At 66.9% G+C, this 54,519-nt stretch carries 58 protein-coding genes, 1 other RNA gene and 2 pseudogenes (2 of these 61 cut by a window edge); 34 read left to right on the forward strand and 27 right to left on the reverse strand.

Features of this window, described 5'->3' with window-relative positions; genetic code table 11:
• The 5 genes from htpG to KBY88_RS09910 form a co-directional block, all read left to right on the forward strand.
• Positions 1-313: the 3' portion of a molecular chaperone HtpG gene (gene htpG / locus KBY88_RS09890; protein ID WP_254939770.1), read on the forward strand. 1,673 nt of this gene lie to the left of the window's left edge; only the last 313 of its 1,986 coding nucleotides appear in the window; the start codon falls outside the window, past its left edge; it ends in the stop codon at positions 311-313.
• A gap of 99 nt (positions 314-412) precedes the next feature.
• Entirely contained in the window at positions 413-649 is a 237-nt protein-coding gene (gene rpmB / locus KBY88_RS09895) for a 50S ribosomal protein L28 (protein WP_254939771.1), read from the forward strand.
• A gap of 42 nt (positions 650-691) precedes the next feature.
• Entirely contained in the window at positions 692-1,252 is a 561-nt protein-coding gene (locus KBY88_RS09900) for a peroxiredoxin (RefSeq protein WP_254939772.1), read from the forward strand.
• 65 nt (positions 1,253-1,317) lie between these two features.
• Positions 1,318-3,279 carry an NAD-binding protein gene (locus tag KBY88_RS09905; RefSeq protein WP_254939773.1) on the forward strand — a complete coding sequence of 654 codons (1,962 nt, stop codon included), beginning with the start codon at positions 1,318-1,320 and terminating at the stop codon, positions 3,277-3,279.
• A 388-nt stretch (positions 3,280-3,667) separates the two neighbouring features.
• Positions 3,668-4,477, forward strand: coding sequence for a metallophosphoesterase (locus KBY88_RS09910; RefSeq protein ID WP_254939774.1), 810 nt, complete (start codon positions 3,668-3,670; stop codon positions 4,475-4,477).
• 12 nt (positions 4,478-4,489) lie between these two features.
• Here KBY88_RS09910 and KBY88_RS09915 read toward each other — a convergent pair whose 3' ends face one another.
• The 5 genes from KBY88_RS09915 to csaB all read right to left on the reverse strand — a co-directional run bounded on the left by KBY88_RS09915 (position 4,490) and on the right by csaB (position 10,144).
• The gene (locus KBY88_RS09915) at positions 4,490-5,674 is read right to left on the reverse strand and encodes a glycosyltransferase family 2 protein (protein WP_254939775.1); all 1,185 of its coding nucleotides are present in this window, start codon (positions 5,672-5,674) and stop codon (positions 4,490-4,492) included.
• A gap of 26 nt (positions 5,675-5,700) precedes the next feature.
• On the reverse strand, positions 5,701-6,999 hold the full coding sequence (gene glnT, locus KBY88_RS09920; RefSeq protein ID WP_254939776.1) for a type III glutamate--ammonia ligase: 1,299 nt from the start codon (positions 6,997-6,999) through the stop codon (positions 5,701-5,703).
• A gap of 38 nt (positions 7,000-7,037) precedes the next feature.
• Positions 7,038-8,057 (reverse strand): alpha/beta fold hydrolase, encoded by a 1,020-nt coding sequence (locus tag KBY88_RS09925; RefSeq protein WP_254939777.1) that lies wholly within the window; start codon positions 8,055-8,057, stop codon positions 7,038-7,040.
• Positions 8,054-9,016 carry a fatty acid desaturase gene (locus tag KBY88_RS09930; protein WP_254939778.1) on the reverse strand — a complete coding sequence of 321 codons (963 nt, stop codon included), beginning with the start codon at positions 9,014-9,016 and terminating at the stop codon, positions 8,054-8,056. Before KBY88_RS09930 ends, KBY88_RS09925 begins: the two co-directional genes overlap by 4 nt.
• Before the next feature lie 81 nt (positions 9,017-9,097).
• A complete protein-coding gene (gene csaB / locus KBY88_RS09935; protein ID WP_254939779.1) occupies positions 9,098-10,144 on the reverse strand; it encodes a polysaccharide pyruvyl transferase CsaB in 1,047 nt (348 codons plus the stop codon).
• An 81-nt stretch (positions 10,145-10,225) separates the two neighbouring features.
• Between csaB and KBY88_RS09940 the strand changes: the two genes are divergently transcribed.
• From KBY88_RS09940 to psaK, 4 genes are all read left to right on the forward strand, one after another.
• On the forward strand, positions 10,226-10,516 hold the full coding sequence (locus tag KBY88_RS09940; RefSeq protein ID WP_254939780.1) for a DUF2499 domain-containing protein: 291 nt from the start codon (positions 10,226-10,228) through the stop codon (positions 10,514-10,516).
• A complete protein-coding gene (locus tag KBY88_RS09945; RefSeq protein WP_254939781.1) occupies positions 10,513-10,842 on the forward strand; it encodes a DUF3593 domain-containing protein in 330 nt (109 codons plus the stop codon). The genes KBY88_RS09940 and KBY88_RS09945 overlap by 4 nt, the downstream gene beginning before the upstream one ends.
• Positions 10,839-11,960 carry a transporter substrate-binding domain-containing protein gene (locus KBY88_RS09950; RefSeq protein ID WP_254939782.1) on the forward strand — a complete coding sequence of 374 codons (1,122 nt, stop codon included), beginning with the start codon at positions 10,839-10,841 and terminating at the stop codon, positions 11,958-11,960. Before KBY88_RS09945 ends, KBY88_RS09950 begins: the two co-directional genes overlap by 4 nt.
• Before the next feature lie 77 nt (positions 11,961-12,037).
• Positions 12,038-12,295 (forward strand): photosystem I reaction center subunit PsaK, encoded by a 258-nt coding sequence (psaK, locus tag KBY88_RS09955; RefSeq protein ID WP_254939783.1) that lies wholly within the window; start codon positions 12,038-12,040, stop codon positions 12,293-12,295.
• Positions 12,296-12,325: 30 nt separating this feature from the next.
• Here psaK and KBY88_RS09960 read toward each other — a convergent pair whose 3' ends face one another.
• Positions 12,326-13,540, reverse strand: a complete 1,215-nt coding sequence (locus tag KBY88_RS09960) for a lycopene cyclase family protein (RefSeq protein WP_254939784.1) — start codon at positions 13,538-13,540, stop codon at positions 12,326-12,328.
• Positions 13,537-15,447, reverse strand: a complete 1,911-nt coding sequence (gene dxs, locus KBY88_RS09965) for a 1-deoxy-D-xylulose-5-phosphate synthase (protein WP_254939785.1) — start codon at positions 15,445-15,447, stop codon at positions 13,537-13,539. The genes KBY88_RS09960 and dxs overlap by 4 nt, the downstream gene beginning before the upstream one ends.
• Positions 15,448-15,553: 106 nt before the next feature.
• On the opposite strand from dxs, the gene ilvA reads away from it, so the two are divergent.
• The 3 genes from ilvA to KBY88_RS09980 all read left to right on the forward strand — a co-directional run bounded on the left by ilvA (position 15,554) and on the right by KBY88_RS09980 (position 18,086).
• On the forward strand, positions 15,554-17,119 hold the full coding sequence (gene ilvA, locus KBY88_RS09970; protein WP_254939786.1) for a threonine ammonia-lyase, biosynthetic: 1,566 nt from the start codon (positions 15,554-15,556) through the stop codon (positions 17,117-17,119).
• A 77-nt stretch (positions 17,120-17,196) separates the two neighbouring features.
• A complete protein-coding gene (gene scpB, locus KBY88_RS09975; protein WP_254939787.1) occupies positions 17,197-17,763 on the forward strand; it encodes an SMC-Scp complex subunit ScpB in 567 nt (188 codons plus the stop codon).
• 26 nt (positions 17,764-17,789) lie between these two features.
• Complete coding sequence (locus tag KBY88_RS09980) at positions 17,790-18,086, forward strand: YggT family protein (RefSeq protein ID WP_254939788.1); 297 nt, start codon at positions 17,790-17,792, stop codon at positions 18,084-18,086.
• 28 nt (positions 18,087-18,114) lie between these two features.
• Here KBY88_RS09980 and KBY88_RS09985 read toward each other — a convergent pair whose 3' ends face one another.
• The 3 genes from KBY88_RS09985 to KBY88_RS09995 are packed head-to-tail and all read right to left on the reverse strand — an operon-like array spanning position 18,115 to position 19,705.
• Complete coding sequence (locus KBY88_RS09985; RefSeq protein ID WP_396102923.1) at positions 18,115-18,633, reverse strand: hypothetical protein; 519 nt, start codon at positions 18,631-18,633, stop codon at positions 18,115-18,117.
• Positions 18,633-19,343, reverse strand: coding sequence for an HD-GYP domain-containing protein (locus KBY88_RS09990; RefSeq protein ID WP_254939789.1), 711 nt, complete (start codon positions 19,341-19,343; stop codon positions 18,633-18,635). The genes KBY88_RS09985 and KBY88_RS09990 overlap by 1 nt, the downstream gene beginning before the upstream one ends.
• A 32-nt stretch (positions 19,344-19,375) precedes the next feature.
• Complete coding sequence (locus KBY88_RS09995) at positions 19,376-19,705, reverse strand: nucleoside triphosphate pyrophosphohydrolase family protein (protein ID WP_254939790.1); 330 nt, start codon at positions 19,703-19,705, stop codon at positions 19,376-19,378.
• A gap of 65 nt (positions 19,706-19,770) precedes the next feature.
• On the opposite strand from KBY88_RS09995, the pseudogene pyk reads away from it, so the two are divergent.
• The 4 genes and pseudogenes from pyk to ftsH all read left to right on the forward strand — a co-directional run.
• A pseudogene (gene pyk / locus KBY88_RS10000) lies at positions 19,771-21,198 on the forward strand (pyruvate kinase); the annotation flags it as partial.
• A 28-nt stretch (positions 21,199-21,226) separates the two neighbouring features.
• Positions 21,227-22,456 carry an ABC transporter permease gene (locus tag KBY88_RS10005; protein ID WP_254939791.1) on the forward strand — a complete coding sequence of 410 codons (1,230 nt, stop codon included), beginning with the start codon at positions 21,227-21,229 and terminating at the stop codon, positions 22,454-22,456.
• Between the two features lie 175 nt (positions 22,457-22,631).
• Positions 22,632-22,922 (forward strand): DUF1830 domain-containing protein, encoded by a 291-nt coding sequence (locus KBY88_RS10010; protein ID WP_254939792.1) that lies wholly within the window; start codon positions 22,632-22,634, stop codon positions 22,920-22,922.
• 66 nt (positions 22,923-22,988) lie between these two features.
• The gene (gene ftsH, locus KBY88_RS10015; protein WP_254939793.1) at positions 22,989-24,932 is read left to right on the forward strand and encodes an ATP-dependent zinc metalloprotease FtsH; all 1,944 of its coding nucleotides are present in this window, start codon (positions 22,989-22,991) and stop codon (positions 24,930-24,932) included.
• A 151-nt stretch (positions 24,933-25,083) separates the two neighbouring features.
• Here the strand turns inward: ftsH and clpP are convergent, their stop codons facing one another.
• A complete protein-coding gene (clpP, locus tag KBY88_RS10020) occupies positions 25,084-25,674 on the reverse strand; it encodes an ATP-dependent Clp endopeptidase proteolytic subunit ClpP (protein WP_254939794.1) in 591 nt (196 codons plus the stop codon).
• 78 nt (positions 25,675-25,752) lie between these two features.
• Between clpP and psb29 the strand changes: the two genes are divergently transcribed.
• On the forward strand, positions 25,753-26,523 hold the full coding sequence (psb29, locus tag KBY88_RS10025; RefSeq protein ID WP_254939795.1) for a photosystem II biogenesis protein Psp29: 771 nt from the start codon (positions 25,753-25,755) through the stop codon (positions 26,521-26,523).
• Here the strand turns inward: psb29 and KBY88_RS10030 are convergent.
• The 3 genes from KBY88_RS10030 to petN are packed head-to-tail and all read right to left on the reverse strand — an operon-like array spanning position 26,486 to position 28,161.
• Complete coding sequence (locus KBY88_RS10030; protein ID WP_254939796.1) at positions 26,486-27,865, reverse strand: hypothetical protein; 1,380 nt, start codon at positions 27,863-27,865, stop codon at positions 26,486-26,488. The genes psb29 and KBY88_RS10030 overlap by 38 nt on opposite strands.
• A gap of 8 nt (positions 27,866-27,873) precedes the next feature.
• Complete coding sequence (locus tag KBY88_RS10035) at positions 27,874-28,020, reverse strand: hypothetical protein (RefSeq protein ID WP_254939879.1); 147 nt, start codon at positions 28,018-28,020, stop codon at positions 27,874-27,876.
• Between the two features lie 39 nt (positions 28,021-28,059).
• Positions 28,060-28,161 carry a cytochrome b6-f complex subunit PetN gene (gene petN / locus KBY88_RS10040; RefSeq protein ID WP_254939797.1) on the reverse strand — a complete coding sequence of 34 codons (102 nt, stop codon included), beginning with the start codon at positions 28,159-28,161 and terminating at the stop codon, positions 28,060-28,062.
• Between the two features lie 63 nt (positions 28,162-28,224).
• On the opposite strand from petN, the gene clpS reads away from it, so the two are divergent.
• Positions 28,225-28,530: an ATP-dependent Clp protease adapter ClpS gene (gene clpS / locus KBY88_RS10045; protein WP_254939798.1), complete on the forward strand. Its 306-nt coding sequence runs from the start codon at positions 28,225-28,227 to the stop codon at positions 28,528-28,530.
• Here clpS and KBY88_RS10050 read toward each other — a convergent pair.
• Positions 28,527-28,847 (reverse strand): hypothetical protein, encoded by a 321-nt coding sequence (locus KBY88_RS10050; protein ID WP_254939799.1) that lies wholly within the window; start codon positions 28,845-28,847, stop codon positions 28,527-28,529. The genes clpS and KBY88_RS10050 overlap by 4 nt on opposite strands.
• Here KBY88_RS10050 and KBY88_RS10055 point away from each other — a divergent pair.
• Positions 28,846-29,124, forward strand: a complete 279-nt coding sequence (locus KBY88_RS10055) for a DUF2103 domain-containing protein (RefSeq protein ID WP_254939800.1) — start codon at positions 28,846-28,848, stop codon at positions 29,122-29,124. The two genes, KBY88_RS10050 and KBY88_RS10055, sit on opposite strands and share 2 nt — an antisense overlap.
• A gap of 50 nt (positions 29,125-29,174) precedes the next feature.
• Here KBY88_RS10055 and KBY88_RS10060 read toward each other — a convergent pair whose 3' ends face one another.
• From KBY88_RS10060 to KBY88_RS10075, 4 genes are all read right to left on the reverse strand, one after another.
• Positions 29,175-29,825 (reverse strand): hypothetical protein, encoded by a 651-nt coding sequence (locus KBY88_RS10060; RefSeq protein WP_254939801.1) that lies wholly within the window; start codon positions 29,823-29,825, stop codon positions 29,175-29,177.
• Positions 29,826-30,355: 530 nt separating this feature from the next.
• Positions 30,356-30,537, reverse strand: a non-coding RNA gene (gene ssrS / locus KBY88_RS10065) — 6S RNA.
• A 6-nt stretch (positions 30,538-30,543) separates the two neighbouring features.
• Positions 30,544-31,803, reverse strand: coding sequence for a 5-(carboxyamino)imidazole ribonucleotide synthase (locus KBY88_RS10070; RefSeq protein ID WP_254939802.1), 1,260 nt, complete (start codon positions 31,801-31,803; stop codon positions 30,544-30,546).
• A 70-nt stretch (positions 31,804-31,873) separates the two neighbouring features.
• Positions 31,874-32,755 (reverse strand): carbohydrate ABC transporter permease, encoded by an 882-nt coding sequence (locus KBY88_RS10075; RefSeq protein WP_254939803.1) that lies wholly within the window; start codon positions 32,753-32,755, stop codon positions 31,874-31,876.
• 40 nt (positions 32,756-32,795) lie between these two features.
• Here KBY88_RS10075 and KBY88_RS10080 point away from each other — a divergent pair, with 40 nt between their 5' ends.
• From KBY88_RS10080 to KBY88_RS10095, 4 genes are all read left to right on the forward strand, one after another.
• A complete protein-coding gene (locus tag KBY88_RS10080; RefSeq protein ID WP_254939804.1) occupies positions 32,796-34,085 on the forward strand; it encodes a type 2 periplasmic-binding domain-containing protein in 1,290 nt (429 codons plus the stop codon).
• A complete protein-coding gene (locus KBY88_RS10085; RefSeq protein ID WP_254939805.1) occupies positions 34,082-35,359 on the forward strand; it encodes a mechanosensitive ion channel family protein in 1,278 nt (425 codons plus the stop codon). The genes KBY88_RS10080 and KBY88_RS10085 overlap by 4 nt, the downstream gene beginning before the upstream one ends.
• Entirely contained in the window at positions 35,356-36,474 is a 1,119-nt protein-coding gene (gene aroB, locus KBY88_RS10090) for a 3-dehydroquinate synthase (protein ID WP_396102929.1), read from the forward strand. Before KBY88_RS10085 ends, aroB begins: the two co-directional genes overlap by 4 nt.
• A 220-nt stretch (positions 36,475-36,694) precedes the next feature.
• The gene (locus KBY88_RS10095) at positions 36,695-37,219 is read left to right on the forward strand and encodes a hypothetical protein (protein WP_254939806.1); all 525 of its coding nucleotides are present in this window, start codon (positions 36,695-36,697) and stop codon (positions 37,217-37,219) included.
• Between the two features lie 30 nt (positions 37,220-37,249).
• Here the strand turns inward: KBY88_RS10095 and KBY88_RS10100 are convergent, their stop codons facing one another.
• Entirely contained in the window at positions 37,250-38,374 is a 1,125-nt protein-coding gene (locus KBY88_RS10100) for a class I SAM-dependent methyltransferase (RefSeq protein ID WP_254939807.1), read from the reverse strand.
• 113 nt (positions 38,375-38,487) lie between these two features.
• Here KBY88_RS10100 and KBY88_RS10105 point away from each other — a divergent pair, with 113 nt between their 5' ends.
• Positions 38,488-39,345 carry a TPM domain-containing protein gene (locus tag KBY88_RS10105; protein ID WP_254939808.1) on the forward strand — a complete coding sequence of 286 codons (858 nt, stop codon included), beginning with the start codon at positions 38,488-38,490 and terminating at the stop codon, positions 39,343-39,345.
• A gap of 92 nt (positions 39,346-39,437) precedes the next feature.
• Here KBY88_RS10105 and KBY88_RS10110 read toward each other — a convergent pair whose 3' ends face one another.
• The 3 genes from KBY88_RS10110 to KBY88_RS10120 form a co-directional block, all read right to left on the reverse strand.
• Positions 39,438-40,127: a glycoside hydrolase family 24 protein gene (locus tag KBY88_RS10110; protein ID WP_254939809.1), complete on the reverse strand. Its 690-nt coding sequence runs from the start codon at positions 40,125-40,127 to the stop codon at positions 39,438-39,440.
• A gap of 526 nt (positions 40,128-40,653) precedes the next feature.
• On the reverse strand, positions 40,654-41,796 hold the full coding sequence (locus KBY88_RS10115) for a hypothetical protein (RefSeq protein ID WP_254939810.1): 1,143 nt from the start codon (positions 41,794-41,796) through the stop codon (positions 40,654-40,656).
• A complete protein-coding gene (locus tag KBY88_RS10120; protein WP_254939811.1) occupies positions 41,790-42,689 on the reverse strand; it encodes a TIGR04168 family protein in 900 nt (299 codons plus the stop codon). Before KBY88_RS10120 ends, KBY88_RS10115 begins: the two co-directional genes overlap by 7 nt.
• A 46-nt stretch (positions 42,690-42,735) precedes the next feature.
• Between KBY88_RS10120 and nadA the strand changes: the two genes are divergently transcribed.
• Positions 42,736-43,692, forward strand: coding sequence for a quinolinate synthase NadA (nadA, locus tag KBY88_RS10125; protein ID WP_396102933.1), 957 nt, complete (start codon positions 42,736-42,738; stop codon positions 43,690-43,692).
• A 6-nt stretch (positions 43,693-43,698) separates the two neighbouring features.
• Here the strand turns inward: nadA and KBY88_RS10130 are convergent, their stop codons facing one another.
• Positions 43,699-43,866, reverse strand: coding sequence for a hypothetical protein (locus tag KBY88_RS10130; protein WP_254939812.1), 168 nt, complete (start codon positions 43,864-43,866; stop codon positions 43,699-43,701).
• A 67-nt stretch (positions 43,867-43,933) separates the two neighbouring features.
• On the opposite strand from KBY88_RS10130, the gene KBY88_RS10135 reads away from it, so the two are divergent.
• A complete protein-coding gene (locus KBY88_RS10135) occupies positions 43,934-46,039 on the forward strand; it encodes a CHASE domain-containing protein (protein WP_254939813.1) in 2,106 nt (701 codons plus the stop codon).
• Between the two features lie 40 nt (positions 46,040-46,079).
• Positions 46,080-46,391 (forward strand): hypothetical protein, encoded by a 312-nt coding sequence (locus tag KBY88_RS10140; RefSeq protein ID WP_254939814.1) that lies wholly within the window; start codon positions 46,080-46,082, stop codon positions 46,389-46,391.
• On the opposite strand, the gene KBY88_RS10145 is transcribed toward KBY88_RS10140, so the two are convergent.
• Positions 46,385-48,496, reverse strand: coding sequence for a 4Fe-4S binding protein (locus tag KBY88_RS10145; protein ID WP_254939815.1), 2,112 nt, complete (start codon positions 48,494-48,496; stop codon positions 46,385-46,387). The genes KBY88_RS10140 and KBY88_RS10145 overlap by 7 nt on opposite strands.
• 61 nt (positions 48,497-48,557) lie before the next feature.
• Here KBY88_RS10145 and KBY88_RS10150 point away from each other — a divergent pair, with 61 nt between their 5' ends.
• Together KBY88_RS10150 and KBY88_RS10155 are read left to right on the forward strand one after the other, a co-directional pair.
• The gene (locus KBY88_RS10150) at positions 48,558-49,136 is read left to right on the forward strand and encodes a glutathione S-transferase family protein (RefSeq protein WP_254939816.1); all 579 of its coding nucleotides are present in this window, start codon (positions 48,558-48,560) and stop codon (positions 49,134-49,136) included.
• 149 nt (positions 49,137-49,285) lie between these two features.
• Positions 49,286-50,647, forward strand: a complete 1,362-nt coding sequence (locus KBY88_RS10155) for a hypothetical protein (RefSeq protein WP_254939875.1) — start codon at positions 49,286-49,288, stop codon at positions 50,645-50,647.
• A 14-nt stretch (positions 50,648-50,661) separates the two neighbouring features.
• On the opposite strand, the gene KBY88_RS10160 is transcribed toward KBY88_RS10155, so the two are convergent.
• Positions 50,662-51,141, reverse strand: coding sequence for a CBS domain-containing protein (locus tag KBY88_RS10160; protein ID WP_254939817.1), 480 nt, complete (start codon positions 51,139-51,141; stop codon positions 50,662-50,664).
• Positions 51,142-51,253: 112 nt separating this feature from the next.
• On the opposite strand from KBY88_RS10160, the gene KBY88_RS10165 reads away from it, so the two are divergent.
• Complete coding sequence (locus tag KBY88_RS10165) at positions 51,254-51,805, forward strand: CDP-alcohol phosphatidyltransferase family protein (protein ID WP_254939818.1); 552 nt, start codon at positions 51,254-51,256, stop codon at positions 51,803-51,805.
• Here KBY88_RS10165 and KBY88_RS10170 read toward each other — a convergent pair.
• A complete protein-coding gene (locus KBY88_RS10170; RefSeq protein ID WP_254939819.1) occupies positions 51,748-52,662 on the reverse strand; it encodes an NAD-dependent epimerase/dehydratase family protein in 915 nt (304 codons plus the stop codon). The genes KBY88_RS10165 and KBY88_RS10170 overlap by 58 nt on opposite strands.
• Before the next feature lie 50 nt (positions 52,663-52,712).
• On the opposite strand from KBY88_RS10170, the pseudogene KBY88_RS10175 reads away from it, so the two are divergent.
• From KBY88_RS10175 to KBY88_RS10190, 4 genes and pseudogenes are all read left to right on the forward strand, one after another.
• A pseudogene (locus KBY88_RS10175) lies at positions 52,713-52,952 on the forward strand (TIGR02450 family Trp-rich protein); the annotation flags it as partial.
• Between the two features lie 87 nt (positions 52,953-53,039).
• Positions 53,040-53,801, forward strand: a complete 762-nt coding sequence (gene hisA / locus KBY88_RS10180; protein ID WP_254939876.1) for a 1-(5-phosphoribosyl)-5-[(5-phosphoribosylamino)methylideneamino]imidazole-4-carboxamide isomerase — start codon at positions 53,040-53,042, stop codon at positions 53,799-53,801.
• A 144-nt stretch (positions 53,802-53,945) separates the two neighbouring features.
• Positions 53,946-54,308 (forward strand): Fur family transcriptional regulator, encoded by a 363-nt coding sequence (locus KBY88_RS10185; RefSeq protein WP_254939877.1) that lies wholly within the window; start codon positions 53,946-53,948, stop codon positions 54,306-54,308.
• Between the two features lie 59 nt (positions 54,309-54,367).
• Positions 54,368-54,519, forward strand: the 5' portion of a protein-coding gene (locus KBY88_RS10190; protein ID WP_254939820.1) for a DUF3685 domain-containing protein. The gene runs 1,516 nt beyond the window's last position; only the first 152 of its 1,668 coding nucleotides appear in the window; the start codon lies at positions 54,368-54,370; the stop codon falls past the right edge of the window.

Genomic DNA, 54,519 nt, shown 5'->3' on the forward strand with positions numbered 1-54,519 from the left:
GCCGGAGCAGATGCGCCGCCTCAACGACATCGGCGCCCTGATGGAGCAGCGTCTGCCGGGCCTGCCCGAGCACCACGTGCTGGTGGTCAACCGCCGTCACCCCTTGGTGGCCGGCCTGCTCAAGCTCTCCAGCGGCGCCGTGCTCACGGGCAGCGGCGGCAGCTCCCCCAGCCAGCAGCTGGCCGATGACCTGGGCCGCCACATCTACGAGCTGGCCCGGCTGGCGGTGGGGGGCCTGGAGCCCAACCAGCTGGCGGGCTTCCAGCAACGCAGCGCCGATCTCATGGGCCGGCTGATGGAACGGGGCTTCTAAGCGCCCCTGGCCCCAACGACGGGCCCCGAGGCCCCGCCGGTCAGTTGTTAAGATCCCAGTTCGGGTTTTTTGCCCACTCCAGTTGTATCGGTTGAAGTCATGTCCCGGGTTTGTCAGCTCACCGGCAAGCGCGCCAACAACGGCATGGCTGTCAGCCATTCCCACGTGCGCACCAAGAAACTCCAGCAGGTGAACCTGCAGGAACGCCGCCTCTGGTGGGCCGAGGGCAACCGTTGGGTGAAGCTGCGGGTTGCTACCCGCACCCTGCGCACCATCCAGAAGAAGGGCCTGGGTGCCTACGCCAAGGAGCTGGGCATCAACCTCGCCAAGATCTGAGCAGCGCCGGTTGCTACCAGCATCTCGCCTGATCCGAATGCCATGAACCGTCGTCAGCTGCTCGGCAGCCTCGGCCTCACCACCCTGGGCCTGCTGGCGTTTCCGCCGCAGGCCCTTTCCCTTGGCGGTGTCTGGCCGGAGCTGGATCAACCAGCCCCTGACTTCGACCTGGCCGGAGTGGTTCCCGAGGCCGGAGAGGCGGTGGAGGCCCACAGAAGCTTGGGGGAGTTCGCCGGCCGCTGGCTGATTCTCTACTTCTACCCCAAGGATTTCACGTCCGGTTGCACGCTCGAAGCCCGGGGTTTCCAGCGCGATCTGGCGGCCTTCCATGCCGCAGGCGCTGAGGTGGTGGGCGTCAGCGCCGATGACCCCGACTCCCATGCCGCCTTCTGCGGCAGTGAGAAGCTCGCCTACCCCCTGCTGTCCGACCCTGGCGGAACGGTGAGCTCGGCCTACGGCAGCTGGATCGCCCCCTTCTCCCAGCGCCACACCTTTCTGATTGATCCCCAAGGGGTGCTGCGGGCCAGCTGGCGGGCGGTGCGCCCCAGCGGCCACAGCCAGGAGGTGCTCGCTGCCCTCCAGCAACAGCGCACTCGAGGCTGAGGCGGAGCCAACCATCAGCCTGCCTTAACCCATCAGGGGTAGCGTGATTGGCCCAGGCTGGGTCCATGGAGCCTCCCGCTGCCAATGGAACAGTGGTGATCTGCGGGTTGGGCCTCCTGGGGCAGACCTGTCTATTGCGGCTTCTGCCTTTTGATGTTCCCCTGGGCTGCCTTGATCTGAGCGAGCCACCATGGGTCCATCCAGAGCTTGAGGCTTTCCCAAGGGTTCCACTCACCATTGGGGACATGCGTCGTCCCAGCGACCTGCGGCGTGCGGGCATAGCGGAGGCCCGCGCTGTGCTGCTGCTGAGCTCAAGCAGCAGCGCCAATCTGGAGGCGGCCCTGCAGGTTCGGCTCCTCAACCCCACGGCCAGGATTGTGGTGCGCTCCTCGAGTCAGCAGGTCTCCCTGGGCGCCCTGCTGGAGCAACGATTACCCGGAATGGTCGTTCTCGACCCCCTGCTGCTCACCGCAGGTGCCATCAGCCAGGCCTTGCGTCCAGGCCGACAACAGGCCTGCCTCAGCCTGGACGGGGTCATCTACGAACTGGTGAACGTGCCAACGGATCAGTTGGCCCAGCCAGGGGACCGCCGCTGGCAACGGGAGCGAATCCTGCCGGTGGGCACCGTCAGCGGGGATGGGAAGAACCCGGGACGATCGCTGGTGATTTCCGCCCGGGATCAGAACCCGAACAGGGCTGCTCCCTCTCGCCAGAGGGGACAGCTGCGCGTCACCACGGCGAAGCTGGCCTGGCCTCCCCTGCGAACGTGGCCAGGGCGGATCGGATCCTGGCTTCGGCAGCGTCTACCGGACGCGCGACAGGACCCATTGAGCTGGACGGCTGGGTTGGCCCTGCTCCTGCTTCTGGTGGTCGGCGTGCTGATCTTCGGATCAGGCGGTGGCTGGCGCACGGGCTTGTTCGTGACCCTGGCGCTGCTGAAAGGCGAGTTCGTCGATCCCCTGAACGTGCTCATGGGGAACAAGGCCTCACCGACCATGCTCGGCGAGGGACTGACGACCCTGTCATTGATCTACGCCCTGATCGGCACCCTGATCACGTCCGCCCTTGTGGCGATCATCCTGGAATGGTTGTTGACCAAGCGCTTGGGAATGCGGCAACCGAGCGTTCCAAGGCACCACAGCAGCCATGTGCTTTTAGTTGAGGGGGGCGAGCTGGCCGCGCGCGTGGCTGCCGAACTCAGAAAGGAGCGGATCTCGGTGTTACGCATTCAACAGGCCAGGGAGGGAGCCAGGGACAGTGACACTGATCCGGTCTTTCCAAGCGTGGAGAGTGCCCTGAAAGCCCTTCGTTCAGCGAACCTCGGTGGCATCGGCCTGCTTTCTGAGGATTTGCTCGCCAACCTGCACATCGCCTTGACCCTCCAGCATCGCTGGCCCCAGGCGCGGGTGGCCCTCGAGGCCCGTGAGGTCTCCGCTGCCGAACCGCTTGGGGATCTGCTGGGCGGAATGACCGTCCTCTCCGCCATCGATCTCTCCGCTGATGCGATCGTGGCCACGGCCTTCGGAGAGCAGGTGGTCTGGGTCGGACGGGTGCAGGACCGCACCTTGATGTTGGTGCGTTATCGCATCGAACCCGGCGACACCCTTCTCGGCCTGACGATCGCCCGAATCCAGAACGGCTACGACGTCACCGCGATCAGCCTCAGGCGCCACAACCACTCGGAGCCAAAGTCGATGCCGAGCCTCGACCTGGTGCTGGCCGTTGATGATGAACTGGTGGTGCTGGCCAGTCTGCGCAGTCTGAGGCGAATCGAGCGCGGCAGGATACGAGCACCGGAGTGGAGCCTGCGGCTGCAGGTCAGGAGGGCTTCGATCGTGGGATTCGAAACCCAGCAGTGCCTGGCACGCCACCTGGGCGGATCTCCGGGTTCCATGGCCCCATGGCTGGATGGGGAGTCCCACCTCACACCTCCGCTGGATCTCGATCTGGCCCGCCAGTTGGAGTACGAGTTGCTCCGTCGCGGCATCTTCTGCGAACTGGAATCATTGAGCCGCCAGGAGTCCTGAGAGCAAGCTCCGCTGCCGAGAGCATCGGTGGGCACCCCCCCACAAGCTCCCCGGCCTTGAAGTAGCGCACTCCCTGCCCCTCCAACAGCCGGCGAAGCAAGCGGCGACGTCAGCTCGAGAGCACCGCAGGGCCTCCTGAATCGAACCTCGCAACGGCTCCCTGAATGGTGGCCGCTCCCCCGCCAAGCAGATCCGCGTCACAGCGATCGGGGCACCGTACGTGGGGAGATGGACGAGCTGCTCCTCACCGATAGCGTGAGTGCTCAGCTGCCGAAACCCTGGCGTGGACTCCAGACGAACGAGCCGACGCGACCTGCTCAGGCTGCTGATCGGCGGCGGCCTCACAGGCGGTTGGCTGTTGACACAAGAGCTACGGGACAGAGGCGCCATGGCGGGGCCTTCCGGATCGGTAGCCAGCGCCGCTCAACTGCGCTGGCTGGCGGTGGCCGATACCGGCGGCGGCAACGCTGCGCAGCGGGCCGTGGGGGCCCGGATGGCGGCGGTGAACCGCCAGCGGCCGGTGAATCTGGTGGTGCTCGGCGGCGACAACATCTACCCGAACGGTGACATCGCCCAGATCAAGGACATGTTCACCATCCCCTACAAGCCTCTTCTGGAAGCCGGGGTGCCCTTCCATGCGGTGCTCGGCAACCACGACATCCGCACCGGCAACGGCAATCCCCAGATCGCCTATCCGCCCTTCGGGATGAAGGGTCGCTGGTACAACCTGCGCCAGGGGCCGGTGGAGTTCTTCATGCTCGACACCAATGTCAACGCCGACTGGGGCCGCCAGTTGCCCTGGCTCCAGCAGGCCCTGGCCGCCAGCGCCGCTCCCTGGAAAGTGGTGGTCGGTCACCACCCGATCTATTCCTCGGGCCACTACGGCGACGACGGGGCGGCCCAGGCACGACTCGGCCCCCTGTTCCGCCGCCACGGCGTACAGCTCTACATCAACGGCCATGACCACAACTACGAGCGCACCAAGCCGATCGCCGGCACCACTTACCTGGTGGTCGGCGGCGGCGGGGCCTACCTGCGCGATGTGAACCCCAATGGGAACACGGCCCGGGCGATCAGCGTGCACAGCTTCGCGGAGCTGAGTGCCCGTGGGAACCAGCTTGAGATCCAGGCCTGGGACAGCAGCGGCCGCTCGATCGACCGGGCTGTGCTCGATCGCAGCGGCAAGCTGGTGGGCTGAGCCCCGCCGAGCTCAGGCCAGGGAGCGGCCTCGCCAGGTCCAGCCCCGACCGGTGACCGTCTTCCAGATCGAGGCCGGCACAATCAGGGCGATCAGCAGCCCCCCCAGGGCGGCGAGCCACCAGTAAGTGATCGGTGTGGCGAAACGGAGTCGGCTCCAAACGCGCAAGGACAGTTGCAGGGCGATCGCGAGGCCACAGGGTGCCGCCAGGGCAGGGTCAAGTAGGGTCAGGGGAAGGAGCGCCCAGGGCACCGTGTACAACAGCAGCACCAGTCCGGCACTGCCGAGGGCGGCGGCGGGGTTGCGATCAACGCCCAGGTACCAGTTCTTGGTCCAGCCCTCCCAGAGGGCCGCCAGGTTGCGGTACATCCGCACCGCCACCAGCTCGGTGCCGATCAGATAGCGCAGGCGGTGGCCGCTGGTCTTGATCGCCCGGGCCAGGGCCAGGTCTTCAACCACCTCTGAGGCCACGGCGCCATGGCCACCGATCGCCTCATAGGCCCTGCGCCGAAACAGCATGAAGGGGCCGGCTGCGAAGGCAGTGGTCTCGGAGGGATCGTTGCTCTTTTCCAACGAAAAGGCCAGACCGAGCAGGCTGGCCACAATCGGCTGCACCAGCCACTCGGCCAGGCAGCCACAGACCAGCCGAGGCGCCAGGGTGAGCAGATCGGCGCCCGAGCTCTCCCCCAGGGCTCCGGCTGAACCCGAAGCCTCAAAGAGAGCAGCCGCCAAGGCCTCGGGATCCAGGCGCACATCGGCGTCCAGGAAGAGCAACCACTGGCCGGAGGGATCGCCGGGGGGACAAGGCAACGCCGCCGCCCGGCTGGCGGGCCAGTTTTTGCCACACCAGCGCTCCCCTGGGGGACGGGGTCCAGCCTCAAGGATCCGCACCAGGGGAAGAGTCTCCGGACGCAGGCGGATCGCTTCGAAGGCCAGATCAACGGTGCCATCGCTGGAACCGTCGTCCATCACCACCAGCTCCCAGGGCAGACCGGGATCCCGGCTGGCAAGAATGGCTTCGAGGCAATCAACGACATTGTCCCGTTCGTTGAACACCGGTACAACGACGCGCAGGAAGGGTCCGGGTTGCACAGCCGGCTCAGTGGCGCCCTCGGCCGGCAGGGCCTGGAGGCGTGGGGCGTTGCCAAAGCGAACTTCCAGCAGAAGCAGAAGCAGGGCCAGCCCCAGGGCAGCCAACCAACCGAGAAGCTCAAGAATTTGAATCAACAATCGAGGGTGTGCTCCCGCTCCCAGGAGCTGACCTCACTGTTGAACTGCTGCCACTGGCGCCCCCGCAGACGCTCGTAGGCCCGGCAGAAGGGTTCACCGAGGCTCTGGCGCAGGCGGCCATCGGCGGCGAAGGCCGCCAGGGCTTCTCCCAGGTTGCCGGGCAGGGGGCGCTGCTCGGGGCCGGCACCGGGGTCGGCGTAGCTGTCGTTGTCGGAGCGGGGGCCTGGATCCAGCTGGCGCTCGATGCCATCGAGGCCCGCCGCCAGGATCACCGCCTGCAGCAGGTAGGGGTTGGCGGCCCCATCGGGCAGGCGCAGCTCCAGGCGCTGGTCATCGGGGATGCGCACCATGTGGGTGCGGTTGTTGCCGCTGTAGCTGATGCCCCCCGGCGACCAGGTGGCGCCGGAGCTGGTGGGGGGCGCCGCCAGGCGGCGGTAACTGTTGACCGTGGGGTTGGTGAGACAGCTGAGGGCCGGGGAATGCTCCATCAGGCCCGCCAGGAAGTGGTAGGCCAGGGCCGAGAGACCCAGTTCACCGGCCGGGTCATGGAAGAGGTTGCGGCCCTGGGCATCCCAAAGGGAAATGTGGCAGTGGCAGCCGTTGCCGGTGAGGCCGCCGAAGGGCTTGGGCATGAACGTCGCCCGGCCCCCGTGGCGCTCCGCCAGGGTCTTCACCATCACCTTGAAGAAGGCGTGGCGATCGGCCGTGACCAGGCCGTGGTCGAAGGTCCAGTTCAGCTCGAACTGACCGTTGGCATCCTCGTGGTCGGCCTGATAGGGCCCCCATCCCAGGGATTCCATCGCCCCCACCAACCCAGCCACCAAAGGCAGCTGACGCATCAGGGCGAGCTGGTCGTAGCAGGGCTTGCTCTGGCGATCGCCTGCATCGAGGAGGGCCTCGCCGCTCGAATCGAGCAGAAAGAACTCAGCCTCCACTCCACTGCGGAAGCTGAATCCCAGCCGTTCAGCCCGCTCCAACTGTCGCTTGAGCACCTGGCGCGGCGATTGCTCCATCGCCACCCCATCGAGCACCAGATCACCCGCCACCCAGGCCACATCCGGCTGCCAGGGCAGGGGCATCAGGCTGCTGGGATCGGGGATGGCGAGCACATCGCCATCGGCGGGGGAGAGATCGAGCCAGGCGGCGAAGCCCGCGAAGCCGGCCCCCGCGCTCTCCATCGCCGCCATGGCGCTGGCGGGCACCAACTTGGCCCGCTGCACGCCGAACAAATCGGTGAACGAGATGAGGAAGTGGGCGATGCCGTTGGTCTGGGCGTAGGCCTGAAGGCTCATGACGGAAAAGCGGCGGGGAAGGAGGAAGGGGTGATGGCTCAGAGCGGTGAGGGCAGAGCCCACAGCCGCTCCACGGCCGCCCGCACCTGGGCCTGCTCAGGCGGGCTGTCGCGGGGGTTGCCGGCCCGGTGTCCCAGCACCGACTCGATCACCTCGAACTGGGCGCCTGGAATCAAGGCCGCCTCAGTGGCCATGTCATCCACCGTGAAATAGAGGTCGTGACGGCCGGCCAGCACGGCGGTGCGGGCACGGATCGAGCCCAGGGCGGCGGCCAGATCGCCCTGGTAAGCCTCTCCAGCGGCCACGTCATGGGCCAACCAGGTATCGAGCATGGCGATCAGGTTACGGGGGTCATGGCGCCGGTAGGCAGGCAGCCAGCGGGTCTCGACGTAGTCGCCCAGGCTGATCGGACCATCCGCCAGGTGATGGCCTTCACCGTAGAAACGCTGGCTGGCGGCCCAGCTGGCATAGATCAGGGCAAAGGTGCGCAGCCCCTGGAGCGGTTCACCATCAAAGCCCTCACCCGTCCAGTGGGGATCAGCGGTGAGGGCCTGGCGCAGGCTGAGCAGGAACAGCTGGTTGTGGGGGGAGGTGCGAGCGGTGCCACAGAGGCAGCAGAGACGCTCCACCGCCTCGGGATGGTCCACCGCCCATTGGTAGCCCTGCTGGGCCCCCATCGACCAGCCGTAGATCATTGCCAGTCGCTCGACCCCGAACTGCTCCCTCAGCAGGCGCCGTTGGGCGCGCACATTGTCGAGGTGGGAGACCACCCATCCGGTTTCCGCCAGGCCCATGACCCCATCGCTTGGGCTGCTGGACAGCCCATTGCCCAGCATGTTCACGATCACAATGAAGTGGCGATCCGGATTCAGCACCGGCCCCACCACCCAATCGATGTCACCGGGATGGGCGCCGTAGGAGGTGGGGTACAGCACGGCGTTGCTGCGTTCTCCATTCAGGGTGCCGAAGCTGCAGTAGCTCAGCTGGGCCTGGGGGATTGTGCGGCCGCACTGGAGCTCAACGTCACCGAGGGCAAAGCTGCCGGAGCTGACACTCACGCCTGGTCGCCCGATCCGGGCAAGCCGAGGCTGGGCAAACGGCCGAGCAACCAGCGGTGCACCGCCAGATAGCCCCTGTCGAGGTGCTTCAGGTGCGGACCGATGAGTGCGTGGGCCGCCGGCAGGGCGTGGAACGGCAGCGAGGGATAGAGATGGTGCTCGGCATGGAAGGGCATGTTCCACATCAGCCAGCGCACGGGCGCCAGGGTGAGCGTGGTGCGGGTGTTCGTGGTGCCGTCGCGATCGAAGCTGCAGCCCCCGTGCTCGGCCAGCAACAGGAACCGCAGGAACGGCTGACCCACCAGCAGCGGCAGCAGCCAGTACCAGAACAGAAAGCCATTGCCCCCCGGCAGCGAGAGCAGGGCCAGGGCGCCATAGACGGCAAACTGCCCGCGCACCGAGCGGCGCACCTGGGGGATCACCTCAGGGCTCAGGTAGGGCATGGCCGAGAGATCGGCCCCCAGCAACTGGCGACCGTGGCTGAGGAGCTTGCCGGTCCACCAGTTCCAGCCGCTGATCTCGAGCACGTAGCCCCAGAGGCTGGTGGGCGCAGGATCCTCCAGCTCCGGGTCAAGTCCGGGGAGATGGGTGTAGCGGTGGTGCCACTGGTGGTAGCGGCGGTAGAAGGTGGCGTTGTAGAAGCTCAGCAGCCCCGCCAGCCAGGCGGCGCCGTCGTTTAGGCGGCGATCGGCGAAAGCGGTGCGGTGGCCGCATTCGTGCATCGGCGCGAAGCAGGTGGCCAGGCCCACCCCCAGGGCCACAAGAGCGATCAAACGCAGGGGCAGGGGGAGGCCAACCTGGCCCCAGAGCAGCCCCGCCACAACGATGTAGGCCAGATGGCCGGCGGCCCGCACGGCGGCGGCGCCATTGCTGCCCACGTTGAGTTGGGCCAGCTGCTCCTTGCTCAGGAAAGCGCCGGCCGGGATCACGGGTTCAGGTACGGAAACGGTGCGCGTCATGACGACAGTTCACCAGAGCGCCGGGGGCCCTTTGGTAAGCATCATCACCATTGGCGCCCATGGGGATCCTCAGGGCGGGACTCAGCGCTCCGATCGGGGCAGGCCAGCGAGAAGCAACTGCCGGTGCACGGCAGTGGCCTGGCGCAGGGTCTCGATCCGGGCCGGATCAGTGGGCCGATCCAGCAGCGGTTGCCACTGGTCCAGCAGCTCACCGACCTGCAAGGGACCATCGAGATCCGAGCAGGGGCAATCAAAACCATCGGCGGCCGCCCGCACCTTGGGGTCATAGCTGAGGGCGGCACTGGGGGCCCCCGAGAGAGCCGCCAGGATCAGGGCATGGAGACGCATCGCGATCACCAGCGACGCCCCCTCGAACAGCGCCATGGCCTCAGCCGGGCTGCCCGCCATCACGGTTTGGCTCCGGCGGGCCAGCGCCGGCGGCAGCCAGTCCCTGCGCCTCAGCTCCTCCAGCAGAGCAGCGTCCTGATCCTGATGAAAGGGAAGCCAATGCACCGGCCGATCCGCCTGCTCCGCCAGCTGGTCGAGGGCCTCCAGCAGCCGGCGCCACTGGGCTTCCTCCAGCAGCGGGCTGAATCGCCAGCACAGCAGGATCGGTCCGCCGTCCCCCTGCCACTGGCCGAGGGGCAGCGCCCAGACCGGATCGCTGCCGGTGGCGGCGCGCACCCCCCAGCGCGCCGCCAGGGCCGCCGAGGCCTGATCGCGCCAGCTGATCCCCGAGGCGAGGGGCAACACCAGCCGCACCAGCAGGCGGCTGCAGCGCCGATGGAGCGGGCCCAACCCCTGCGCCCAGAGAAGCACGGGCCGTCCCCTCAGGCGGGCGGCCGCGATCAGCAGCGCGTAATAGACCAGGCTCAGGAAACTGGTGGCGTCCTGGAGCAAGCTGCCGCCGCCAAGCACCAGGGCATCGCAACCGCTCAGGGCTGACAACACCGCCGTCAGGCGGCGGCGGGGGCAGGTGTCCACCCCGAAGCGGGCCTGAACCTGGGCCTGGTCATGGGCGGTGACCAGGGGCCGCTGATCGGGCGGAAGCTGGGCCAGCAGGGCCGCCAGCAGGGCATCATCGCCAAGGTTGTGTTCGCCGTAATAGCCGCAGAGCAGAGGCCGCATCAACAGGGGCGCATCAAAGCCGGGGCCGCAGCAGCCCCGCCGGCTCCGTACATTACGGACCACCGATGGTGCGGGGCATCCATGCACGTCCTCTCCCTTCCCACCTGGTGGATCCACATCACTTCGGTGCTGGAGTGGGCCCTGGCGATGCTGGCGGTGCAGCACTGGGGCCGCCAGCGTAAGGAACCTGAGTGGAGCTGGCTGGCCCTGGCGATGGTGCCGGCCCTGATCAGCGCCATGGCCGCCTGCACCTGGCACCTGTTCGACAACGCCGCCGAACTCCAGGGGCTGGTGGTGTTCCAGGCGGCCACCACCCTGGTGGGTAATGGGGCCATGGCCGGTGCCGCCTGGCAGCTGATGCGGACCCGATGAATGAGCTTCTCAGCGGCCTGCTGCGCGACTGGGCCCGCTTCGATCCGGCCCCCTTGTTCGTGCTCTCCCTGGTGCCCTACCTGGCCTTCCTGTGGTGGGCCAGCCGCAGTGGCCGCTTCCCGACCCTGGCCCTGCGGGGCTTTCAGATGACCCTGGTGTTCGTGGCCGTCACGATCGTGGCGGCGGTGGTGGCTCAGCAGCGCTACGGCGCCCAGCTTGCCGATGTGGATGCGCTGCATGGGGGGGCCGAAGCCTTTCTCACCCTGAGCAACCTGCTGGTGCTGCTGGGGTTCTCCAGCCGAGCCAAGGCTCCGGTGGATCGTTGAAACCTCCTGGCCGCCTGCTCCTGGTCCTGGCCGCCACGGGCCTGGCCCTGATGCCGGGGGCCACAGGGGCGGTGACCGTGCTGCGGGTCGGAGTCACCGATGGCTCCCAGCCCTGCAGCTATCGCCAGAACGGCGTCTGGCAGGGGCTGGCGGTGGAGCTGTGGCAGAAAGTGGCGAGCCGTGAGCGGATTCCCTTCGTGTTCAGCACCTGGCCCACCATCGGCGCCCTGCTGGAGGCCTCCGAGCGGGGGGACATTGATGTGGCCGTGGGATGCATGAACGTCTCCACCGAAAGGCTCAAGCGCTATCGCTTCAGCCTCCCGATTCAGGAGGGCGGCCAGTCGTTGATGGTGCGCCGCACTCCCCTGGCCCTGGGCCAGGCGATCGTGGCCGCCGTGCTGGCCCCCGAGCTCCTGCAGCTGCTGGGGGGATTTCTGGTGGCCATCCTGCTAGTGACCGTGGCGCTGTGGTGGGTTGAGGGCCATCGAAACAAACCTGAAACCCAACACCAGGGATGGCGCCGCAGCTTCGCCAAGGATTTTCAGATCCTGGCCACCGGACCGGGCACCAACACCGTGGCGATCACCACCCGCGGCCACACCCTGGTCCTGCTGAGCTATCTGATTCGCATCGTCTCCGCCTCGCTGCTGGTGAGCTACGTGACGGTGAACGTGGTGCGGGCGCCGCTTTCGTCGGGAGGCGGCAGCATTCGCTCCTTGCGGGATCTGGAGGGCAAGACCGTGGCGGCGAGGCCCGGCAGCATCAGCGAGCAACTGCTGCTGGAGCTCAACCAACAGGGTGGCCAGGCGGCCATCCGGATCCGGCCCCTCCCCCAGGTGCAAGCGGCCGGCCCGATGATCATGGACGGGCTGGCCAATGCTGTACTCGCCGACGATCTGCAATTGGAGTACGTGCTCCAGGGTCTCGATCGCAGCCGTGTCGAGCTGGTGCTGCGCGGATTGCAGCCTGAGTCCCAGGCCTTCGCCTACAGCCCCATGCTGCCCAGGGCCACAGCCGGGCGCATCGATCTGGCCATCAGCGAACTCAAGGGCAGTGGCGTGGTGGCGACCCTGCGCCGCCATGCCATCGGTGCCGCGCAAAACCGAGATCCGCGTTGAACGGCCGGTGAACAAGTCTTAAGCCACCAGCCCCAGGCTGAGGTTCACCCGGAAGATGGGTCGTTGCTTCAAACTGCATGATCACCTCGCTCCTGGCCGTCGCCCCCGCCACAATCTCCTGGTCGCCGAAAGTGGCCCTGGTGATGATCGTCGCCAATGTGATCGCCATCGGCATCGGCAAAGCCACCATCAAGTACCCCAACGAAGGTGCCAAGCTTCCCAACGCCGCATTCTTCGGCGGCCTCAGCCACGCCTCCCTCCTGGCCACCACCAGCCTGGGCCACATCTTCGGCATCGGCGCCATCCAGGGCCTGGCCGCCCGTGGTGTGCTCTGAGCACCTTCATCCTTTGATCGGCGGCTGGTCTCAGCGCCAGCCCAGCAGGTCGGGCAGCGCTCTGAGGCCGTAGCGCTCAAAGCGGTAGTCAAACAGCAGGGCAGAGAGATCCTCTGCCCTTTTTTTGTGTTCGAGGCCCCGGAGCAGTCCGTCGAGGCGCTGGTCGGCCTGCGGGCCCCGCAACCCCAGCCAGGTGCGCCGGGCCAGGCGGCCACTCAGCCCCCAACGCCAGCCCAGGGCCTGGCGAAGGCGCCGCGGATAGCTCGCTCCGATGAGCCGATCGGCCAGGGATGGCTGTCTCAAGGCCTGACACAGCAACGGTGCCAACAACTGGCTGCTGGTCATGGCATGGCGAATGCCTTCCCCCCCGAGCAAGTTAGCGGTGCTGATCGCGTCCCCCAGGCCGATCAGCCGGCCGCGGCGGTGGGGCTCTTTGCGGCCGATGGTGCTTCGGATCAGTCCGCCATGGCGGTCCAGAACCCGGTGCTCACCCAGGCCCAGTCGCTCGATCAAGGAAGCCAGCAACGCCCCGAGGGGCGGCTGGGGTCGCGCCGGATCGAGCAGCCTGCAGACCCCCACCTTGAGCCGGCCCCTCTGCATCGGAAACACCCAGCCATAGCCCTGGGGAACCCAGGCGGAGCCCAGGCAAAAACTGAGCCGGTCCGCCCAGGGTTCCCAGCGCTCAAGTGGCAGTTCCAGGAGCCACTCCACCCCCAGTCCCTCCACCAGCGGATCAGGCCCTGGGGCTGGATCACCGATCAGTCCCCGTTCCTGACCGGTGGCATCCACCACCCAATCGCTGATCACCTCGATCGGGCGACCGCCCACCAGTCGTAGATGCGTGCGCATCCCTTCGGGGGCGGCCTCGCTGCGATGGGCCGTGGCCCCCAGGAGCAGATCAGAGCCCCAGCGACCAGCCTCCTGGGCCAGCCATTGGCGCAGGGCACCGAACTCGAGCACCACCCCCAAAGGGCCACCGGAGGCCCAATGGCGCCGCTGGTCACCGGGCCCAAACAACTGCCAGTGGCTCCAGCGGCTCGCCACCACCTCGGCCGGCAGCTCCAGGCGCTCCAACGCCGCCCAGGGCAAGGCTGCGCTGCTGAAGGCCCCCGTGCGCAGATCGGCAAGTCGATCAACCAGAAGGACCTCGACCTGGGAGCGGGCCAGGCGCCGGGCCAGATCCGCCCCCGCCGGACCGGCGCCCACTACCAGCACCTGGCAGCGGAGCGCTGGGGATGGACTCAAACCGCGAGGGGCTGGCGCCGAAGTGCAGCGCCGAAGCGCTCCAGGATGCGATCGGCCATCTGGGGCGGGGTGAGGCCCAGGGCCACCTTGCTTTGCTCAGGACTGGCATGGTCCACCAGTTGGTCGGGGATGCCGAGGCGCAGGGTGGGCACCAGCACCTCGAGATCATTGAGCGCCTCCACCACGGCGGCACCGAAACCACCCGCCAGGGCGCCTTCTTCCATGGTCACCAGCCGGCCGATGCGACGGGCCATGGGCGCAATCAGAGCCTCGTCGAGGGGGCGCAGGAAGCGGGCATTGATCACAGAAGCGCGCACCCCCTGCTCCTGCAGGAGGCCGGCGGTCGCCATCGCCGGCGGCACCATCGATCCGTAGGCCACGATCAGCAGGTCATCGCCATGGGCGAGCTGCTCGGCCCGGCCGATCTCCAGGGGCTCCCAGCCCTCCTCCATCAGGGGCACCCCCTCACCTTCGCCCCGGGGGAAACGGATCGCACATGGGCCGCTGTGCTGAATCGACGTCACCAACATGCGCTGAAGTTCGGCCTCGTCCCTGGGGGCCATCACGGTGAAATTGGGCACGGCCCGGAGGTAGCTGATGTCGTATTGACCCTGGTGGGTGGGCCCATCGGCGCCGACGATGCCAGCCCGATCGAGCACAAAGGTGACGGGAAGGTTCTGGATGCCCACATCGTGGATCAACTGGTCGAAGGCGCGCTGAAGGAAGGTGCTGTAGATCGCCACCACGGGCTTCAGTCCAGCGGTGGCCATCCCCGCCGCCATGGTGACGGCGTGCTGTTCGGCGATGCCCACATCGAAATACTGCTTGGGGACAGCCTTCTCGAGCAAATCAAGGCCCGTGCCCGTGGCCATGGCGGCGGTGATGCCCACCACCGTGGGGTCCTGCTCGCAGATCTTCACCAGAGTCTGGCCAAAGACCTTGCTGTAACTGGGGGGCTTGGGCTTGCTGGAGGGATACCCTTTGCCTGTCTTGAGGTCGAAGGCAGATTGAGCGTGGTACCCCACCTGATCGGCTTCGGCGTAGGGATAGCCCTTGCCTTTGGTGGTGGCCACATGGACCAGCACCGGTCCATCACAACGGTGGGCCGCCTGGAAGGTGCGCACCATCTCGGCGATGTTATGGCCGTCGATCGGGCCCATGTAGGTGAAGCCCAGCTCCTCGAACACGGCACCCACCTTGGGCACGGCCAGGCGCTTCATGCTCTCTTTGAGAGTCTTGAGCTCGTTGGGGAGCTCCCCGTGCAGGAAGGGCAGATGCTTGATCGCCTCCTCGGCGTTGTCCTGTAGGAACTGCACCGGCGGACTCAGCCGCATACGGTTGAGGTAGGTGGAGAGCGCCCCCACCGGCGGGCTGATCGACATGTCGTTGTCGTTCAACACCACCAGGAGTCTGGTGTGGGGCAAATGGCCGGCGTGGTTGATCGCCTCAAGGGCCATGCCACCCGTGAGCGCCCCATCGCCGATCACAGCCACGCATTTGAACTCTTCTCCGCGGCGATCGCGGGCCAGGGCCATGCCCAGGGCGGCCGAGATGCTGGTGGAGGCGTGGCCGGCGCCGAAGTGGTCGAAGGGGCTCTCGCAGCGCTTGAGGTAGCCGGCCACCCCGGCTTGCTGACGCAGGGTGTGGAACTGGTTGTAGCGGCCGGTGATCAACTTGTGGGGGTAGGCCTGGTGGCCCACATCCCAGACCACCCGGTCGTGGTCGAGATCGAGGGTCTGATAGAGAGCGAGGGTCAGCTCCACCACCCCGAGGCCCGGTCCCAAGTGGCCGCCGCTGGTGGAGACCACCTCGAGGTGTTTCTCGCGGATCTGACGGGCAATGGCCTCGAGCTCAGCGGTGCTGAGCCCATGCAGCTGATTCGGATGGCTCAGCTCGCTGAGATGCATGTCCGACCGTCCTGATCGAGGCAATCTACGGCTCCTGGCGGGCCTGCGGCGGTGCCGTCACCGTTTCGAAAGCGAAGGCTGAGGGGCCCTTGGCACACTGGACCCCATGAGCGACTACCTGCAGCGAATCCTCAGGGCCCGGGTCTATGACGTGGCCATCGAATCCCCACTCGAGCGCGCCCCCAACCTCTCGGCGCGGCTGAACAACACCGTGCTGCTGAAACGAGAAGACCTCCAGCCGGTCTTCTCATTCAAATTGAGGGGCGCCTACAACAAGATGGTGGGCCTCAGCCCGAGCGAACGGGCCCGGGGGGTGATTGCCGCCAGCGCCGGCAACCATGCCCAGGGAGTGGCCCTGGCAGCCCAGAAACTGGGCTGCCAGGCGGTGATCGTGATGCCAGTCACCACCCCGGAGATGAAGGTGCGCTCGGTGGCGGCCCGGGGCGCTGAAGTGCTGCTCTACGGCGACACCTACGACGCCGCCTACATCGAGGCCCGTCGGCTGGAGGCGGAGCGTGGCCTCAGCTTCATCCACCCCTTTGACGACCCTGAGGTGATCGCCGGCCAGGGCACCATCGGCCTCGAGATTCTGCGCCAGTGCTCCAGCCCCCCCGATGCCATTTACGTCGCCGTGGGTGGTGGAGGGCTGATCGCCGGCATCAGCGCCTATGTGAAAAGCCTCTGGCCCCAGGTGGAGGTGATCGGCGTGGAGCCGATCGATGCTGACGCCATGACCCGTTCACTGGCGTCGGGGGAGCGCGTGAGCCTGGAGCAGGTGGGCCTGTTTGCCGATGGCGTGGCCGTGCACCGGGTGGGGGAGCACACCTTCGCTCTCGCCCAGCAGCACGTGGACGCGATGGTGACGGTGAGCACCGATGAGATCTGCGCGGCCATCAAAGATGTGTTCGAGGACACGCGCTCGATCCTCGAACCCGCCGGAGCCCTGGCCGTGGCAGGGCTCAAGGCAGATGTCCTGCGGCGCGGGCTCTCGGGGAAGACGCTGGTGGCCGTGGCCTGCGGCGCCAACATGAACTTCGATCGCCTGCGCTTCGTGGCCGAGCGGGCCGAGCTGGGGGAGGAGCGCGAGGCGATGCTGGCGGTGGAAATCCCTGAGCGGCCCGGCAGCCTGCGGCACCTCTGCGAGGTGCTGGGCTCCCACAGCCTCACCGAATTCAGCTACCGCATGGCCGATCCCCGCACCGCCCACATCTTCATGGGTGTGCAGGTCCAGGGCCAGGGCGACACCGAACGCCTCAAGGGACGACTGGAGGCGGCCGGCTTCCCCTGCCTTGATCTGAGCGGCAACGAGCTGGCCAAATTGCACCTGCGCCACATGGTGGGGGGCCGGCTACCGGCCGCCGAAGGGGCAGCATCCGGCCCAGAACCCACCCAGGAACTGCTCTACCGCTTTGAGTTTCCCGAGCGTCCCGGGGCCCTGATGACCTTCGTGAATGCGCTGCACCCCAACTGGACGATCAGCATTTTCCACTACCGCAACCACGGGGCGGATGTGGGCCGGATCGTGGTGGGGGTTCAGGTGAGTGCCAAGGAACGGCAGGCCTGGGGCCGGTTTCTCGAAGGCCTCGGCTACCGCCACTGGGACGAGAGTGACAATCCTGCGTACCACCTTTTTCTCGGCCCCAGCACCGTGCCCAACGCCATGGGGGCCTAAGCGCCCCGGCCTGAAGCCCCTGGCCCGACCCCGATCGATTGCGGTACGGTGCGGATCAGCCCTGCTGGAGCTCGATGATGCCCAGCGACTCGCTCTCGCTGTCGGCCCACCTGGAGGCCATCCTTTATCTCAAAGGCCGGCCCCTCACCCTCGGGGAACTGGCGGAGATCGCCGCCGTGGGGCGCGAAGAGGTGGAACTGGCCCTCCTCACCCTGATGGCCGACTACGCCCACCGGGACACCGCCCTGGAGATTCGCCAGGAGGGTTCCCGTTACGGCCTCCAGCTGCGCGAGAGCCTGGGGAACCTGGTGCAGAACCTGCTGCCGGTGGATCTCTCCACCGCCTCCCTTCGCACCCTGGCCACAATCGCACTCAAGAAACGTCTCCTGCAGTCGGAATTGGTTGAACTCAGGGGCTCTGGGGCCTATGACCACATCAAGGAGCTGCTCAGCCAGGGCTTCATCGAGCGCCGGCGCCAGAGCGATGGTCGCTCCTACTGGCTCACGTTGAGCGAAAAATTCCACCGCACCTTCGCCATCAAGGCCGACGACCTCAGCCCCCGGAGGACGCCAGCCGAGGAACCGTCCCCGTCGGCGAGCCCCGAGCCAGCCCCACCCCACGACATCTGGAAGGACGCTGCATAGAGTCTGGGGATGTTTGACCGCGCCCCATGGAAGCCCTGAGCCTGCTGCTCAACGTGCTTGCCCAGACCCTGAGCATCTACACCCTGATCCTGTTGGTACGGGTTCTGCTCAGTTGGTTCCCCAACCTCGATTGGAGCAACCCCGTGCTCGCGACGGTGAGCTCGATCACGGATCCCTATCTCAATGCCTTCCGTGGCCTGATCCCGCCACTGGGGGGATTGGATCTCTCCGCGATCATCGCCTTCATCGCCCTCAATCTGGTGCAGCAGCTGTTGGGAGGCCTCAGTGCCTCGCTGATGGGCGGCGGCGGAATCGGATACTGAGCAAAAGTGGAGGGAAAGGAGAAGGGGGCTAAGGGATGCTCAGCTGCTGTTCCAGCGGCAGTAATTCGTCGTCACCATCAGGTCGCCGCCTGACCGGGGAGCTGAAGCCCTTTGCTTTCACATGGCTGAAGCGAAACGGCCCGGGGGTGCCCTGCGGCACCGCCAGGCGCAGGGCGAACTCCGAAGCACCCGGGGGCACATCACCGATGGAGCCCACCCGGGTGCGGTTGGGCAGGACGGGCTCACCGCTGGAATCAAGGATCAGGGCAAACACATCGGTGTCGACCACAGCACGGCTACCGGAGTTCAGCACCTGCCCGCGCAGGGCATAACAGCGGGCCTCGGCCTCGCGCCGCAAGGGGGGCTGAGCGCCCACATCATCGGTGGGGCAGGGCTCCAACGTCACGCCACTCACCTGCAGCTCCGCCGCCGCCACGGGCATCACCCAAGGGAGAACAATCAGAAAGACCGCCAAAAGCACCCCAGCGAGGAAGGGGGGTGCCAGCGGCCGCGCCTGGGGGATCAGAGCAAGGGCTGAGCGCCCCATCAAAACAACTGTGGTTCGGCCAGGTCCCTTGCGCCGACCAGGAGATCCCCAACGGTGTTGCCTTCGGGTTGCAGGTAAGAGGGGAAGGATTCAGGTAAGCGATAGTCCTGCAAGCGGAACAAACGCACGCAGGCTTCCACCACTTTGGGATCGAATTTCACCCCTTTGCCACTGATGATCACCCCCAGGGCCGCCTCGAGACCAAGGGCGGCCCGGTAAGGGCGCTCGCTCACCATTGATTCCACCGTGTCAGCCACCGCGAGAATGCGAGCGGCCTGGCAGATGGCTTCACCCTTGAGCTCGTCGGGGTAGCCCGTGCCATCGAGCCGCTCATGGTGCTGGAGGACCGCCAGGTTCATCGGCAGCGGCAACGGGATGTTGCGCAGGACGGCGTAGCCCGTGACCGGATGGCCCGTGATGGCGGCCAACTCAGCGATCGAGAGCTGACTGGGCTTGCTGACGATGTCAATGGGCATGGCAATCATGCCGATGTCATGAAGCAGCCCGCCGATGCGGATGCAGGCGACGGCCTCGCTGGTGAGGCCAAGCTCCACGGCGATGGCAGCGGCCAGGTCCGCCATCCGGTGGGAATGGACAAAGGTGAGAGTGTCCCGAGCCTCGAGCACGGCCAGTAGAGCGCGCAGCGTGCCCTTGAAGACCACAAGCTCTGGAAGTGGTTGCTCCGACAGTGGCTTAAGCAGCGGCTCCAAGATGGAAACTCGGCAGCACTGAACTTTAGGTCTCACCGAGCGTCTCCGCTACCGGAAATCACGTTTCGTACCGCCCGATCGGCCAACTTGCTCAGGTTCTCCTGGGCGATCTCCTCAAGGCTGAACCCGAGTTCGCTGGCAAGTTGGGCCACGTACCAGAGCACATCGCCGAGCTCAAGTTTGAGGCCATTGAGCACCGTGTCATCGAAGCGCCCATCTTGATCGCGCAAGACCTTCTTGACCTTGTCGGCCACCTCACCCGCCTCACCGCAGAGGCCGAGGGTGGGGTAGATGGGGTTGGCGCCCACCTGGGGGTAGCGGGCGGTCTGGCGTGCCCGTTGCTGGTATCCGTCGAGCTCCATGGGGCGACGATCAGATCAAAGACCTGGCCGGATGGTAGTTTCCGCAAAATCCTTCGGCCCTACCGATGGCCCTGAGCGATCTGACGCGGCGCACCAAGATCGTGGCCACCATCGGCCCCGCCACTGAGTCCCCTGAGCGGCTCAAACAACTGATTCAGGCTGGGGCGACCACCTTCCGTCTGAACTTCTCCCACGGCGACCATGCCGACCATGCCGCCCGTATCGTCACCATCCGCCAGGTGGCTGCTGAGCTGGGGATCCATATCGGCATCCTCCAGGATCTCCAGGGCCCCAAGATCCGCCTGGGGCGTTTCGACTCCGGACCGATCAACCTGGCCAGCGGCGACCCCTTCGCGCTCACCTCCCGCGAGGTGAGCTGCAACCAGTCCATCGCCACCGTCACCTACGACAAGCTGGCCGATGAGGTGATGGAAGGTTGTCGCATTCTGTTGGATGACGGCCGGGTTGAAATGGTGGTCGAATCGATCAACATTCCAGAGCAGACCCTCCATTGCCGCGTCACCGTTGGGGGGGTGCTCTCCAACAACAAAGGGGTGAACTTCCCCGACGTGCAGCTCTCAATCCGCGCCATGACCCCCAAGGACCGCGAGGATCTGGCCTTCGGTCTGGCCCAGGGGGTGGACTGGGTGGCGCTCAGCTTCGTGCGCAATCCCGCCGACATGGAAGAGATCCGCGAGCTGATCCGAAGCCTTGGCCACTCCACCCCGGTGATCGCCAAAATCGAGAAGTTTGAGGCGATTGATCAGATCGACGCCATCCTTCCGCTCTGCGACGGTGTGATGGTGGCCCGGGGCGATCTGGGGGTGGAGATGCCCGCCGAAGAAGTGCCGCTGCTGCAGAAGGAACTGATCCGCAAATCCAATAGCCTGGGCATACCGATCATCACGGCGACCCAGATGCTGGACAGCATGGCGAGCTGCCCCAGACCCACCCGCGCCGAAGTGAGCGATGTGGCCAACGCCATTCTCGATGGCACCGACGCCGTGATGCTCTCCAACGAGACTGCCGTCGGTGATTTCCCGGTGGAAGCTGTCGCGACCATGGCCCAGATCGCCCGGCGCATCGAACGCGACTACCCCCTGCGCACCCTCGACAGCCACATCGCCAGCACGATTCCCAACGCCATCAGCCAGGCGGTGAGCAGCATCGCCCGCCAGCTCGGCGCAGCGGCCATCCTCCCCCTCACCAAAAGCGGTTCCACCGCCCGTAACGTGAGCAAGTTCCGGCCTGCCACCCCGATCCTGGCGATCACCAGCGAGGAGAAGGTGGCGCGCCAACTGCAGCTCGTGTGGGGGGTTAATCCATTGCTGATCCTGGCCCAAGACTCCACCAGTGGAACGTTCTCCCAGGCCATGGCCGTCGCCCAGGACCTGGGCCTGCTTCGGGAAGGCGACCTGGTGGTTCAGACCGCCGGCACGCTCACGGGCGTCAGCGGCTCCACTGACCTGGTGAAGGTGGGCATCGTCTCCGCCGACAACAGCTCCAACTGGGCCTGAGCCCATGGCGGCCCAGCTTCCCCTGAGGGAAACCGTGGTGATGGCCCTCAGCACGCTGAAGGCCAATCGCCTGCGCAGCCTGCTCACGATGCTGGGGATCGTGATCGGGAACGCCTCGGTGATCACCCTGGTGGGGGTGGGAACCGGGGCCCAGAACCTGGCCGAGGGTCAGCTCAACACCCTGGGCGCCAATGTTTTGTTCATCGTGCCCGGCAACAACGACACCCGCCGCCAGGGGATTGACACTCCCAAGACGTTGGTGCTTGAGGACGCAGAGGCGATTGCTCAGCAGGTGCCCAGCATCCGACGGGTCGCCCCCCAGGTCACCCTCAATGAGGTGGTTCAGGCCGGCTCCAACAGTGCCAACGCCAGCATCTCCGGGATCACCCCCGAGTTCCTGACCGTGCGGCGCTTTGATGTGGCCCAAGGACGGTTCCTGAGCCAGCAGGACCTGCAATCGGCCCGCAATGTGACGGTGATCGGTCCCGACCTGCGGGACAAGTTGCTTCCCGTGGGATCTCCGATCGGCCGCAGCATTCGCATCCGTGACCAATCCTTCCAGGTGATCGGAGTGATGGCCCCCAAGGGGGCGGTGTTCGGCTCCAACCAGGACGAAGCCGCCTACATCCCGCTCACCACCATGGTGAGCAAACTCAGCGGCCGCGATCCCACCTACGGGGTGAGCCTCAGCTTCATCAGCGTTGAGGCGCGGGACGAAGCCAGCACCGACGCCGCCAAGTTTCAGATCACCAACCTGTTGCGCCAGCGGCACAAAATCCTCCGGGAAGACGACTTCGCCGTTCGCTCCCAAAAGGACGCCCTCTCGATCGTGGGCACGATCACCGGCGGTCTGACGCTGATGCTGGCGGCCATTGGTGGGGTATCGCTGTTGGTGGGTGGCATCGGAATCATGAACATCATGCTTGTGTCGGTGAGCGAGCGCACCGAGGAGATCGGTCTGCGCAAGGCCGTGGGCGCCCGCAGCCATGACGTCCTGCTGCAGTTCCTGGTGGAATCGTTGGTGCTGGCTGCCCTGGGCGGGGTGATCGGCAGCGCCGTGGGTCTGGCGGCGATCGCAGGGGTTGCCCGGTTCACCGCCCTGCCGGCGGCGATCGGCGCCGGCAGCGTGCTGTTCACCGTCGGGCTCTCAGGATCGATCGGTCTCTTCTTTGGTGTTGTGCCCGCCCGACGGGCGGCGCGCCTGGATCCGATCACCGCCCTGCGCAGCCTTTAACGCCGCGCAAGCGGTCTCCTCAGGCGGCTTGGAGCCTGGTCAGGGAACCTGTGCCACATCCTCCGGCTGGCCTCATTCCCTTGAGAAACCCTTAAGAAACGCAAACCGTCGTGGTCGTCACCAAGAGGGCCAAGCCTTGGTGGCTTGATGGTGATTCATTGATGAGGATCCTCCTTTGGCGTTGCTCTCCTGCGGCTATCGCAATGCCAGCGACCGCATGGTGATCCTGCGCTGTTGCGGGCCCCAGGAGTACTACCTTGAAAGGGTCGTGTTTCCTTTCGAGCTGCTCAGCTTCAGTGCGCCGAAGGGATGCGAAGTGGAGATCTGGACCCACGACCTGGGGGGTCCCAGCCTGCTTGAGACGATCGCAGTAGGGGAGCTGATCATCGAAGAACAGCTCAACGAGCCCTCCGAACTGGATGAGCTGGTTGCGGAAGGCGTCGTGGCGGGCGGTCTGCGCGGCTGAGCGCGTCGTTGGCGGCCACGCCAGCGACGGAGGGGCTCTTACAGTTCTCGAAAATCAGCCCGACCGATGAACCAGCGCTGGCGCCAGTTTGCTCTCTGGGTGCTCCCCCTTGCCGTGGCCGCCTTTTTCGGTTGGCAACTGCTGGGCCAGGGCGGGATTGACACCTTCAAGGCTGGGACGAATTCCAACTCCAACACAGCCCGGGTGGCGGCGCGCAACACTGCCGTGGCACGCATGAGCTACGGGCGCTTCCTTGACTACATCGAGGCCGGCAGGGTCACCGCTGTGGATGTGTTTGACGGCGGCCGCACCGCCGTGGTCGAGGCGGTGGACCCCGATCTCGACAACCGAGTTCAGCGCCTGCGGGTCGACCTGCCTGGACTGGCCCCTGAACTGATCAACCGTCTCAAGGATCAGGGCATCAGCTTCGATGTGCATCCCCCCCGCACCACGCCGCCGGTGCTGGGCATTCTGGGCAATCTGCTCTTTCCCCTGCTCCTGATCGGCGCCTTGATCTTCCTGGCGCGTCGCTCCTCAGGCATGCCCGGAGGCCCCGGCCAGGCGATGCAGTTCGGCAAGACCAAGGCACGTTTCGCCATGGAGGCACAGACCGGCGTCAAGTTCGATGACGTGGCTGGCGTGGAGGAGGCCAAGCAAGACCTTCAGGAGGTCGTCACCTTCCTGAAGACCCCCGAACGCTTTACCTCTGTGGGCGCCAAGATTCCCAAAGGCGTGCTCCTGGTGGGCCCCCCCGGCACGGGCAAGACCCTCTTGGCCAAGGCGATTGCTGGTGAGGCTGGGGTCCCCTTCTTCTCGCTCTCGGGATCCGAATTCGTGGAGATGTTCGTCGGGGTGGGTGCCAGCCGAGTGCGCGATTTGTTCAAGCGGGCGAAGGAAAACAGCCCCTGCCTGATCTTCATCGATGAAATCGACGCTGTGGGACGCCAGCGGGGCGCCGGCATCGGCGGCGGCAACGATGAGCGTGAGCAGACCCTCAACCAGTTGCTGACCGAGATGGACGGCTTCGAGGGAAACAGCGGAGTCATCATCATTGCTGCGACCAACCGCGCCGACGTGCTGGATTCGGCGCTGCTGCGCCCCGGCCGCTTCGACCGCCAGGTGGGCGTTGATCCGCCTGACATCAAGGGGCGGCTCTCGATCCTCAACGTGCATTCCCGCAACAAGAAGCTCGCGGGGGACGTCTCGCTCGAAGCGATTGCCCGCCGAACGCCAGGCTTCACTGGTGCCGATCTGGCCAACCTGCTCAACGAAGCCGCGATCCTCACCGCTCGCCGCCGTAAGGAGGCCACCAGCCTGGCCGAGATCGACGATGCCGTGGACCGGGTGATCGCCGGCATGGAGGGCAAGCCCCTCACTGATGGCCGTAGCAAGCGCCTCATCGCGTACCACGAAGTTGGCCATGCCCTGGTGGGCACCCTGGTGAAACAACATGACCCCGTTCAGAAGGTGACCTTGATCCCCCGTGGCCAGGCCCAGGGACTCACCTGGTTCTCCCCCGACGAGGAACAGATGCTGGTGAGCCGCTCCCAGCTCAAGGCGCGCATCATGGGAGCCCTGGGTGGACGGGCGGCGGAAGCTGTGGTCTTCGGCCATGCGGAAGTGACCACGGGAGCTGGCGGCGACATCCAGCAGGTGGCTTCCATGGCCCGACAGATGGTGACGCGGTTCGGCATGAGCGATCTTGGTCCGGTGTCACTCGAGGCAGGCAGCCAGGAGGTGTTTTTGGGCCGTGATCTGATGACGCGCAGCGACGTATCCGATTCGATCGCGAGCAAGATTGACGATGCGGTCCGGGGTATTGTTCAAGCCGCCTACCAGGAAACCCTGGACCTAGTGGGTCAGCACCGGGAGGCGATGGATCGTCTTGTAGAACTCTTGATCGAAAAGGAAAGCCTTGATGGCGATGAATTTCGCACCATTGTCGCTGAATTTGCTGACATTCCAGAGAAGGACCGTTATTCACCGCTGATCAACAACACAGCGAGTTGATTGGCAAAAATCCCCACAAAAAACGAACATACAAATAAACGTTAAATCTAACGATTTAACGTTTATTTAAAGCGTCCATCGAATGGGGGCAAAGCAGCCATTGAATGGTTTTAATCTTTGATGATCTTGTGCATGGAGGTAAGGACGACGCTCAGACTGAACGAATCGGACGCTTTTCGATCACCTTATCGATCAGCCCGTAGGCCTGAGCTTCATGGGGAGACATGAAGAAGTCGCGGTCGGTGTCCTGTTGGATGCGCTCGAGGGGCTGGCCTGTGCGCTCGGAGAGTTCGGTGTTGAGCTTGTCCTTGAGATAGAGAATCTCATCGGCCTGAATGCGAATGTCACTCGCCTGACCTCGAGCGCCGCCTAGGGGCTGGTGGATCATGATCCGCGAGTGATGGAGGCTGCTGCGCTTGCCCTTGGCGCCGGCATTGAGCAGGAACGCTCCCATGCTGGCCGCCAACCCCACACAGACGGTCTGCACATCGGGCTTGATGTGCTGCATGGTGTCGAAGATTCCAAGACCGTCATAGACGGATCCACCCGGTGAATTGATGTAGAGGAAGATGTCCTTTTCGGGATCTTCGGCTTCCAGAAACAGCAACTGAGCCACGATCCGATTGGCCGATTCGGCGGTGACCGGTTCGCCCAGAAAGATGATGCGCTCCCGCAGCAACCGGGAATAGATGTCGAACGCACGCTCGCCCCGGCCGGACTCTTCGATCACGATCGGGATCATGGGCAGGGACGCGTCAGCTGGACCGATCTTAACGAGCGCCGCGAGCGCTAGGGTCCTCGCACTCCCAGAGCGAGAAGTGTGAGCACCAGCCTCACCGTGTCAGACAGCAAGCGCGCCTTCCACCGCGCCTTCCCCTACGTGATCGCTCCCCTCTACCGGCGGGTCGTCGATGAGCTTCTGGTCGAGCTGCATCTGCTCAGCCACCAGAAAGGCTTCCAGCCGGATGCTTTGTTCGCCGCTGGCCTGGTGCAGGTGTTTGACGGCTTCGCCCGCGGCTACCGGCCGCCCGAGCAGAAAGAGCCCTTGTTTGTGGCGCTCTGCGCCTCCTCCGGATTCGAGGCCAGCGCCTTGCGCGACCAGCGCCAGGCGGCCGTGGATGCCGTCAGTGGCCACGATCTGGAGACGGTGAAACAGTGGCTCGATCACCAGGGGGAGGGTGCCCCCGAACCCCTGGGCAGTGCTCTGGCCAGCATTCAGCGGCCCGAATTCCACTACACGCGTCTCCTGGCCGTGGGGCTTCTGAGCCTGCTTCAGCAGGCCAAAGGCGCTGAATCCATGGAGCCGGAAGCCCTGCGCCAGGCCTCCCATGAGGTTGCCGAGCGGATTGGACTGATCCGCAGCCGTGTTGACAAGGACCTGGGGATCTATGCCTCCAACCTCGAGCGCATGGCCCAGGCAGTGGAGCTGATGGAGGAAACCGTGGCGGCCGAACGCCGCCGCCGCGAACGGGCGGCCAACGGCGAGGCTGAAGCCACTGAATCATTGGCCACCGCCCCAGACAGCGCCAGCACGCAGCTGGAAGCTGGCGGACTCAACGCGGCTGAGACGGCAGCTGCAGAGAGCCACTGAGGCCGTTACTGCCAGCCGAGCCAGCCCCGCTGAACAGGCTGAGCCGCTCGGCACGTTGCACCAGAGCCGGCAGATCACCCGGCAGAAGCCCTTGGGCCGCCAGGGCTGACGGCCGGGCCAGAAGCTCCATGGCCGCCCTGCCCTGGGCACGCGCGTCAGGCCAGGGGGCTGTGGATCCAGCGATGGACGGATCAGGTCCCAGGAAGAACAGCAACTGAGGCTCACCAGCCGTCGCCGGGTTCACCCAACGCCAGCCCCCCACCACGGTGCGATCGTCTCGCTCCCAGGAACTCGTGGGTAGCACCGAGGGGCTGCTGACGGGGCGCCGGGAGCTGGATTCAACCAGGCCCTGATCAAGCAAGGCCTGACGCAGCGGCGCCAGCAGGGCCGCCCACTCGGAGCGCTTGGCACCCACCATCAATTGCAACTCAAGCGAAGCCTGGAAAGGGCCCTTCTCCAGGGGCTTCAGACGCAGCAAGAAAGGCGTGCGCCGCAGCAGGGCCCGTTGGCGATCCCCGATGCCGTAGCGGCTTGACAAGGGCTCGCGGATGATCTGGCGATTGAGCAGATCCCCCAGCAGGAACTCCAAGCGCTCACCCCGCAGCTCAAGCAGCCCATCCCCAGCCAAGCGGCTCGGCGGTTGCTGGATGGGCACGGGGGCCGGTGGACGGCTCGCCAGGGCAGGGGCGGAGGCTGTTTCCCCTTGCCATGTCAAGGTCTCCCCGTGGCCCGTCAATTCCAGGCAGCCTTGCTGAAAGCGCTGCACCAACGAGGAGAGTGGACCCAGCATCTGCCCAAGGGCCGCATCGGTCCAGTACACCGCCTGCTGGCTGAGCAGCTGGCTGACGCAACGTTGCTCTAGGCCCCGGGGCCGGCGCTGCTTGAGGGCCAAAGGCTCCTTGAGCAGAGCGGCGGCCAGGGGGTCGGGAGCCAGAACGACCAAATCATCGACCCGCATGCTGCCGGCGGGTAGCGGCACGGCGGCGGCCTTGAAACTGCTGGCGCTCAAGACCAGATAGAGCCCCCCATCACCGTGGCGACCCCAGAATTGCCACCAGGTGCCGCGCTGGTACCTCCAGAGCCGGCGGGAGCTCTCCTGACCTAGGCGCTGGAGCCACAGTTCAGGTGCGCCTCGGCGTGGATCAGCCGGAAAGCTCTGCAGCAGCGCCGCAGCACTCAGCACCCGCTCCAGCCCCTTGGCCTGGGGCCTGGGGTGACGCGTGAGCCAGAGGGAAGGTACCAGCACCAGCAACGCCGTGACCGCAACCGTTCCGGCCGCCGGAAAGGGCGGCCGAGGGCTGCGCAGGGAGCCGGCCAGGCTCGCCAGCGAGCGAAATTCCATGGCGGACCTCAGGAGCGCCGCACGCTTGGGGAGCTGTTGCGGCGTCGGCGGTCACGCCATTCCACCGTGGAGAGATAAATCACACCGGCGCTCACGAACACCAGTAAACCAACCGCCAAGGTGGCAAGCACCATGTTGAGCTGCAGTTCGCTCATCGGGAGCTCCGTTCAGCGGCGGACCACTAAAGGGAACACTCAGAAATTGATACTGCCGTCGCCGTTGCGGCCCCAGACCACGAAGGCGATCGAGAGGGTGAAGACCGCCGCCAGCGCAGCCCAGCCCAAGGAGATCAACATGGCGCCTTCAGAACAGCAATCGACGCCACTGTACCTAGGCTTGGGGGCGGTTCGACCTTGGCCATGAACCCGCTGAGCGCCTCCCCCAGCCGCAGCCAGCCGGTGCTGGAGCGCCGCCGGCTCCAGGAGCCCTACCCCACCTACAACGTGGTCGTGCTTGATGACGACGTGAACACCTTTCAGTATGTGGTGGACTGCCTGGTGCGCTACATCCCGGCCATGGGACCCGATCGGGCTTGGGAACTGGCCCAGCGCATCGATAGCCAGGGTTCGGCGGTGGTCTGGAGCGGACCGATGGAGCAAGCCGAGCTCTACCACCTGCAGCTCAGCACGGAGGGGCTGACCATGGCCCCCCTGGAGAGGACCTAGACCGCCTGTCGGCTGCGCCGGGTGAGCTCCAGCAGGTTGCGGGTGCGGAGGGTGCGGGCCTGGGCATCAATGACATAGCTCAGCAACCGACCCGAGCAGACCGCCAGCCCGCTGACCCGATCAGGCCCGGGTGCGGCATGGCTGACCACTTCAACCGGCTCACCAAGGGCGTCGCTGAGGCGCTCGGCAATGATCCGCCGCTCGCGGGAGGGATCAGCTTCGGGGGCCCTTTGCGGATCAGCCGGCATCCCGAAGGGGGCAGCGACGGCCATGTTGGCAGACTTTCTAGGCTGGTGGTCGCTGGGGCACAACAGCATGGGGCGCGTGGTGATCACCCACAGCACCTACATCGAAGGTCTGATCCCGCTCCTCAAAGCCCTCGCCGCCGAACCCGGCATCGACACGGTCACCCCGGCAGTGATCTGCCGGGTCAAAGGGCGCTCGGATCAGCTGCGCCTGCGGGTGTCAACACCGATCCAGGGGGGCCACAAGCTGCTCGCCCGCCGTGGCCATTCCGCCCAGGAAGTGTTCGTGATCGGCGACTGGAGCAAAGAACGCCTGGAGCAAGGTCTCGCGCGACTGATGGGCCGTTGATACCACCCATCCGACCGATGGGCCCTCTGCGATCACAGGCGGAGCGTGGCTCAGGTCTTGAACTGCTCCCATGCCTCAAGGAGGGTGTAGGCGGCGGTCTTGCGGAGCCAGATGCCGTGGTCACCCCCCTGATCGGGGTGCCAGCTTTGGAGCTTGCGCCGCCAGATCGCCCGAATCACCATCCAATCGGTGCCTGGTTCGACCCCCAGTTCGGCGCAGGCCTGGCGGTAGCGGTCATCGAGGGGAATCTGCGTCCCCGTCGTGGGCTCCATCTCCGGCCCAGGCGTCTCACCAGTGGTCCCTGCAACCTGCTGGGGTTCCGGCCGACCCCCACGGGGGGCCGGCGACGGGGCGGCCGGGGGACGGGTGGCCGGCTCTGGTGCAGGTCCCTTGGAGGGGGCCGGCCCGGCTTTAACCCGCCTGTTGAAGTAGGACGGCCGCCGGGGCCCATGGAAGGTCGGACGGCGGCGGAGGGGATTCTCACGCACCAGGCCCCGGGCAATGAACCCAGCCCCCGCCACCACGAAGATCGCTGGCGACCAAAGCATCAGCAGGCTGTCTTCGGCGATCTGGGCATTGCCCGAGCGCCGCTCATGGTCGGCGTTGGCGATGATCAGCACGGCGAGCAGGGCCCCGATCACCAGACTGATCAGGCCATAGCGGATCCGCTCAGAACGCATCTTCGAGCGGCTGGTGGGCATCGCCGGATCACGCCTGACGCAGTTGGCTATGACCTTAATGGCCTCGCCAGGGGGCGATCACGGCCAGGGCGCTCACATTGATGGGCTGAAGGTGCGGCCCGGATGGAGCGCATCGTCGGCAGGGTGGATGTCAGACCGGCGTCAGCGAGGCTCACAACGGCGGTCAATCCGGCCGGCGGAAGCCTGCACGGACAGGCTGAGGGGGTGGGTTCTCTGCGGCGACAGCAAACCGTGGACGACAACACAGCCAGCCGAATCAAGGGGGTTCTGGGGTAATCCAGGGTACCTGTTGCCCCGAGAGCAGACCAGGGCCCCACGGAGCGGGGCCGCACCCAGGGGATCAGCTGTGGGGGCAGGCGCGCCAGCACTCCTGGTGATCCATGGGGAGATGGGGTGGGGGAGCAGCCGGGAGCTATTGACGCTCAGCCCGGACCGCTTGGAAGCCAATTCGAATGGAAAAAGGGAGCCAGTCCCAACGGGTTGGGGACGGCCCCCCCATCGGGAAGGGCTCCCGTCGATTGGCTCAGAAAGGGTGGACCGCTGTGCCGTTCTGCCCCAGATTCCGACCTGGATGAACCAGAAGGGGGGTCAAAGCGGGGTTCCGTTTCCAGCTCAAGGCCGGCCTACGTTGCCGTCGCGACAGACCCCCCAAGTCGAAAAGGGAGTCAGATCAGAAAACTGTAGAAGGCAGTGACCAACACAGAAGCCCGAACTGATTCTAAGGGGCAGGGGCGCTCGGAAGGGGCCAGATCGCACGAATCTCCGCGAGCCGTCGTGCTGCTTCCTGCTCCAGATCAGGGGGGTTGTTCGATTCCAGCAGCACGGTGAGGTGGCCTAGCTTGCGCCAGGGCCTGGACTCCCGTTTGCCGTACCAATGCACGTGGGAGCCGCTGAGTTGGGACAGGGCCGCCAGCCGTTCGGCCTCCTGACCTCCGCTCTGCCCAAGGCCCAGCAGATTCACCATCAAGGCGCCAGGCACCAGCAAATCGGTGGACGCCAGGGGCGCACCGCTGACGATCCGCACCTGCTGATCGAACTGACTGGCCGCACAGGCCTCGATGGTGTAATGACCGGAGTTGTGGGTGCGAGGGGCCAGCTCGTTCACCAGCAGACCGCCGGAGCCGTAGAAGAACTCGATCGAAAGCACGCCCACGTAGTCGAGACTGGCGAGGATCGAGGCCGCCACATTGCGGGCCAGGGCTTCAACGGCATGCTCCACCTGGGCGGGAGCGAACACCCAATCGCAGACCTGTTGGTGCTGATGGGTGCAGGCCAAAGGGAACCAGCCCACCTCGCCAGAGCCATCACGGCAGGCCACCAGGGCGAACTCCTGATCGAAATCCACGAATTCCTCGAGGATCCAATCCGCCGGTTCCACCCTCTCCAGCAGGGCCTCCAACGCCGGCTGATCGGGGATCAGGACGGTCCCCTTGCCGTCGTAGCCGCCAGTGGCCGCCTTGGCCATCAGCGGGTACCCCAGGGAGGCCATCGGATTCACGGCGATGGCCGCTTCAGAGGTGGAGCCATCAGCTGGTGCTCCATCGCCCGCTGACGCAGCGGGGTCCAGCGCCAACCGTCCCTGGAGTTGATCCAGGGGCCACCAGCGCGGTGAAGGCAGATGCAGGCGCTCCAGCAGCTCCCGCTGACGGCGCTTGTTCACCAGGGGTTCGAGTGCCGCCAGGCTGGGTCGAAACATCAGTCCTTCGGCCGCCAAAGGAGCCAGGGCCTCCAGGTCGAGCCATTCGTTCTCGAAGCTGATCGCTCGGCAACCCGCCCCGAGGCGCCGGGTGGCGTCCGCATCGGCCAGATCGGCCATCACAACGGCCGTGGCCAGACCCGTGGCGGGATCGTCCGTGGAGGGGGTCTGCACGTGCAGCTCCACACCTTGCTGGGCGGCTGCCTCGGCCAGCATCAGGGCCAGCTGCCCCCCACCGACGATGCCAATCGCCGCGATTGCAGGGGTTTCCGCGCCACTCAACGTCCCACCTCAACCCCTGGGGCTTGTGGGGGCCAGCTTGCCACCCGCCGCTGGCCCCCGCCCCCGGGCCTCAGGTGAGTCCTCTCTCACCCGCCACCAGGAAGCGCAGCAACGACAAAAGGAGCACAATGACGAAGAGGGCCAGCCCCACGGTGCAGGCATAGCTGATCTCCAGTTCGGAAAAGGCCTGGTCGTAGACGTAGTAGACGAGGGTGCGCGTGCCATCGGCGGGGCCGCCCTGGGTCATCAGGAACACCTCTTCGAACACCTTGGTGGCCGAAATAGCCGAAATCACCGCCACCAGGGTGATGTAGGGGCGCAGAAGCGGCAGGGTGATGTCCAGGTGCCTGCGCCAGCCCTCGCTGCCATCAAGGGAGGCCGCCTCATAGAGATCGGGGGAGATGCCCTGGAGGCCCGCCAGGAAGATGACCATGAAGTATCCCAGGCCCTTCCATAGGGTCACCACCATCACAGAAGGCAGGGCGAGGCGTGGATCGGTGAGGAAACCGATGGCCTCGAATCGTTCCCCCAGCAGGGCCAGGAGCCAGCCATTGAGCAGGCCGTTTTCGGCATAGAGCCAGCGAAAGGCAATCGCCGCCACCACGATCGACACCAGCACAGGTGTGTAGAAAGCACCCCGAAACAGGTGAATGCCCGGCAGCTGACGGTTCACCAGCACAGCCAGGGCAAGGGAGCCGACCACGATCGGTGGCACCACGCCTACCAGATAGAGAAAGGTGGTGCCGAGCACCCGGTAGAACATCGGGTCGTGGGCCAGCCGCCGCAGGTTGGCCAGGCCAATGAACGTCAGGGGCTCACTGACATCGAGGCCGCTCTGGCTGAAGCTCATCACCAGCGCCATCAGCGCCGGCACCAGCACCGAAAGGCCAATCAGCACGAGGGCCGGGGCCAGAAAACCCCAGGCGGTGAATGGGGCGCGGGCCGGAACCATGCTGAGAGTCGGCTGAAGGAAGGTTATCTACCCTTGCGGGGTGAGCCCCCTCCATCCGATCACGACCACCCGCCTCGCCGCTGCACTGCTCGCCCTGGCGGCGCCCCTTGCCCTCGTGGCAGCCTGCTCGGCTCCGAACAATCAAGCAACCCAAGAGCTGGCGGGCACGGTTTATCTGTACATCGGACTCAGTCCCGACTACCTGGCGAACCAGACGCAGGATGAGCACATCCGCTCACTGCTGGGTCGATTCATCAAGGATTTCAGGCTGATTCACCCCAGGGTCGGGGTGCAGCTGCTCTTCTTCCCCGAAGAGGAGGTGCAGGGAGAGGTGACCCGCCGCAACCGCACCGGCCTCGGCCCGGATCTGATGCTGGTGAACGGCAGTTCCGCCATGGCCATGCACCTCGCAGGCCAGACCCGCACGGTGCCTGTGCCAGAAGCGATCAGTTTCCAGGTGGAACCGGCGATGCTCAACAGTTTCCGCAGCGGCAAGGGATTGACCGCCTTGCCGGTGTTCAGCCAGCCCCAGGTGGCCTGCTACGACCGCAAGCAGATCAAGGAGGCCCCGAAAACCCTGGAAGCGCTGTTGAAAGTGAGCGCCCAGGGGGCCCCGATCGGCTTGCCCCTGGAGCCCGTCGATCTCTACTGGACCGCCGGCGGCTTCGGGGCGACCGCGGCCCTGGCGCACCTGCTGCAACCCCAGGGCGCCTCAGCCCCGTGGCAGGAGTTGACACCCGCTGATCACGCCGGCCTACTGCGCTGGCTCAACTGGCTGGACCAGGCCGGCGGCCAGCAACGGGTGAACTTCTACGGCAGCACCGATGACTTGCTCAGTGGGCTGGAGAAGGGGGATCTGGCCTGGATCGCCTGCCGCAGTCGTCATCTGGTCCGCCTGCGTCGGGAGATGGGGTCCCGCCTCGGCGTGTCGCCCCTGCCGTCAGGACCCGAGGGAACCGCCAGCCCGATCGCCCGCCTGCGGGTTTGGGCGTTCGGGCGGGACTCCAGCCCGGAGCAGCGGCGCATCAGCCAGGCGCTGGCCGAATTCAGCGTCAACCCATTGGTGCAGCGGGCCGCCACGTTGAGCAGTGACGATGCCCTGCCGGTGAACCGCTTTGTGGACGTGCCCGTCACCAGCTCCCGGGTGCTGGCCGCCCTGCAGAAGGGCATGGCCCAGTCGGAGGCCTACAACCTCTTCAACGTGAACCTGCTGGAGGGAGATCCGCGCGAGAGCATTCTTCGCGACGTGCTCACCTCGATGATCTTCGGGGCCGCCGATGGTCCCCAGTCCAGCGCGATCCTGATCCGCCGTCTCTCCCAGCGACCATGAACCTGCTGCTGTACGAGATCGGTGGCTGGTTCGGCTACCTGCAACGCCCTTCGGTGGTGGTTCAGCTGCTGGGCTGGCTGGCCATCATGATCAGCCTGCACCTGGCCCTGCTGCCCCATTGGCGCCGTTCGCCGATCCGGTTCGAAGCGCTCAAGCTGGGGCTGATCCTCATGTGGAGCGCGCTGCTCGGGCTCCTGGGCCAGCCCTTTGCCCTGGCGCTGTTCTTCGCTGGTCTGCAGGGCCTCTGGATCCTGCTGGAGGCGTTTCGGGTGCTGTTGCTGCGGCACTGGGAGCCGCGGGTCGTGCAGAGCGTCTACACCCAGGTGATCAAGCCGGCCTTCTTCCTCGTCGCGGCCCTGGGACTGATTCGGAGGCTCGACAACCTCAACGATCTGGCGGTGATCCCGCTGGGGATCTACTTCGGAACCGCGATCAACCTCGGCCAGCTGTTCACGGCTGCAGCCACGCTCTACCTGCTGGTGACCGCCTCGGGGCTCCCGGCGATCTGGCTGGCCTGGCTGCTGCAGCGCAGCCTCGGCATCAGTCAGAGCGGCCGGCGGGCCCTTGAGCTGATGATCCGCTACATGTTGGTGGGAATCGGCATCCTGCTGGTGATCGATCACCTCGGGATCAAGGGCAATGCGATCCTGGCGATCGCCGGGGGCCTCTCTGTGGGCCTGGGATTCGGCATCAAGGAGGTGTTCTCCAACTTCGTCAGCGGCCTCTGGTTGCTGGTGGAGGGGTCGGTGCGCCCCGGGGAGGTGCTGTTCATCGATGGAGACCCCTGCGAGGTGCGCAGCCTCGGCCTGCGGGCCGCGGTGCTCTGGCGCGACCGGGACAATGCCGAACTGGTGATCCCCAACCAGACCTTCTTCACGAACACCACCACCACCTACACCGGCAGCGACAGCCTGCGGCGCAGCCAGGTGCTGGTATCGGCCGCCTACCGGCACGACCCGGAGGCGGTGGTGGAGCTGCTCGAGGCCACCGCCTCCGGTTGCACCCGGGTGTTGGCCGAGCCGGCGCCCAAGGCCCTGCTCCTGGGCTATGGCGATTCGGCGGTCAATTACGCCGTGCGCTTCTGGATCGCCAACCCGATGGACAACATCGGCATCTGCAGCGACGTGGCCCAGGCGATCTGGCACGCCTTCAAGGCAAAGAACATCGAGATTCCCTTTCCGCAGCTGGAGCTGCGAGCGAAGCCCTCCCCTGGGGCGCGGCCGGGGCCAGAGCAGACTGGGGCCAGGCCCCCGAGCAAGCCCACGCATCCGTGACCCGCACCGTCCCCGCCCCCCTGCGCACGATTCCAGTCGAGCTGGAGGCCCATCCCTATCCCATCCACCTCGCAGACGGTGGGCTCGAACAGCTGGGGGTGTTGATGGGGCAGGCGGGCCTGGGGGCGGGCACCAAGGTGCTGCTGGTGAGCAACCCGCTGGTGGAGGGCTTCTACGGCCACCAGGTGCGCGCCAGCCTGCAGGGGGCAGGCTTCGTGGTGAGCACCACGGTGGTGGAGGCCGGCGAAGAGCAGAAGACCCCCGCCACCCTGGGGCTGATTCATGACGGGGCCTTCGCCGCCCGGCTGGAGCGCGGCTCAGCGATCGTCGCCCTCGGTGGGGGCGTGGTGGGCGACATGGCCGGCTTTGCCGCCGCCACCTGGCTGCGCGGCATTGCCGTGGTGCAGGTGCCCACCACCCTCCTGGCGATGGTGGATGCGGCGATCGGCGGCAAGACCGGCGTGAACCACCCGGGCGGCAAGAACCTGATCGGGGCCTTCCACCAGCCGAAGCTGGTGCTGATCGACCCCGGCACCCTCGCCACCCTGCCGGAACGGGAGTTCCGGGCCGGCATGGCGGAGGTGATCAAGTATGGCGTGATCGGCGATCCCGATCTGTTTGCTGAACTGGAGGGCGCCGCCGATCTCTCGCGGCTAGACGGGCTGGATCCGGCTCTGTTGCAGGGGCTTCTTGAGCGCTCCGCCGCCGCTAAAGCCCGGGTGGTGGCGGCCGATGAACGGGAAGGGGGCCTGCGGGCGATCCTCAACTACGGCCACACCCTCGGCCATGCGGTCGAAAACCTGAGCGGCTACGGCACCTTCCTGCACGGGGAGGCGGTGGGGCTGGGGATGCTGGCGGCCGGCGCCATCGCCGTCGCCTCGGGCCTCTGGAGCGTCGAGGACCAGCAGCGCCAGCGGGCCCTGATCGCCAAGGCGGGGCTGCCCCTGTGCCTGCCGTCTCTTGATCCAGCAGCCGTGCTCAGCAGCCTGCAGAGCGACAAGAAGGTGCGCGATGGACGCGTGCGCTTCGTGCTCCCCACGGCGATCGGCCACGTGGAGATCCGCGACGACGTGGAGCCCTCCCTGATCCGCCAGGTGCTCGCCGAGCTCAGCTGAGCGACCGTTCGCGGCACCTCTCCTCCCACGGGCTGGCGACGAACCCCGGGTCCGTCAGGATGGGGGGCATCCTGGCCGGGGAACGGTGATGGGACGCCCGCAGACGCCGCACATCCTTGGCCCGGGGCTGGTTGCAGTGCTGATTCTTCTGAGCGCCAGCGCCTGTGGGTCGACGCCACCGGGAGTGAACGCGGGTCCCGCCCTGTCCCCTCCGGCAGCGATGCCGCCTGCCGCTTCCCTCGAGCCGACCAACCAGCTGGAGCCGTTTGCGATTCGCTCCCCGCTGCAGTTCAGCCCTCCCGAAGCCTTCCTGGCCGCCGGGGAACGGGTGATCGGGAGCTTCTCCAGCCCGGTGAACAGCGCCGAGCCCGACCGTGACTTCTTCACGGCGCCGGAGTTCGATCGGGGTGAGAACAGCGGCCGGCTCTTCGCGGTGGAATTCACCCTGGGCCCGGCGGGCGAGAATCCGGCCCGCTGGCGCTATCAGACCTACATCACCTGGGAGCCGCTGAACGACGGGCAAGGTCGGGCCCAACTCCTGCGCTCGCGGCCAGGGCTTCGCGCCGTGGAGGTCACCGTCGATGGCCAGGAGCTGGTGGTGCATCACGAGCCGTTGGAGGGCACCGATCCGAAGGCGGCGGTGGATCGCTATCGCTGGCAGGGCGATGCTTTTGGGAAGGGAGCCTTCTTGATCGTGGAGACGCCTCGGCCGGCGTCAGCCCAGGAGGAACGGCCGCGACCCTGAGGCCGGAGCGATCCTTTCTGGCGGCGGGGCTCAAGGCAGGGGCGGCTCGCGCAGGAACAATGGTGGGCATGGGTGCCTGACGTCCCCGGCGGGCAGCCCCCGGCCGTAGACCAGCCAGCGGAAATCACCCAGGGCGGCGGGATCCACCAGGCGCAGCAGCGCCTCCCGCCGCTGCAACCGCTCACCCAACCCCGCACCTGTCGATTCAGCGGAGAGGGCATGGAGGGCCTGGGCCAACCCGAGAGCCAGCAGCGCCTCCCCCTGGCGGCACTGGCCCAGGGGATGCCAGCCCGTGAGCAGCGCCGCGCGATCGAGGCTGTCGGTGCAGAGGTGGGCCGTCAGATCCCAGTGGCCGGGATCCAGGAGCGGATCGGCGCTGGCCCGTTGGCCCCGGTAGGCCATCAAGGTGCCGCTGGCACGGGCGGGGGCGTAGTAACGCCAGGCTTCAAGCGCATAGTCGATCACCAGAAGCCAGCCGCTGGCCAGGGCGGAGCCACAGGCGCTGAGCCAAGGCCCCAGGCCACTGTGCAGTTCACTGCACCAGCCCTCGGGACGCGCCTCGCCCGGCTGTTCCAGGCCCAGATCCACCAAGGTCTCCAGCTCAGCTGGGCTGAGCTGTTCCGCCGCCACCAGCTCCACTGTGGTGTCCCGCAGCTGCACACGCTGGCGACACCACTGGCCCCGGTGATGCTCGAAGCGCTCCACCGCCAGGGCATCGAGCACCTCGTGGGCCAGAACCACGCCGTGCACCGGTTCCACCGCCAACTGCTCGAACGAGGTCCAGCGCACGGGGAGCGGGCAGGAGGCCAGCTGCTGGTGTTGACGCTCCGCCATGCCGCCGTTGGGCTCCACCAGCACCAACTCCAGGCGCGCCGCCAGGGCCGGCCATCGCAGGTGGATCTGCTGGGCCAGATCAAGAGCCAGCTGGCCCTCGCCCGGGCCAGCCTCCACCAAGCTGATGGGGCCCTGGGGACTGCAATCGGCCCAGGACTCCAACCATTCGACCAGCTGGGGGGCGAGCAGCTCAGCGAAGGCTGGACCCAGGGAAGGGGCAGTGGCAAAGTCACCGCAGGGGCCGATCCGCAGCCGCCCGGCGCCGTAGGCCCCGTGCTCCGGATCATGGAGCGCCCAGTCCATGTAGGTGCTGAAGGGCACCGGCCCGCCGGCGGCGACCAGGCGCTGGCCCAGCCAGTCCGGGACGGAAGCCTCGGGGGGGACGCGCTCAGGCAGGGGGGTCGGAGAGAATGCAGGATCATCGCAGCAGGCGCATGGGCCGATCCGTCCGAACCCGCCAGTCCTGGGGAACGCGCCTCCTGACCCGGTTGGTGCCGAGCGTGCTGGTCCCGGCCCTCTTCAGCCTGGCCCTGGTGCTGCTCGCACCGGCTCTCACGCCGGCCGCCCTGGCGGCCGACAACCCCCAGCTGCTGCCCGATCACCCCACGCCGGTGATCGACCTGGCCCGGGCCCTGAGTGAGGCCCAGCGCGCCAACCTCGAACAGCAACTGAGCGCCTTTGAGCAATCCAGCGGTTGGAAACTGCGCGTGCTCACCCAGTACGAGCGGACCCCAGGGCTGGCGGTCAAAGACTTCTGGAACCTCGATGAGCGCAGCCTGCTGCTGGTGGCCGATCCCCGCGGCGGCAACCTGCTCAACTTCAACGTCGGTGATGCCCTGTTCGCCCTGATGCCACGGACCTTCTGGGTGGAACTCCAGACCCGCTTCGGCAACCAGTACTACGTGCGCGACCACGGCGAGGACGGCGCGATCGAGGATGCCCTGACCGCCGTGGAAACCTGCCTTGAACGCGGCGGTTGCCAGGTGGTGCCGGGCCTGCCCCGGGAGCAGTGGATCCTCACCTTCTGCACATCGGCTCTCGGTGGCGTGGTGGCGGGTTTCGCCGCCTTCCCCCGCAAGAGCGGGGAATGGATCGCCTGGGCCTGGGTCCTGCTGCTCGCGCCCCTCTGGGGGATTTTGTTCGTCGCCCTGGGGCTCGGTCCTGTGGTCACCCGCACCAGCGAAGTTTTGCCGGTGCTGCGCAACGTCCTGGGGTTCGCGGTGGCGGCGGTGGCGTCTTATTTCATCGCCCAGCGCACCGTCGGCGACAGCAGGCTCAGTGAAAACCCCTAGGATTTTCTCCTAGGGGCTTCAGTGCCGCCCGTGGTTAGACGCCGGACACTGAACCATCAACGACCAACAGCCCTAGGAGGGATAGAACGCCATCAGCGACCAGCTCGGGAGTTGGCGACGTTCTCCAACAGGCACTCCAGCTGATTCGGGGTGCAGACACGGCTTGGGGTCACACTGGCCAGGGGCTCAGAGGGTGCCGCAAGCTGGCCGCGCAATTGGGCCAGGTTCCACTCATAGAACGTCTTGAGTGCAGTGAAGCGCTTCACGGGCTGGCCGTAGAAGCTGCCTCCGCGAAGGGTGGGGAAAGAGGCCCATTCGGGCGCCAGACGGGCGACGAGGTTGGGTGTCAGCTGGCCCTGATCGGCGAGCTCAAGGGCACCGCGGCGGTGGATCAGCAACAGGGCCGCCTGATCTTGGGCAAAGGGTCCGAAACCGGGGAGACCGAGCGCTCGGCTGGCCATGGCCCAGGTGAAGGGCATGAACTGGTAAGCCCCAGCGGCGGCACTGGCGTAGCGGGAGCGGCGGATGACGCGGTCCGGGTGGCGCTCGAGGGAGTCCATCAGCCCACCGCCGAACATCACTCGGTAGCCGATGTCTTCACCGTTGGCCCAAGTGCCTTCGGCATAGCGGATCGTGTTAAGCAGGGCCCGGCGTTCCGGGGTCATCGCAAACACCCGTGGCATGGCCGTTGGCACTGAAGCCGACCCCAGGAGCTGGGCCCCACCGCTGTCGCCGACGGTTGCCTGGGCGGAGGGAGCCAAGGGAAGAGTGGCAAGGCACATGGAAGCACCGACCAGAAACTGGCGGACACGGGAGCGACGGACCGTGCGTGTGGAACCTTCAGACGAGGATGTGGATCGCTGCATACCGGCGGATTCGAAGGACATTGCGGCCATGCCAAGGACCTGTTCCGTCCACCTCAGGGCATGGGATCGCCCTGAGGTGGATGTGGAGCGGTAAGGAATGGGAGAACGAGCTGAATGAGCGGATGACTCAGCTGATCTGGTTTGCTTGGCGAGAAGTTGAGAGTGACGGTGGAGAAGACAGAAGCTGAATGCGAAGAAAGGGATAGCGGGTTCGCAGTGGAAAGCCCGATTTCGGAATTCGCGAATCAATACAACTGAATTCGTCGCCGGTAATTTGTCAAACGTTCGCCGTCAAAGAGTTCTTGATAGTGACAGTCACACAACCGTCCACTTGTTATCACGACTACACCAGCGGTTTCAGATCAACCAGTACCACTTGATTTCCATTCAATTCAGTTCAGAAATCGCGTTCAACGATTCACTTAACCATCGGCACTGCTGATCAATGCCTTGACAGGTCAACTGTCCCTGTGCCGATCAACCCGGCAGACCGACCGCAAGCCAGTGCCACCAAAGCCTCTGCCGCCTGCTGCGCCCCATCCATGGCCAGAGGTGGCCCACTGGGGGGGAGCAAAGGCTGATCCAGCTGCCAGTCGCCCGCCTGGAGCTGGGACTGGCTCAGCAGCCGGTGGCGACCGTGTCGCGCCAAAGCTTGTTCGAGCACGGCGGCCTCGGCAAAACCCTCCCGGTGCACCACATGCAGGCCCACACCCTGGCTGAGGGCCTCACAGAAGCTGCTATAGCCAGGCTTGGTGATCATGCGTCCGCAGAGGGGCATCAGCTCCAGGGGCCGCACCTCCGCCGGCAGGGCGCGCACGTTGCTTGGCGACTCCTCGGGATTGAAGCGGGGATCAGTCACCACGAACTGGTGGTCGCCCCAGGCGGCGAAGCGCTGGGGATCGAGCGGGAAGCCAAGGCCACCGAAACTCACCAGCACGCAGCGCTCAGGCTCGTCCGGCAGTCCCAGTCGATGGCGCAGAACCTCCGCCTCCAACTGGGGCCTTCCGCAGGTCAGCCCCAGCATCAGCGTCGGCAAGTGCCAATCCATCGGCATCGCCAGGGGGCAGTGAAGCAGCAGATCCCCCTGGCGATAGAGGGCCAGAGCCGACGCGGCCCAGGGGGCGAAGGCGGGCCCCATGGCCCCGTAGATCGCCTCCCAGCCAAAGTTTCCCAGCCAGGCCAGGGGCGCCCCCAGGGACCGGGCCAGCCGCGCCGCCGCCGGTGGCACATCCGCCAGCACCAGGACCGGTTCCTGCTGAAGCCGCAGCCAGGCCGCCTCGGCGGCCACGGTGGCCCCCAGCTCCTCGTCCAGGTTCTCGAGCGCCGCCAAGGTGGCAGGGCCATCGGCCCCGAGCGCATCGGCCTGCACCACCCCCACATCCCAACGGCAGGGCCGAATCTCGATCGCCGCCCCCGCTGGAAGGCCCTGCGCCTCCTCCAGGGCCGTGACCAGAAAGGCCCGGGGCAGCGTTGTGGACACCACCAGGCGCCAGTCGGGCCGCAGGCCACGCAGGGCGGTAAGCACGGAAGCGGTGCGTGAGCCATGGCCGAACCCATGGGCACTCACGCAGGCATAAATCAGCACGGCAAGGGCTGCGCTTCCAAGCTGGATTCAGACGGTGGCGCGGGCTGGGCCGCCCGTTGGTGGAGCCGCTGCTGGTAGAGCAGACGACCGTCCAGCCCATACCAGCGGTGGCTGGCATGGAGCAGCTGGCCGCCGCTGAGTTCGACCCAGGAGAAATGGCGCAGGCGCCGGCCCTGTTCATCGGTGCCGTGGCGGGGCACAGAGGCCGCATTGAGGTAAGCGGTGCCGCCCCGATCGATCTGGAAACTGCGGCGCTCCCCCTGGCCCAGCCAGAGGCGGTGGTGCATGTGGCCGAAGACCACGAGGGGCAGGGGGCGATGGCGGCGCACCTGGGCGATCGCCTCGGACAGGTCCTGATCACCCCAGTCGCGGGCGGGGCTTTTCCAATCACGGCCGCAGAGGTCGGCGGCCAAACTGCCCAGCCCGCTGGGGCCGGCGTGGCTCAGAAACACCAACGGCAGCTCCAGAGGGGCGGCGAGGGCTGCCGAGAGGATGCGTTCGGTGGACTCCTCCCGGCTCACGGGCCCCCAGATCGCCCGCACGGGATCGGAGAGGTGGTAGCCGCCCCCGGGGCTGCAGGGACGCCCCCCCACCACCGCCAGGCCGGGGGGATCCAACTGGCAGCGCCCCCAGCCGCAGTGGCGATCGCCCAGATGGTCGAGCTGGCGCTGCAGGGTTCGGCCACTGGCGTCACGGCCGGTGTCGTGGTTGCCGAGAATGCAGGCCAGCGGCAGGGTCAGTTTGCCCAAGCTGGCGGCGATGCGCTCCTGACCGTCGTGGAGGTCGCCCACCACCAGCAGCGCATCGGGGGCCAGCAGGGTGAGCAGGTCGACATCGCTGCCATCCCACTGCCCATGCAGGTCTCCAGCGATGGCGAGACGTTGGACGACCAACCCGTTTCCCTAGGCTTGGGTCATCCTGACCCAATCGAGGTCGATCTTGGTATTGACGGCAGCGATCGCCGAGCGACCCCCCAGCGACCTGACGGAGGCCATCAAAGAACTGCGGGACCACCGTAACGCCGTCATCTTGGCGCACTACTACCAACCGCCTGAGATCCAGGACATCGCCGATCTCGTGGGCGATTCCCTTGAATTGGCCCGGCGGGCCGCCAGCACCGACGCCGATGTGATCGCCTTCTGCGGCGTTCACTTCATGGCCGAAACCGCCAAGATCCTCAACCCCAGCAAGACCGTGGTGCTGCCGGATCTGGAGGCAGGCTGCTCCCTGGCGGATGCCTGCCCCGCCGACGGCTTTGCCGCCTTCCGCGCCCAGCACCCGGACCACATCGTGGTGAGCTACATCAATTGTTCAGCGGCGGTGAAGGCCCAGAGCGACCTGATCTGCACCAGCAGCAACGCCGTCGAGCTGGTGCGTCAGCTGCCCGCCGATCGGCCGATCCTGTTCGCCCCCGACCAGAACCTGGGTCGCTGGGTGGCGCGCAACAGCGGCCGCGAGCTCACCCTCTGGCCCGGCAGCTGCCTGGTGCATGAAACCTTCAGCGAGGAGGCGTTGCTGCGCCTGAAGCTGGAGCACCCCGAGGCGGAGGTGATCGCCCACCCGGAATGTCAGCAGCACCTGCTGGATCTGGCCGATTTCATCGGCTCCACCAGCAAGCTGCTGCAGCGGGCCGAAACCAGCGGGGCCAGCAGCTTCATCGTGCTGACCGAACCGGGCATCCTGCACCGCATGCGTGGCCGCGTGCCCCACAAGCCGTTCTTTGAAGTGCCCGGCGCCGATGGCTGCAGCTGCAACGCCTGCCCCTACATGCGACTCAACACCCTCGAGAAACTCTGGCGCTGCCTGCAGACCCTCTCTCCGGCGATCGACCTCGACGAAGGCCTGCGCCTGCGGGCCCTCGCACCGATCGAGCGCATGCTGGCGCTGAGCCCCTGAGCCGGTTCAGTTGGCGTACACAATCAGGTAGCTCCCCAGCAGGGTGAGCAGACCCACCATCGCTCCGATGGCCAGCAGGGCATGGTTCTGGGCGTCGCGGTTGGTTGCACCGATCAGGGTCGTTCCCTCATCGGCATAGAGGTTGTCGTGGTTGTCAAGATCGTGGGTATGCATGACGACGGAGCGGAAAGGGCACACTTCAAGCTAGAGAGGATTCGCTGATCCAATGCCGGTCGCGGCCATGACCCAGGCAACGGGCCCTGCTGCTGAGCCCGGTGCGGTTGGCCCCAGGCGAGGAATCGCCTGGTTGCGCTTGATCCCCTGGTTGGTGCTGGCCATGGGGCTCCTGGGCACGGGGATGATCTGCGAAAGCACTCGCCGCGTTCAGGTCCGTGAACAGGAGCGGCTCGTGCAGGGCCTGAGCAGGGACATCGCCCAGGCCCTGCAGTCAAAAGTCACCACCAGCGTGGCCCTGCTGACGGCGGTGGCGGGACTGTTCGACGCCTCGACGGTGGTGAATCGCGAGGAATTCCACACCTTCTACGACTCACTGAAGCTGTCGGAATCCAACTTGGCGGGCCTTCAGGGGGTTGGTTTCGCCCGGGTGATCCCCGCCGGCGGAGTACCCGCCTTCGAAGCCTCGCGGCGGGCCGAGGGTTTGAGCGATTTCCGCGTCACGCCCCCTGGCCAGCGGCCCTTGATCTCGGCAGTGGACTACATCGAGCCGCTCGACGGGCCCAACCGACGCTCGCTTGGATTCGACATGTACGCCCAACCCAGCCAGCGCCTGGCCATGGACGAGGCCGCGGAGACAGGACAGGTCGTGCTCTCGGGACCTCTGGCCCTGACCCAGGAAACCAGCCGGAGCCCCCAGGTGGGGGCGTTGCTTCTGGTGCCCATCTACCGCACTCCAGAGGTCGGGGATCTGGTGGGCAAGGCCAAGGTCGGGGAACTGCTGGGCTGGGCCTTCTCCCCCTTGCGCCTGGGGGACCTGATTCGGGCGGCCCTGGCCACGGTCGACAATCCCCAGATCCAGCATGCCTGGCTGAGAATCTATGACGGTGATCAGCCCAGGGCTGATCGGCTGGTGTTCTCCCAGGAGGGCCTGGAGAGGAACTCCAGGGCGGATTCGCCCTTCCCAAGAGGCGAGGCGGTTGAGGAGTCGATTCGCCTCCTCAACCGCAGCTGGCGCCTCCGGGTTCAGCTCGATTCGGGCAGCATCGAGGGCATGGGCCTTCGCGCCAGCCTTGGGGTGATGGCCCTCTACGGCAGCCTGATCAGCCTGTTGGCCGCCTTGATCAGCCGCAGCCTGGTGACCAGTCACCTGGCCACGGCCGAAGCCCTGGCACTGGCGCAGAAGGCGAATCAGGAACGCGCCCTGGCCAGCACGGTCTTCGAAAGCAGCCCCCTTGGCATCCTCGTCACCGATGCCGACGGCATCGTGCTGACGACCAACAAGGCCTTCACGCAGATCAGCGGCTACTCCAGGATCGAAGCCACAGGTCACAAGGCCAATCTGCTCAAGTCAGGCCTTCACGATCAGGCCTTTTACCGCGGCCTGTGGCAAAGCCTTCTCCAGCATGGGTTCTGGAAGGATGAACTCTGGAACCGCCTCCGCAACGGCAGCATCCAGCGCCATGAACTCATCATCACCGCCGTGCGCAACAGCGACCACGTGACCACCAGCTACGTGGGCATGCTCCAGGACGTGAGCGAGCGCTACCGAGAACAGCAGCTGATCCGCCACAGCGCCTTGCACGACGACCTGACCGGACTGGCGAACCGCCCGTTGCTGATGGGTCAACTGGAACAGGCCCTGGCCCTGGCCCGGCGCCATGGCCAACGGGTGGGCCTGTTGTTCATGGACCTCGATGGCTTCAAGGCGATCAACGATCAGCTGGGCCATGACGTGGGCGACCAATTGCTGAAACGGGTGGCCGAGCGCCTCCAGGAAGGGGTGCGCGAGACGGACACCCTTTGCCGTCAGGGGGGAGATGAATTCGTGCTGCTGATTCCCCAGGCCGGCAGCTTCGAACAGCTGCTCGCGCTCGGCCAGAAACTGATCGAGCAGGTGAGCCGCCCTTACCCCGAACTCCCGGGCACGGTGCACATCGGGATGAGCGTCGGGATCGCCCGCTGGCCGGAGAACGGCAATGACGCCGATGCACTGCTCAAGGCCGCGGACATCGCCATGTACGCCGCCAAGGAGGCGACGGGGGCGAAGGTGCGGGTGTCTCCGGTCTCAACCCCTCTCCAGCCGGCGCACGATGAAACCCATCAGCACCAACGAGCCCGCCAGGGCGATCAACAGGGTGATGGTCATCAAGGGGATCACGCGGTGGTCTGATTATCCCTGCCATGGCCCAGCCACTGGCCAGGATGGGGCCATGGCTCAACTCCCCCGCCGTTGCGACCTGCATCGCCCACACCCCGGCCCCTGGGGTGGCCTGGGTCCCTGGGGGTCCACGGCCCTGATTGTGCTGCTGGTGCTGCTCCCTGCCGTCGCCCGCGCCGATGCCAACCTGCCCACCTGCCTGCGCTGGCGCAGCAGCAGCGGTCTGGAGCACATCCAGCTGGGCAACCGCCTCGGCGCGGCCAACCTGCTCACCAAAAACCAGAAGCTGGATCCCGGCGCCCCCGACGGCAGCCGGCCCCTCTACCGCGACTCCGACATCGCCCGGCTCTGCCGCAGCTACTGAGCCACCAGCCAACGGCCCGAGGCCCCCAGCAGCAGCGCCGCCGCCGAGCCCCACCAGAAGGCCCGGGCCACCGGCATCAACAAGCGCCGCAGCAGCACCACCGAGCCCAGCACCCCGCTGAGCAGGGCCACGGACTGGCAGAAGCCGATCACGTGGGGATCGGCGCTCCAGGCGGGAAGCTGGCCCGCCCAATCCCCCAGGGGCGCGAATGTCACGGGCAACAGCTGACCGGCTTCGGCCATCCCCAGGGGCAGAAAGCGGGCCAGCATCAACCCCCAGAGCAGGGGCAACAGGCCGTAGAGGGCCAGCTTCCGCCGCTCCCAGGGCACGAGCGGCGCCAGCAGCAGCTGCAGCAGGGCCGGCAGCGCCAGGGCAAGGGCGGCGAAGGCCAGCCGCGGCAGCCAGGGGCCGGTCTGCAGGCTTTCCGGCGCCAGGGGCAGCCAGCCCAGCAGCCGATGCCAATGGTGCAGGCAGACCCCGCCCGCCAGCACCAGAATCAGGCCCGGCTCCCCAGCCGGGGGCGCCATCTCCCTGTGCAGGTCGGCGGCGGGGGGCCGCAGGCTCAGTTGCACGGAGCGGTGCGGGCAGGCCTGGGCGCAGGTGAGGCAGAGCACGCAGTTGCGGTTGTCGGCCAGGTGGGCCGGGTGGGTGCCCAGCGGGCAACCGGTCGTGGCGAGGCCCTCGCCGTCGGCGGGCCCGCCCTTGAAGCAGGCGTAGGTGCTGCAGCTGCCGCTGCAGGTGCCCACCTGGGCGCGCAACTCCAGGATCGAGAGCTTGGCGAACAGCCCGTTCATGCCCCCCACCGGGCAGAGGTAGCGGCACCAGAAACGCTTCTCGAAGCTCAGCGAACCCACCACCGCCCCGGCGGTGATCAGCAGCAGCAGGGTGCTGCTGGCCCAGGCGGTGTTGGCCAGATCACCCAGCTCCTCCCAGAGCAGGATCGCGGCGAACAGGGCCGCCAGCACGGGTGAGGCCCAGGCATCGCTGTTGCCCCGGGGCCAGCGGGCCGGTTCCCAGCCCAGAAGGCGTGCCAGCCGCTGCACGATCTCCCCCCAGACCATGAACGGGCAAAAGGAGCACCAGAGCCGCCCCACGAGCGGGTAGGCCAGCAGGATCAGCGGCCACCACCAGGCCCAGAACAGATTGAGCCCACCGTTGTGGGCGCGGTCCTGGGGGCCGAGCCAGAGCCAGAGGTTCACGAGCACGAACACCCAGCTGACAACGCCGAACAGCAGCGCTTTCCAGAGCCGGGGCGAACGCATCCACTCCCGCAGCGCTGGCTTCCAGCGCCAGAGATCGAAGCGCAACCGCGGGCTGCGGCCGGCGGTCCAGAAGACATCTTCAGGCAGCACGGCGGGACGGGCGGCCTGGGCCTGGCGCAGGGCCCGATCCAGCACGATCTCCAACTCGCGCAGGTTGTTGGGAAAGTCGTAGCTCTGCAGCCGCTTGATCACCGCCTCCGGCACCAGCGGCGGCTGGCTCCAGCCGAGCACCCGGCTGCGCTGACGGATCCCGTAGCGCAGCCATTCGCCCAGGTCCTGGCGGCGCACGCGCAGGGGCGGCACCCGGATCAGGGTGCAGACCCGATCAAAGGCCGGCATCGCCGCCTCGGTGGTGAAGAAGACCCGGCCCCTGAACAGCCGCCCGCTGGACCCCTCCCCCGGCGCCCGCCACCGGCCCGAGCGGGCCAGCTCCAGCAGCGCCGGCAACAGGGCGGGGTCCACCCGATCGAGCTTGTCGATCAGCAGGGCGCCGGCCCCGAGGCTCATCAGCAGCGAACCCTCGCCATCGCTGCTGGCGCTGCCGAACAGCTCCACGCCATCGCCCCGCAGCAGGCCACCATCGAGGCGCACCATCAGCTGCTTGCGGGCGGCGGAGCCGAAGTGGATCAGCGCCGCCAGGTTGTCTTTTTCCAGGCCCGGTTCCCCGGAGAGCAGCACGGCGCGGGCGGTGGGATCGCTGGCTGCCTGGCGCAGGGTGTCCCGCAGGGCCAGCGCGTAGCGGCTGCTGCCCACCACCCCCCGACGGGTGCGCCCCACAAGGTAGGGGGCCAGGCGCAGGAAGGGTTCACTCGCCCCGGTGGCGGTCAGCGTGTCATCCGTCACCGATGCTCCCCGGATGCAGGGATTCTGGGCGCCAGGATGGGGATTGGCCCCCACTGTTGCCATGAGCCTCACCCTCTACGGCGGTGCCCGTTCGCGGGCCACGATGGTCGCCTGGTACCTGGAAGAGAAGGGCCTCCCCTACCACTGGCAGCAGCTGGACATGGCGGCCGGCGAACACCGCCAGGAACCGTTCTTGAGCCTCAACCCCTTCGGCAAGGTGCCCGTGCTGGTCGATGACGCCGCCGTTGGAGTAGGTGGCGGACGGCTGCAGCTGTTCGAGAGCGGCGCGATCCTGCTCTACCTGGGGGACCGCTACGGCCACGAATTCGCCAACCCCGAGCAGCGGGCCCTGGCGGAGCAGTGGGTGCTGTTCGCCAACGCCACGCTGTCCACGGCCCTGTTCGTGGCCAGCAACCGGGACGACGAGTTCCCTCGGCTGATGGTGGTGCTCGATCGGCTGCTGGCGGCGGGCTCCCCCTTGGTCGGAGGAGCCTGGGGCGTCGCCGATTGCGCCGTGGAAGCGCACCTGGCCTATCTGCCGGTGTTTTTCCCGCAACTCGACCTGAGCCCCTACCCGCACGTGGCGGACCGCATCGCCACCACCCGGGAGCGACCGGCCTACCTCAAGGTGATGACGTGACACGGCAGCTCCGGTCGCCGGCGCGCCCTCCGGCCCGACCGACGGACCGGAGCCGGCCAGGAGCGGACACGGTCCGGCGCCGCGAAGGGGGTCGCAAGCGCTGGTGGGTGATCGGCCTCCCCCTGGCCACCCTGCTGGGATTGATCGCGATGGCCCCACCACTGCCGCCGAGCAAGCCAGCCGCGGGGGGCAAACTCCAGACCGGCCAGGGTGCTGGGGCCTTCAGCTACCGCCCTGAGGATTCAGCCTTTGCCCTTGATTTCGACCCCCGCAAAGTGCGCATCGATGTGCTTGAAGGCTGGGATCGCGAGCAGGAGGCCTTCGCTGACAGCTCGGCCCTGGCTTACATCTCCGGGCCGATGTACGAGCGGCATGTCAATGAGAGCGGCCGGGAAATCACCGTGCCCCTGGGCGATCTCAAGCTGGGGGTACGGGTCTGGCGCGGCCGCAACCGCACCGCGGCGCGGCAGCGGGCCTTCATCGGCATCGGCCACGACGGCCATGTGGACTTTAGCTACGGCGAGCTGACCCCCGAACGGGCGAGTCGCTACGACACCTTCATCGGCGGCCTGCACAGCCTCTACAACGACCTGGAGTCGCCCCCCTCGGCCTACAAGGGCGCTTACAGCATCGGGATGGGGCAACAGATCCGCTACTACCTGCCGCGCATCCGCATGGTGATCGGCCTGCGCAGGGACGGTCGGCTGGAGGTGCTGATGAGCCGCGACGGGCTCACCCTGGAGCAGACTCGCGCCCTGGCCAGGGATCGCGGGCTGGTGGCGGCCTACTTGCCCGATCACGCCTCCAAGAGCCGCTTCATCATTCCTGGGGTGAAGGGCTTCTCCAACCAGGACGCCAACTGGATCAGCGGCGGCGCCACCAGCTTCGTTCACGTGCCCTTCATGCTGCGTTTGAGCGAGCGCGGCCAGCCCCTGCAGGGCAGCCTGCTCGCCAGCCTCACCCCCCACCCGGGATCCCAGGACTGCGGCAATCCACTGGACTGCAGCAAGACCCTGGGCGGCCAGCTGCTGGATCGCGCCCTGGCGGGCTTCAACCGGCTGGTGGAGCAGGGGATCGAACCGCTGGCGCGGCTGATCTGGGCCCCGCGGGTGCCCAGAGGTGGCAAGGCCCCGAGCCAGGGGGCTCCCCTGCGGGAGCCGCCGATCACCGCCGACCCGACGGCCCTGCGCGAACGGCAGCAGCAGGACAGCCCAGGCCTCGGCCAACCGGCGGCGACGGAGTTGCCGCTGCCACCCGATCTGCCCCCACCGTTGGTGCTGCAGGAGGGTCAGCAGCTGCCCAGCGACCCGGAGGCGGTGCGACCGGAAAGCAGCGCACCCGCGTCTGTGGAAGCCCCCCCCCCCGAAGCCAGCAGCGGCGCCTCCCCCGCAGCGACGCCCCCACAGCCTCTTCCCCAGGCCCCAGCCAGCCCTACCTCGCTCGCGCCTCCTCCGCCCGTGCTACCTCCCCCCCCCGTGCTGGCACCACCACCGATCACAGGCACACCCTGAGCCAGCCCGAGCCATCAGGCCGCCGCCAGGGCCCGCACCACATCGCCTCGGGTGAGCACACCTTCGAGTTGCCCCGTGGCATCTTTCACAAACAGACGTTGGGTGCTGCGATCATGAAGCAGGCGGGCCGCCTCGCTCAGGGTCAGATCGGCGCCGCAACTGTGGGGATGGGTGCCGGTCATGACTTCGCCGACGGTGCCGCCGAGCACCTGGTGCACCTGTTTGTCCCACTGCAGGGGATTGCGCAGATAAATCACGCTGTCGAGCAGCATCACGTAAGGGCCGGCGTCGAAGCCGCTCTCGCGCACCATCAAATCCTGCTCGCTCAGTTCACCCACCAACTGTCCTTCGCCATCAAGCACGGGCAGGCCGCTGAAGTGGCGCACGCTCATCAGGGTCACGGCCTCCTGCAGGGGGGTGTCCGTGCGCACGCTCAGGGCCGGGCTGCTCATCACATCGCGCACCCGCCGGGTGGAGGGGGATTCGGTGGCCATGGGCTGCAGGTAGGGCTCTGCCGTTTCTAGATCAGCGCCTGGCCCGGGGGCCGCCCTCGACCTGGATCGGAGCGGATCAGGTTGCAGACTCACAGGCAGCGACTTCCCTCCGATGGCCTCCCTTCAGCGGCGCGCGGCCGATGGCCTCACGGTGGCCCGGGCCGTGGTGGGGCTGCCCCTGCTGCTGGCCCTGGTGGGCGGCCAACTCTGGTGGGCTTGGCTGCTGCTCCTGCTGGGGGGGCTGAGCGATTGGGCCGACGGCTGGCTGGCCCGCCGCAGTGGCGGCGGTTCGGTCTGGGGGGCGCGGCTGGATCCGCTCACCGACAAGATCCTGATCAGCGCCCCGCTGCTGTGGCTCGGGAGCACGGGGGACCTGCCCCTCTGGGCGGTGTGGCTGCTGCTGGCGCGGGAGCTGCTGATCTCCGGCTGGCGGGCCGGCCAGGGCAACGGTGGACCGGCCTCCTGGAGCGGCAAGGCCAAGACTGTGCTGCAGTTCGCCGCCTTGCTCCTGCTGCTCTGGCCGGGGCCCGCAGCGTCCCTGCTCCACAGCCTGGGTTGGTGGCTGTTCTGGCCCTCGCTGCTGCTGGCGCTGGGGTCGGCCCTGGGCTATCTGAGAGCTGCATCGCCGGAACAATCCGGCAGCTCCCCTGAACGCAAGCTGTAGTCGTTGGCGTAGCTGTCGGCGAGCCCCCGCTCGAGATCGAAGCGGGGGCTCCAGGCCAGTTCCCGCTCCAGCCGGTGGACATCGGTGAGGAAATGGGAGAGACGGAGGGGGAAGGCCTTGCGCGCCTTGGGATCAAGGCCGGCGGGATCGAAGTAGCGAAGTTCCACGGCCTCGGGATCCTTGCCGCAGGCATGGGCGGCGGCGGCCACCAGTCCACGGAAGGTCACCCCCTGGGCACCGCTGCAGTTGTAGATCCGATTGGCCGCCGTCTCCACCTCGATCGAGCGCGCCAGGGCCGTGGCCAGATCCTCCACGTGGCCCAGCTGGGTGATCGTGCGGCCATCGCCGGGCAGGGGCACGGGCAGGCCGTGCACGATCCGATCAAAGAACCAGCGCTCCACAGGGTTGTAGTTGCCCGGTCCGTAGATGTAGGTGGGCCGGAAGCTGGTGAAGGGAATGCCCTCGGCCCGCAGCCAGGCCTCGGTCTCGGCCTTGCCGGCGTGGCGGCTGGCGGGATCGGTGGGGGCGTTTTCATCCAGGGGCCAGAGCTCGCTGTCGGCATAGACCCCGGCCGAACTCACATACACAAAGCGATGGCTGGGGGCGCCGGTGCGCTCGACCACGGCGCGGCTGTCGGCCAGATTGCGGCCGCTGCTGTCGATGATCACCTCGAAGGAGCGCCCGGCGAGCTGATCGAGATCGGCGGAGTTGGAGCGATCACCCGTGAAGTGCTCCAGGCCAGCGGGCACCGGGTTGCGGCCGCGGGTGAACAGGGTGAGCTCATGGCCGGCTTCGTTCAGGAGCCGCACCAGGGGCTTGCCAACGAAACGGGTGCCGCCCATCACCAGGATCTTCATCGCCCAACACCGACACTCGGTGGCCATTCAAGCGGTCTGCCCAGCCGGGCATGCCCGCGCCGCAGGCCCGGCAGCATGAATGCCACCCAATCTCTTCTGCCCCCTTGCCCCGAGCCGCCCCCCCGTCCCGCGCCTGGACCGCCCAGGCATCCCTGCTGGGCTGCCGCCACTTCGAGCAGGTGGGCGAACGGGGCCGCGGGGCCGAACGGGCCCTGGAGCTGGCGGCGCTGCTGGACCGGAGCCGCCGACTCTGGGTGTCCCTGGCGGAACTCAAGGATCCCCAGCGCTGGCGCCCGGGCTGGTCGCGGCTGGACCAAGAACCTCAAGGCCTCCCCCTGGCCCCCGCCGGGGAAGATGGGGCCAGAGACCTCCCCCCCATGCAGATCATTCCCGCCATCGACCTGCTGGAGGGCAGCTGCGTGCGCCTGCACCAGGGCGACTACGACCGGGTGACCCACTTCAACGACGACCCTGTGGCGCAGGCCCTGGAATGGCAGCGGCAGGGGGCCGAGCGCCTGCATCTGGTGGATCTCGATGGGGCCCGCAGCGGCGAGCCCATCAATGACGCCGCCGTCAAGGCGATCACCGCCGCCCTTTCGATTCCCGTGCAGCTGGGGGGCGGGGTGCGCAGCGCCGAACGGGCCGAGGAACTGCTGGCCTGGGGCCTTGACCGCGTGATCCTGGGCACAGTGGCCCTGGAGCAACCCGAGTTGGTCGATGAGCTGGCAGCCCGCCATCCCGGCCGCATCGTCGTGGGCATCGATGCCAAAGACGGCAAGGTGGCCACCTGGGGCTGGATCGAAGCGAGCACGGTGGAGGCCACGGAGCTGGCCGCACGCTTCGGGGGCAGCGGCATCGCCGCGATCATCAGCACCGACATCGCCACCGACGGCACCCTGGCGGGCCCCAACCTGCAGGCCCTCGCCGCCATGGCCTGCGCCAGCTCCGTGCCGGTGATCGCCTCCGGCGGCGTGGGCGATCTGGCCGACCTGCTCTCCCTGCTCAGCTTGGGGCCCCTGGGGGTGGAGGGGGTGATCGTGGGACGGGCGCTCTACGACGGCCGCGTTGATCTGGGCGAAGCCCTGGAGGCGATCGGTCCGGCGCGGCTGCAGGATCCCATCCCGCCGTCAGTCGCCTGAACGGAGGGCAAAGGTGCGTTCTATAACAGATGAAGATTAAGCCCAGCGCCCTGCTGTAGCTCCGTGCCGGCCTCCCTCGCCGAACCATCGACCAGCCCCCTCTCGGGTGTGGAAGGCGCCTATCAGCGCTGCCGTGACCTGGGCATGCGCCTGAGCCGCCAGCGGCGCATGGTGCTGGAGCTGCTCTGGCAGGAGAAAAGCCACCTGAGCGCCCGGGACATCTTCGAGAAACTCAACACCCTGGGCCGCAACATCGGCCATACCTCCGTCTACCAGAACCTCGAAGCCCTGCAGTCGTCGGGGGTGATCGAGTGCCTGGATCGGGCCACGGGGCGCCTGTATGGCTACCGCAGCGACCCCCACAGCCACCTCACCTGCAGCGTGACCGGTGACATCCACGATCTTGACGTGGTGCTGCCACCGGATCTGGTGGCGCGGATCGAGTCGCTCACGGGCTTCACGATTGAGTCCTACACCCTTCAACTCAATGGTCGCCGTCGGGCCTAGATCCCCTGGAAGTTCGGCGCCGCACTCGGTACCTTGAGCCCTACGGAGCGAGTTCCCGCGTGATCCAAGCCGCGAGCGAGCCAAGCCCCCAACTGCTGGTCTTCGCCGAGCCCCTCTGGGTCGAGGGGCTGCGCAGCCGCCTGGAACGCGAACGCCCCGGCGGCTACCGGCTGCTGGAGCGGCCCGAGCAACTGAAGGGTTGTCCGCAACT

The sequence above is a fragment of the Cyanobium sp. Morenito 9A2 genome (assembly GCF_024345575.1).
Lineage (GTDB): Bacteria > Cyanobacteriota > Cyanobacteriia > PCC-6307 > Cyanobiaceae > ATX-6F1.

What these genes read in the sequence shown, in the direction of transcription:
- KBY88_RS10160 (WP_254939817.1), bottom strand. Translation starts at nt 51,141, where the DNA reads ATGGCCACCGAATCCCCCTCCACCCGGCGGGTGCGCGATGTGATGAGC.
- KBY88_RS10135 (WP_254939813.1), top strand. Translation starts at nt 43,934, where the DNA reads ATGACCCAGGCAACGGGCCCTGCTGCTGAGCCCGGTGCGGTTGGCCCC.
- KBY88_RS10130 (WP_254939812.1), bottom strand. Translation starts at nt 43,866, where the DNA reads ATGCATACCCACGATCTTGACAACCACGACAACCTCTATGCCGATGAG.
- dxs (WP_254939785.1), bottom strand. Translation starts at nt 15,447, where the DNA reads ATGCATCTCAGCGAGCTGAGCCATCCGAATCAGCTGCATGGGCTCAGC.
- glnT (WP_254939776.1), bottom strand. Translation starts at nt 6,999, where the DNA reads ATGAGCCTTCAGGCCTACGCCCAGACCAACGGCATCGCCCACTTCCTC.
- KBY88_RS09905 (WP_254939773.1), top strand. Translation starts at nt 1,318, where the DNA reads ATGGAGCCTCCCGCTGCCAATGGAACAGTGGTGATCTGCGGGTTGGGC.
- ftsH (WP_254939793.1), top strand. Translation starts at nt 22,989, where the DNA reads ATGAACCAGCGCTGGCGCCAGTTTGCTCTCTGGGTGCTCCCCCTTGCC.
- KBY88_RS10170 (WP_254939819.1), bottom strand. Translation starts at nt 52,662, where the DNA reads ATGAAGATCCTGGTGATGGGCGGCACCCGTTTCGTTGGCAAGCCCCTG.
- KBY88_RS10030 (WP_254939796.1), bottom strand. Translation starts at nt 27,865, where the DNA reads ATGGAATTTCGCTCGCTGGCGAGCCTGGCCGGCTCCCTGCGCAGCCCT.
- ilvA (WP_254939786.1), top strand. Translation starts at nt 15,554, where the DNA reads ATGAGCGACTACCTGCAGCGAATCCTCAGGGCCCGGGTCTATGACGTG.
- KBY88_RS09910 (WP_254939774.1), top strand. Translation starts at nt 3,668, where the DNA reads ATGGCGGGGCCTTCCGGATCGGTAGCCAGCGCCGCTCAACTGCGCTGG.
- KBY88_RS10185 (WP_254939877.1), top strand. Translation starts at nt 53,946, where the DNA reads ATGCGCCTGAGCCGCCAGCGGCGCATGGTGCTGGAGCTGCTCTGGCAG.
- KBY88_RS10150 (WP_254939816.1), top strand. Translation starts at nt 48,558, where the DNA reads ATGAGCCTCACCCTCTACGGCGGTGCCCGTTCGCGGGCCACGATGGTC.
- KBY88_RS10005 (WP_254939791.1), top strand. Translation starts at nt 21,227, where the DNA reads ATGGCGGCCCAGCTTCCCCTGAGGGAAACCGTGGTGATGGCCCTCAGC.
- KBY88_RS10050 (WP_254939799.1), bottom strand. Translation starts at nt 28,847, where the DNA reads ATGCTGTTGTGCCCCAGCGACCACCAGCCTAGAAAGTCTGCCAACATG.
- KBY88_RS10075 (WP_254939803.1), bottom strand. Translation starts at nt 32,755, where the DNA reads ATGGTTCCGGCCCGCGCCCCATTCACCGCCTGGGGTTTTCTGGCCCCG.
- KBY88_RS09900 (WP_254939772.1), top strand. Translation starts at nt 692, where the DNA reads ATGAACCGTCGTCAGCTGCTCGGCAGCCTCGGCCTCACCACCCTGGGC.
- KBY88_RS09980 (WP_254939788.1), top strand. Translation starts at nt 17,790, where the DNA reads ATGGAAGCCCTGAGCCTGCTGCTCAACGTGCTTGCCCAGACCCTGAGC.
- KBY88_RS10095 (WP_254939806.1), top strand. Translation starts at nt 36,695, where the DNA reads ATGCCGCCTGCCGCTTCCCTCGAGCCGACCAACCAGCTGGAGCCGTTT.
- KBY88_RS10035 (WP_254939879.1), bottom strand. Translation starts at nt 28,020, where the DNA reads ATGAGCGAACTGCAGCTCAACATGGTGCTTGCCACCTTGGCGGTTGGT.
- csaB (WP_254939779.1), bottom strand. Translation starts at nt 10,144, where the DNA reads ATGCGGCCTCTGCTCTGCGGCTATTACGGCGAACACAACCTTGGCGAT.
- scpB (WP_254939787.1), top strand. Translation starts at nt 17,197, where the DNA reads ATGCCCAGCGACTCGCTCTCGCTGTCGGCCCACCTGGAGGCCATCCTT.
- KBY88_RS10155 (WP_254939875.1), top strand. Translation starts at nt 49,286, where the DNA reads ATGGCCCCACCACTGCCGCCGAGCAAGCCAGCCGCGGGGGGCAAACTC.
- clpP (WP_254939794.1), bottom strand. Translation starts at nt 25,674, where the DNA reads ATGATCCCGATCGTGATCGAAGAGTCCGGCCGGGGCGAGCGTGCGTTC.
- KBY88_RS09945 (WP_254939781.1), top strand. Translation starts at nt 10,513, where the DNA reads ATGAATGAGCTTCTCAGCGGCCTGCTGCGCGACTGGGCCCGCTTCGAT.
- KBY88_RS10105 (WP_254939808.1), top strand. Translation starts at nt 38,488, where the DNA reads ATGGGCCGATCCGTCCGAACCCGCCAGTCCTGGGGAACGCGCCTCCTG.
- KBY88_RS10110 (WP_254939809.1), bottom strand. Translation starts at nt 40,127, where the DNA reads ATGTGCCTTGCCACTCTTCCCTTGGCTCCCTCCGCCCAGGCAACCGTC.
- KBY88_RS10055 (WP_254939800.1), top strand. Translation starts at nt 28,846, where the DNA reads ATGGGGCGCGTGGTGATCACCCACAGCACCTACATCGAAGGTCTGATC.
- KBY88_RS10085 (WP_254939805.1), top strand. Translation starts at nt 34,082, where the DNA reads ATGAACCTGCTGCTGTACGAGATCGGTGGCTGGTTCGGCTACCTGCAA.
- KBY88_RS10140 (WP_254939814.1), top strand. Translation starts at nt 46,080, where the DNA reads ATGGCTCAACTCCCCCGCCGTTGCGACCTGCATCGCCCACACCCCGGC.
- KBY88_RS09985 (WP_396102923.1), bottom strand. Translation starts at nt 18,633, where the DNA reads ATGGGGCGCTCAGCCCTTGCTCTGATCCCCCAGGCGCGGCCGCTGGCA.
- hisA (WP_254939876.1), top strand. Translation starts at nt 53,040, where the DNA reads ATGCAGATCATTCCCGCCATCGACCTGCTGGAGGGCAGCTGCGTGCGC.
- rpmB (WP_254939771.1), top strand. Translation starts at nt 413, where the DNA reads ATGTCCCGGGTTTGTCAGCTCACCGGCAAGCGCGCCAACAACGGCATG.
- psaK (WP_254939783.1), top strand. Translation starts at nt 12,038, where the DNA reads ATGATCACCTCGCTCCTGGCCGTCGCCCCCGCCACAATCTCCTGGTCG.
- KBY88_RS10165 (WP_254939818.1), top strand. Translation starts at nt 51,254, where the DNA reads ATGGCCTCCCTTCAGCGGCGCGCGGCCGATGGCCTCACGGTGGCCCGG.
- KBY88_RS09995 (WP_254939790.1), bottom strand. Translation starts at nt 19,705, where the DNA reads ATGGAGCTCGACGGATACCAGCAACGGGCACGCCAGACCGCCCGCTAC.
- KBY88_RS09930 (WP_254939778.1), bottom strand. Translation starts at nt 9,016, where the DNA reads ATGACGCGCACCGTTTCCGTACCTGAACCCGTGATCCCGGCCGGCGCT.
- clpS (WP_254939798.1), top strand. Translation starts at nt 28,225, where the DNA reads ATGAACCCGCTGAGCGCCTCCCCCAGCCGCAGCCAGCCGGTGCTGGAG.
- KBY88_RS09940 (WP_254939780.1), top strand. Translation starts at nt 10,226, where the DNA reads ATGCACGTCCTCTCCCTTCCCACCTGGTGGATCCACATCACTTCGGTG.
- petN (WP_254939797.1), bottom strand. Translation starts at nt 28,161, where the DNA reads ATGTTGATCTCCTTGGGCTGGGCTGCGCTGGCGGCGGTCTTCACCCTC.
- KBY88_RS10060 (WP_254939801.1), bottom strand. Translation starts at nt 29,825, where the DNA reads ATGCCCACCAGCCGCTCGAAGATGCGTTCTGAGCGGATCCGCTATGGC.